The sequence below is a fragment of the Methylobacterium sp. ARG-1 genome (genome assembly GCF_001262595.1).
In the GTDB taxonomy this organism is placed as follows: Bacteria; Pseudomonadota; Alphaproteobacteria; order Rhizobiales; family Beijerinckiaceae; genus Methylobacterium; species Methylobacterium brachiatum.
The window spans coordinates 111,480-165,718 of the sequence record NZ_LHCD01000008.1 but is presented as its reverse complement, the minus strand read 5'-3'; the positions used below and the strand labels follow the sequence as shown (position 1 = coordinate 165,718).

The following is a 54,239-nucleotide window of genomic DNA, read 5'->3' as shown; positions in this document are numbered from 1 at the left end:
GCCGCCGACCTGCCGCGCCGCGCCGCCCCGCCGCCCGTCTTCACCCCCGTCCCGGTGTTCACCTGGACCGGCGCCTATTTCGGTATCAACGCCGGCTACGCCTTCGACGCCAGCAGCCGCTCGAACAACTCCACCTTCGGCGTGCCCTTCCCCTACGCCGCCCCCGGCACCACCGCCACCTTCAGCAACCGCAGCCAGGACGGCTTCTCCGGCGGCGCGCAGATCGGCTACAACGTCCAGTTCACCCCGGGCTCGGGCGTGGTCGTCGGCATCGAGGCCGACGCCCAGTACCTCGACTTCGGCCGCGGCCGGAACAACGCCTTCGTGAGCGGCGCCGTCGCCCCGGGCTACTACGTCACCGACCCGCGCGGCCTGTCGAGCCTCGACTACTTCGGTACCGTGCGCGGCCGCCTCGGCTACGCCTTCGACCGCACCCTCGTGTACGGCACCGGCGGCTTCGCCTACGGCTCGGGCAGCGCTGACCGTTCGTTCGGCGGCTACGCCGGCAACGACAGCTTCCGCACGGGCTACGCCGTCGGCGGCGGCATCGAGTACGCGCTCCCCACCGACTCGTTCCTGAACTTCTTCCGCTCGTCGGCCGTGACGCTCAAGGTCGAAGGCCTGTACGTCAACCTGGAGCGCGGCACCCGCAACCAGGGCGCCCTGGTGGTCAACGCCGCCAACAACTTCCCGGTCGCCTACAGCAACGTCGGCCGCCGCGACGACGAGTTCGCCGTGGTCCGCGCCGGCCTGAACTACAAGTTCGGCTCGTACTAAGATCGAGACCCGGCGCGCCCCGCGCGCCGGTCCGGATCCGAACGATGAAAGAGCCCGGCCGAATGGCCGGGCTCTTTCGCGTTTGGGCCCTGCGCCGGCCTGAATGAAGTTTTCGCAACCGCCCCTGACAAAGCGTCACCGCACACCCATGTCCTCTGCGGCCGTGCGGCGCGTTCGAGCCCGCGGGTACGACTTGAGGAGGAGAACTCCATGAATAGCGAAGAACGCGACGTCATCTCCGGCATCTTCCAGCGCCTGGAGCAGGCCCAGAGCCAGCCCCGCGACGCGGAGGCCGAGCGCTTCATCGCCGAGAAGATCCGCGCCCAGCCCTACGCCCCCTACGCGATGGCGCAGCTGATCTACGTGCAGGAAGAGGCGATCAAGAGCCTGAACCAGCAGCTGGAGCAGGCCCGAAGCCAGGCGGCGCCGGCCCAGTCCTCGGGTGGCGGCGGCTTCCTGTCGAGCATCTTCGGCGGTGGCAGCAGCCAGCGCCAGGAGCCGCAGCCGGGCTATGGGCAGCAGCGCCCGGCCGGCCAGCCGTGGGGCGGCGGTGCCGGCGCGCCGCAGGGCTATCCCCAGCAGGGCTACCCGCAGCAGCCGGGCTACCCGCCGCAGCAGCAGGGCGGTCCGTGGGGCGGCCAACCGCAGGCTCCGGCCCGGGGTGGCGGCTTCATGGCCACCGCGCTGCCGATGGCGGCCGGCGCGGCCGGCGGCATGCTGCTCGGCAGCGCCCTGTCGAACGCCTTCGCGGGCGGCCATTCGAGCCTCGGCAGCGCCGCGGCTGCGGGCCTCGGCGGTGGTGGTGAGACGGTGGTGAACAACTATTACGGCGACGGCGGCGGCAACCAGGATCTCGGGTCGGCGCTCGACGGCGGCGGTGGCGGCAGCGACTTCCAGGACGCCAGCTTCAGCGATCCCTCTGGGGATTTCGGCGGCGATCTCGGCGGCGGCGACGACAGCGACTGGACCTGATCGATCCGGCCACCACACAATCAGGCCCGGTCGCGCTCACGCGCGGCCGGGCTTTTTTAAACCGTCCGAACGGTTCCGGTCAGACGGGTTGAACCCGTCCCGCCGCCGCTCCCCGGAAGGCGTGGGCGGCGTGGCGTTCCGGCAGCCGGTCGCCCTGCCCGAACAGCTTCCGTCGGTAGGATCCGTCCGCGTAGGCGGTCTTGTAGAGCCCCCGGTCCTGTAATTCCGGGATCACGATGTCGATGAAGTCGGCAAAACTCTCCGGCACGACGAGGCGGCTGAGGTTGAACCCATCCACTTCACCCTCCTCGATCCAGGCCTGAAGTTCGTCGGCGATCGAGACCGCGTCGCCCGCCAGCACCGCGTAGCGCCCGCCGAGCTCGAGCTCCGCCAGCAGGTCGCGCTTGGTCAGGCCGCGCTTCGCGGCAGCCGCGTTGGCGGACTGGATGGCGTTGCCCGGGCCGTAGGGAATCGCCTCGTCGAGGCCGTAGCGCGCGAAGTCGATCCCGGTCGAGGCGGAGAAATGCGCCAGGCCCGCCTCCGGACTCGCGTAGCACAGGTAATCGGCACGCTTCTCCTCGGCCTCGGCCCGGCTGCGCCCCGGTATCACTGCCAGCCCGACGAACACCTTCACATCCTCCGGATGGCGCCCGGCCGCCACCACCTCGGCCCGGATCGCCCGGACGGCCTCCCGGGCCGTCCCCCGGTCGCGGGCCGAGATGAACACGCACTCGGCGTGGCGCCCGGCGAAGGCCCGCCCGCGGCCCGAGGCGCCCGCCTGGTAGAGCACCGGCGTGCGCTGCACCGACGGCTCGCACAGGTGGTAGCCTTCGACGTCGAAGAACGCGCCGTGATGCGAGACAGGGCGGATATGGGCCGGATCGCTGAACACCCGAGCTTCCCGGTCGCGGCGCACGGCCGCGTCGTCCCAGCTGCCTTCCCACAGCTTGTAGAGGACCTCCAGATACTCGTCGGCATAGTCATAGCGCTGGTCATGGGCGGGCAGGATGCCGCCGCTCAGGCCGCGATGGGCACTGTCCAGATAGCCGGTGACAATGTTCCAGCCGATGCGGCCGCCGGTGAGGTGGTCGAGGGTCGAGAGGCGGCGCGCGAAGGTGTAGGGCGCCTCCGTGTGGACATTGACCGTCACGCCGAAGCCGAGATGCTCGGTCACCGCCGCCATGGCGGGGACCAGCAGGCTCGGATCGTTGACCGGGAGTTGCACGGCCTCGCGCGCGGTGACATCGATGCCGCCGCCGTAGATGTCGTAGACGCCGCTGATATCGGCGATGAACAGCCCGTCGAACAGGCCGCGCTCCAGGAGCTTCGCCTGATCGGTCCAGTAGCGGAGCGTGTTGTATTCCGACGAGCGGTCGCGCGGATGGGTCCACAGCCCGTGGTTGATGTGGCCGACGCAATTCATGTTGAACGCGTTCAGCCGGATCTGCTTTCTGGCGACCATTCAGAGCGCTCCGTACCGGGGCGGCTGCCGGCCGTCGAGAAGGGCGGCGCCGATCCGGCGATACGTCCACCGCACGGGGTCACGACGCAAACGATCCCCTGTCCGCCGAACGGGCAGGAGCCTGATCCGTCCGGAACGCGCAAGCCCTGCGGTGTCGATGCCTCGGCTTACTGACGATCGCGTCTCATCGGCTCCGCAGCAGCCTTCTCAAGGTCGTCGGTCACGCGGCTTTCCGCGTCTCGATGTGGACGAACCGCGCCGGGAGAGAAGAGCCTTCTGCCGTGTCGCGCCGGAGGGGTCATGGCGGCCTTCGAGCGCGATCGGATGAGAGAGAACATCCTTCAGACTGAGCCGCTGAGAGATATGGCATCTCTCCTGTATTGTTCTGTAAAAATAACGTTCTCGTTGACCATTCAACGCACCCTAGGCAAATTACACCCTGTAATCGGGCTGTGCCTGCACGCCTCTACCGACCCCTGCGAGGAATTATGATCGGCACGCGACGCACCCTGTTCTCGCGCCGCCACGCGGCCGCCCTGTTGGCATCCGTACTGGCCGTTGCCGCGGTCGGCCCGGTCGCCGCGTCGGAGGGGCATCTGCGCATCGCGAAGCAGTTCGGCGTGGTCTACCTGCTGCTCAACGTGGCGGAAGATCAGAAGCTGATCGAGAAGCACGGTACGAAGGCCGGCCTCGACATCAAGGTGGAGTACGCGCAGCTCTCCGGCGGCTCGGCGGTGAACGACGCGCTCCTGTCGGGCAGCATCGACGTCGCGGGCGCGGGCGTTGGGCCGCTGTTCACGCTGTGGGATCGCACCCGCGGCCGGCAGAGCGTGAAGGGCGTCGCGTCGCTCGGCAACTTTCCCTACTACCTCGTCTCCAACCGGCCTGAGGTGAAGACGATCGGCGACTTCACCGACAAGGACCGGATCGCGCTGCCGGCGGTCGGCGTCTCGGTTCAGGCCCGCATCCTGCAATGGGCCTCCGCCAAGCTCTGGGGCGACAAGGATTTCGCCCGGCTCGACAAGATCAGCGTCGCGGTTCCGCATCCGGAAGCCTCGGCCGCCATCATCAAGGGCGGGACCGAGGTCACCGGCCATTTCGGCAACCCGCCGTTCCAGGAGCAGGAGCTGGCCGGCAACCCGAACGCCCACATCGTCCTGAACTCCTACACGGTCCAGGGCGGCCCCGCCTCCTCGACAGTGCTCTACGCCACGGAAAAGTTCTACCGCGACAGCCCGAAGACCTACACGGCCTTCGTGGACGCCCTCGCGGAAGCCGCGCAGTTCATCGCCGACAATCCCGAGACGGCCGCGGATATCTACATCAAGTCCAACGCCAGCCGGATCGACCGCGACCTGCTGCTCAAGGTCATCCGCAACCCCGAGGTGACCTTCAAGATCGCGCCGCAGAACACGATCGGGCTCGGGCAGTTCATGCATCGTGTCGGCGTGATCCGGAACGAGCCGAAGACCCTCGACGACTACTTCTTCGCCAATCCCCGTATCGCGACCGGCAGCTGAGCCGATGACCTTGGCCGATGAGCGCCGCGCTATCGCGCGGGTCCAGCGGGGCATCGCGGCCGAGCCGGGCCTTGCCCACGACGCGGAAGCCGGGCCTGCGCCGACTCCCCTGCCCGCGCCGCTGCTGCGGGTCTCGGACCTGATCCTGGAATACCGCACGCCGGAGCGCGTGGTCCGGGCGACCCACCGGGTCGGGTTCGATGTCTACGAAGCCGACCGCTTCATTCTGCTCGGCCCCTCGGGCTGCGGCAAGTCCACCCTGCTTAAGGCGATCGCCGGCTTCATCCCGCCGGTGGAGGGATCGATCACCCTCGGCAGCGAGATCGTGCGCGGGCCAGGGCCGGACCGCATCGTGGTCTTCCAGGAATTCGACCAGTTGCCGCCGTGGAAGACCGTCGCGCAGAACGTGGCCTTCCCGCTGCGCGCCGCCGGCCTCGTCGGCCGGCGCGAGGCCGAAGCCCGGGCGCGGCACTCCATCGACAAGGTCGGCCTCACGCCGTTCGCGGACAGCTACCCGCACCAGCTGTCCGGCGGCATGAAGCAGCGCGTCGCCATCGCCCGCGCGCTCGCCACCCAGCCCAAGGTGCTGCTGATGGACGAGCCCTTCGCGGCGCTCGACGCGCTGACCCGGCGCAAGATGCAGGAGGAGTTGCTGGCCCTCTGGGAGGAGGTGCGCTTCACCCTGCTGTTCGTCACGCATTCGATCGAGGAGGCGCTGGTGGTCGGCAACCGGGTGGCCCTGCTCTCGCCCCATCCCGGCCGGTTGCGGGGCGAGTACAACAGCCACGATTTCGACTTGGCGAGCGTCGGCAGCGCGGCGTTCCAGGCGGCGGTGCAGCGCCTGCACGGCCGCCTGTTCGAGACCGACCCCGAAACCTCCGTCCCGGCGGCCCCCGCGCGATGACCCAGCACGTCCGTCCGCCGATCCGATCGGAATACGATCTCGTGCTGGCGCCCTTCGTGGAGGCGCCGATCGAGCGCAGGCTGCCGCTCTCCACGCGGGTCTGGCAGCAGGGCTGGCTCCGCAAGGGCCTGATCCTCGCCGTGCTCGCCCTCGTCTGGGAGGCGCTGGCCCGCTGGCAGGACAACGACCTGCTGCTACCCGGCTTCGGCGCCACCCTGTCGGCCCTGGCGGAGGGCCTGGGCAGCGGCGAGCTTCTGGAGCGTGCCCGGATCTCGCTCACGGTGCTGGCGGAAGGCTATGTCGGCGGCGTCGTGCTGGCCTTCGCCCTGACGACGCTCGCGGTTTCGACGCAGTTCGGTCGCGACCTACTCTCGACCCTGACGGCGATGTTCAACCCGCTGCCGGCCATCGCGCTGCTGCCGCTGGCCTTGCTCTGGTTCGGGCTCGGCTCCGGCAGCCTGATCGTCGTGCTGGTCCACGCGGTGCTGTGGCCGCTGGCGCTCAACACCTTCGCGGGCTTCCAGGCCGTGCCCGAGACCCTGCGCATGGCCGGGCGCAATTACGGCCTGACGGGCCTGTCCTATGTCTGGCAGATCCTGATCCCGGCGGCCCTGCCGGCAATCCTGTCCGGGCTCAAGATCGGCTGGGCCTTCGCCTGGCGCACCCTGATCGCGGCCGAGCTGGTCTTCGGCGCCGCCTCCGGCCAGGGCGGGCTCGGCTGGTACATCTACCAGAACCGTAACGAGCTCTACACCGACCGGGTCTTCGCCGGCCTCTTGCTGGTCATCGCGATCGGGCTCATCGTCGAGAACATCGTGTTCGCGACGTTCGAGCGGCTCACGGTCCGGCGCTGGGGCATGGTGCGCTGACGCCGCCCGCGGCCTCCGCGCCTTCGCCCCGAAACGCATCGCCTCCAACCCCGATCGGCCGATGACACAGGACAAGCTTCGCCTCGGCGCCTTCTTCTACGCCACCGGGCACCACGTCGCCGGATGGCGCCACCCGTCGAGCGAGGCCGATGGCGGGCTCAACCTCGAGCGCTACGTCGGCTGGGCGCGCCGGGCGGAGGACGCGAAGTTCGATCTGGTGTTCCTGGAGGACGGGACCGGCATCCGCGACGGCAACCTGCGCTCCAGCGAGCGCACGGCGCGCTCCGCCCATTTCGAGCCGGTGACGCTGCTGTCGGCCCTGGCGGCGGTCACGAGCCGGATCGGGCTGGTCGCCACCACTTCCACCAGCTTCAACGAGCCCTACAACGTCGCCCGGCGCTTCGCGTCGCTCGATCACCTGAGCGGCGGCCGGGCCGGCTGGAACCTCGTCACCTCGACCACGGATGCCGAGGCCGCCAATTTCGGCACGGATCAGATCGCGCGCCACACCGACCGCTACGCGCGGGCCGAAGAGTTCGTCGACGTCGTCCTCGGCCTGTGGAACACCTGGGACGACGGCGCCGTGATCATCGACCAGGCCAGCGGCCAGTTCTCGAAGCCGGACGGGTTCCGGCCGCTGAACCACCGCGGCAAGCATTTCCAGGTGCGCGGCCCGCTCAACATCTCGCGCACGCCCCAGGGGCAGCCGGTGCTGGTCCAGGCGGGCTCCTCAGGGCCCGGCAAGGATTTGGCGGCCCGCACGGCCGAGATCGTGTTCACCGCCAACCAGACGCTCGACGAGGCGGTCGCGTTCTACGGCGACCTGAAGGAGCGGATGGCCCGCTTCGGCCGGAGCCGGGACGACCTCAAGGTGATGCCGGGTCTGTTCCCGGTGGTCGGCCGCACCGAGTCGGAGGCGCGCGCCAAGTTCGAGGCGCTTCAGGACTTGATCGATCCGGTGGTCGGCCTCGCCTTGCTTGAGCGCATGGTCGGCGGCTTCGACCTATCCGGCTACGATCCGGACGGGCCGGTGCCGGAGCTGCCCAAGGCCGAGGGCGCGAAATCCCGCCAGCAGCTGATGTTCGATCTGGCCCGGCGGGAGGGCCTGACGCTGCGCCAGCTCTACCTGCGGATCGCCGGCGCCCGGGGCCATTTGCAGATCGTCGGGACGCCCGCCCAGATCGCCGACGAGATGGAGGAGCGCTTCCGGGCAAACGGCGCCGACGGCTTCAACATCATGCCGGCGACCCTGCCGGGGGGCCTCGACGACTTCATCGAACTCGTGCTGCCCGAGCTGCGCCGGCGCGGCCTGTTCCGCAGCGAATACGAGGGTCGGACGCTCCGGGACCATTTGGGCTCCCGGCCGCCCGCGCGGCCCGCCGCGATCCCCGAATCCCCGGCCGGTGCGTGAGCCGATCCGGCGAAGACTCGGAACGTGGCGGATGAAATCTGGGGGACACCGTCCTCTGCAGGAGCCCAATAAAAGAGTTCGCTTCGTTTGACTGCTGGTGCCGGCAACGACGCCATCGGGGCTCAGCACGATTCCGGCAGGGCGGGTGCCAGATCCTCGTGAGAGGATCGCAGCAGGCCCGCCTCCGGCGCGGATCCGCGCGAGGCGATGTGTCGGCCTTGCCGCGATCAGGACGGAGCGCAGCGAAGAAGTGTCCATGCCGTTGAGCGACGACATCCCGGATCACGAGCTGGCTTTAGCCGATCGGGCCGGGCGCTTACGTCCTGCGGGCGCTGGTACGGCTGATGCGCGACCTCGGCCCTGCGGTCTCACCGCTCAACGCGTTCCTACGCTTCAGGGCCTGGAGACGCTGCCGCTGCGGATCGAGCGGCACAGCCGCAACGCCCAGGCGATCGCGGCTTGGCTGACGGACCGGCCCGAAATTGTGTGGGTGATCCACCCATCGCTCCAGACCGGCGCGGCGCGCGCCCGCGCCGACGCAGTGCTCACCGGCGGCTATGGCGGTCTCGTCGGTTTCGAATTAGCGGCCGGGCGCGCGGCGGGACGGCGCTTCATCAACGCCCTGAAGCTGTTCTACCATGTGGCCGATAACGGCAACGCGCGCAGCCTCGCGATCCATCCCGCGAGCACGACGCATTTCCAGCTTGGCCCCGAGGCGCTGAAGGCCACGGGCGTCTCGGACGGTTACGTCCGTCTCTCGGTGGGGCTAGAGCATATCGACGATCTGCTGGCCGATTTCGATCAGGCGCTGGCTGCCGCCAGCACCGTGGCGCGCGGCCTGATGATGATCCGGCTTCTCACCCGCTTCGCCCGGTTCTTGCCGGGGGCCGCCCTTCCCCACGGCGAACAGCCCGCGACCCGCCTGCCGCATCTCCACGTCCCGATGCTCGACGGCGGCAACCTCGCTTGCGCCGACCTCGCAGCCCAGTTCGTGGACCTGCCCGGTCTCCTGAGAGAGCGTCAGCCCCCTGCTTCAGGCCGTTGATGGGCCATCGCATCGGCCGGTTCTGTCGATCTGCAACGCACCGCGTCGCGACAGCCTCAATCCGCGCTTGTGCCGGCGATGTGTCTGTCAGCCGGTCGGCGGAACGGTGACCGCGTGCGCGACGCGCCCGCGACGGCGCTACTGTCTGCTAGCGGAATTCACCGAGGGCATCGCAGCATCGGGGCCGAGCGTCGGGGCCGCCTGACTCATCGGACGCGTGCCGGGCGCCGGCTCCGAACCCGACGTTTCCCAGTGGGCGAAGGCGACGCTTGCGAGGATGATGACGATCGCGGCGGGGAACAGGAGACGAGACATGGGCCGGCAACCGAGGCCGCCGGCCTCGGTTCCGACGGTGCGGCTATCGGGCCGGCGCCGTGGTGCTGGTCCCAACGCCCACGCCCGGCCGGGCCGTGCCGGTGCCCGGGACCGTGGCAGCGCCGGCCGCGCCGTTGGTCGAGCCTGTCGTCGCGCCGGTGGCTGAGCCAGTTGCGGCCTCGTTCGCCTTCTGGCTGTCGCTCTTCACCGAGCCGGGATTGTTCATGTTGCCGGTCGCACTGCCGCCGCCGGCGGGCTGCTGGGCGTAGGCGGTTCCGGACAGGGCGATGGCGAGGATGGCCGCGAGGCCGAAAGTCTTCATGGGCATGTGCGTTTCCTCAGGTCGGCCCGTTTTCGGGCTCCTACGGCAACGCAGCCGGGGCCGGTCCGTTCGCGGCACTTCCGTCAAAGGTTGAAGCGGATCTGCGCAATCGCGTCGATCACCGCCGCGGCGGATCGATCCACATCCGCGTGCCGGCCCCTACGGAGGAGCCGCGGTCCTCGGTTGCCCAACCGGATTGTAACGACGCCGTCATGGTTGCGCCCTCGTTGACCGCCGGCGTGATCGAGCCGGTGGTCACTGGATCTGCCCAGTCCGATGCGTGCCCGGCGACATGCACGATCGGCTCCGGCAGGTTGCGCTCGTAGCCCACGACGATGGCGGTCAGCCCGGCGCCGACGAGGACGAGGGCCAGCCCGTCGACGATCATGTGGCCCAGTCTCGGCATGATACCCACGCGTGTTGAGGAGCCTCCGGGCTACGACCGTAGGCTTAACGAATCGTACCGATCCAGCCGCCGGGCGGCCGGTCGCGCAACGATCCATGGCAATGGGCGCTTACCGCCCGCGACACCACCGGTTCGGAGACGCCATCCATGGAAGCCAGTGACCTCAAGCAACGCCCGCCCTTCCGGGTGATCACCTTCCGCGACGACCAGGAGGTCATTTCCGAGGACGTCGAAACCGAGGTGGCGGCCCGGACCCGCTTCGCTTCGGCAATCGACCTGTGCAAGACGCGGGATCCGGCGCACGCTCACCGCGTCGTGCTGCAATCCGGCGGCGAGACGATCGCAGCCTGGCCGCAATCCGCCGCGTAGCCGCCGCGGCACATCCGGGGATCTGCCATGGAAACCTTATTGTCGACGGCCACGACGCTCGGAGCGGCGCTCAGCGCGCGCAACGAGACGCTGGCGGTTGCGGAATCGTCGTCCGGCGGTCTCGTGGCGGCGGCGCTCCTGTCGGTCCCCGGCGCCAGCGCGTATTTTCTCGGCGGCGCCGTGGTCTACACCGCCGCGGCCCGCTCGGCTCTCGTCGGCCTCGACGAAGCCGCGATGACCGGCCTGCGCTCGGCCTCCGAAGATTATGCCCGCCTGCTGGCCCGGACCGTCCGCACACGGCACGGCGCAACCTGGGGCATCGCGGAGACCGGCGCCGGCGGCCCGAGCGGCAACCGCTACGGCGATGCCGCCGGGCATAGCTGTCTCGCCGTGAGCGGTCCTGTCGAGCTCGTCGCCACGATCGAGACCGGCGGCACGGATCGGATCACGAACATGCGGATCTTCGCCCGCGCCCTCCTCGATCTGCTGGGCGATGCCCTGGCTGGTCGGCGCTGAGGAACGCAAGCCGGCCGGGCGTCTGGACGCGACCGGGTACGGCCCGGCCGGGGCCAGGGCAGACGGTCGGTCGCTGGAACGGGGATGCCGACGCGACGTTCCGACCTCTCGGACGGGACTGCGCCAGGAGATCAACGTGCCTCAGAGACACCCGCTCCGGTTGTGGGTCGTGCGCCACGGCGAGAGTTCCGGGAATGTCGCCCGCGACGCCGCCCAGGCCGCTGGCGCCGCCCGCATCGACATCCCGGAGCGCGATGTGGACGTGCCGCTCAGCGCGCTCGGTCACCGGCAGGCCGAGGCGCTCGGGCGCTGGTTCGCCAGTTTGCCCGACGATGAGCGTCCGAACCTCGTCCTCGCCTCACCGTACCGGCGAGCGGTCCAGACGGCCGAACACATGCGCGGGGCGGGCGGTCTGGCGTCCGGCACACCGCGGCTGCTGATCGACGAGCGTCTGCGCGAGAAGGAATTCGGCATCCTTGACCGGCTGACCCGGCTTGGGATCGAGCAGCAGCATCCCGAACAATCCGCGTTGCGGCACGATCTCGGCAAGTTCTACCATCGCCCGCCGGGCGGCGAGAGCTGGTGCGACGTGATCCTGCGCCTGCGCAGCGCCCTTGACACGATCGGCCTGCACCATGACGGGCGCCGGATCCTGCTCGTCGCTCACCAGGTCGTGGTGCTGTGCCTGCGCTACCTGCTGGAGGGGATGACCGAGGCGGAGATCCTCGCCGTCGATGCCGAGGGCGATGTGCTGAATTGCGGCGTGACGGAGTATGCATTCTCGGCCACGGCCGCCCCCGACGGCGGGTTGGCCCTGGTCCGCTACAACTTCGTCGCACCCCTTGAGGCGGGGGGCGCCCCCGTTACCTCCGAACCAGATGCCGAAGCGGCCGCGACGTGATCCCTCACGAAGCCGGCGCAGGGCGACCGGGGGATCCATGAGCACCGTTACGCCGGTCACCGAGCACGTCCTGCGGACCATGGCCCCGCCCGAGCCCGACGGCGACAGCAAGGACGGAAGGGGCCGGGTCCTCATCGTGGCAGGGTGTACGGGTCTGCCGGGCGCGGTGTTGCTCGCCGCCAATGCCGCGCTTCGGGTCGGCGCGGGGAAGCTACAGATCGCGGTCTGCCGGGACCTGGCGATCCCAATCGGGATTGCGGTGCCCGAAGCGCTGGTGATCGGGCTGCCGCAGACCGAAGAAGGCGGTATTGATAAAGCCTGTGCCGCCGATCTCGCGCAGCGGGCCGAGCGCGTCGATGGGGTTCTGGTCGGCCCTGGTATGTCCGAAGACGTGGATGTCGAAGCCGTGACCGCCGCCCTGATCCGGGGCGCCGGCGAAGCGGCCCTCGTCCTGGATGCCGGCGCCCTCGTGGCGTTGCGGGCCGAGCCGGATCTGACCAGGCGCTTGTCCAAACCGGCGATCATCACCCCGCATGCCGGCGAGATGGCTCAGCTCCTCGGGGAGGAGCGCGACGCGATCGAGGCGGATCCGCTGGCGGCGGCGCGGCGGGCGACCGAGCGCTTCGGCACGGTCACGGTGATGAAGGGCGGGCGGACGCACGTCGTCGCTCCGGACGGCAAAGCCTGGTGCTACGAAGTCGGCCATGTCGGGTTGGCGACGTCCGGCTCCGGCGACACGCTGGCCGGATTGGTCGTCGGCCTGCTGGCCCGCGGTGCCGAGCCGGAAGCGGCGGCCCTCTGGAGCGTCTACGTCCATGGCGAGGCCGGCCGCCGGCTCGCCCGCCGCTACGGCGGCATCGGATTCATGGCCCGCGAGATCCCGGGCGAGGTGCCGTGCATCCTCGCCGAGGTGATGACCTAGCGCCTGCAGCCAACAGCGATCATCCTGTGCCGTCCTTGCGAGCGCAGCGAAGCAACCCCGTGCGGCGCGTGATTCCCGAACCTTGGCGCTTCCCCGGATTGCTTCGCTGCGCTCGCAAGGACGGATGAGGCCGAGCCTCACTCCGCGGCGGTCGCGGACACTCCGTCTGCACCCACCGGACCGAATTGCGCCGCGTGCAGGCGCCGATAGATGCCATCGGCATCGAGCAGCGCCGCGTGCCGCCCCTGCTCGACGATGCCGTCCTCGCCCAGAACCACAATGCGGTCGGCGTCGCGGATCGTTGCCAGCCGGTGGGCGATGACCAGCGTCGTGCGTCCCCGCGCGAGGTCGGCGAGCGCCTGCTGGATCTCCCGCTCGGTCTGCGTGTCGAGGGCAGAGGTCGCCTCGTCGAGGATCAGGATCGGCGGGTTCTTGAGGAACACCCGGGCGATGGCGATGCGCTGCTTCTGCCCGCCGGACAGGCGCACGCCGCGCTCGCCCACCACCGTGTCGAGCCCGGCCGGCAGACCGTCGATGAGCGCGCCGAGCCGGGCGCGGCGGGCGGCCTGGTCGATCTCGGCCTCGCTCGCGTCGAGGCGGCCATAGGCGATGTTCTCGCGGATCGTGCCGGCGAACAGGAACACGTCCTGCTGCACGATGCCGATCTGCCGCCGCAGGGAGGCGAGGGTCAGGTCGCGCACGTCGATACCGTCGATCGTCACTCGCCCCGCCGCCACCTCGTAGAAGCGCGGCAGCAAGGCGCACAGCGTCGTCTTGCCGACGCCCGACGGGCCCACGAACGCGACCGTCTCCCCGGCCGCGATCGTCAGGTCGAGGCCGGCGAAGATCGGGCGACCCGTATCGTAGCCGAAACTCACACCCTCGAAGCGGATGTCGCCGCGCAGGGTCCGCGCCTCGATCGCATCCGGACGATCGATGATGTCGGGCTCGGTGGCGAGCAGTTCCTGGTAGCGCCGGAAGCCCGCCACCCCCTTGGGGTAGGTCTCAATCACCGCGCCGATCTTCTCCAGCGGGCGGTAGAACACGCCGACCAGCAGGAGGAAGCCGACGAAGCCGCCGGCCGTGAGATCGCCGCGGACCACGAAGGCCGCACCGCCGAGCAGCACGGCGATCTGGACCAAGCGCAGGCCGAGATAGTTGATCGACAGGCTGGCCGCCATGAGGCGGTAGGCTTCGAGCTTGGTGTCGCGGTAGCGGGCGTTGTCGCGGGCGAACAAGGCGCGCTCGTGCTGCTCGTTGGCGAAGGCCTGCACGACCCGAATCCCGCCGACATTCTCCTCGATGCGGGCGTTGAAGGCGCCGACCCGGCCGTATTGCGTCTGCCAGTTCCGGGTCATCCGCCCGCCGTAGCGCAGGCTCACGAAGGCGATGACCGGCAGGATCGCGCCGGTGATCAGCGCGAGCGTCGGATGGACCCAGACCATCAGCCCGAAGGCGCCGACCAGCGTCATCACGGCGATGAACAGATCCTCGGGCCCGTGATGGGCGACCTCGCCGATCTCCTCGAGATCTTTCGTCACCCGGGCGACGAGGTGGCCGGTCTTCTGGCCGTCGTAGAACCGGAACGAGAGCTTCTGCAGGTGGTCGAAGGCCCGGGCCCGCATCGTCGTCTCGATGTTGATGCCCAGCACGTGGCCCCAATAGGTCACCACCACCATCAGGCCGGCATTGGCCACGTAGATCAGCGCGAGGCCGCAGGCCGCCAGCAGGATCAGGCTCCAATCCTGCTGCGGCAGCAGCCGGTCGACGAAGATCTTCACCGCGATGGGAAAGCCGAGCTCCAGCAGGCCGGAGAGGACCGCGCAGCCGAAATCCGTCAGGAACAGCGCCCGATGCGGCCTGTAATAGGCAAGGAAGGCCTTCAGCATGATCCGCGGGTCAGCGCTCGGTAGCGCGTTCGAGGGGGCAGAGCGCCCCACAGGACGGGACGCCCGGAAGGCGGTGACGCAGGCAACAGACGCGCCGCCGGCGGCAGCCCGACGCGTCCGCGCACAGGGCCTGTGCGAGGGGGTTCCTACCGCAGGCGAGGTCGCCGCGCCATCCGAGCCGTGTCGCGGCCGCCGGGCAGGTCGGCTCGCCCGCGCAGCCCAACTCCCCGGCGACGTAGTCGAGGATCACCGCGGCGTTCCCCCACAGGACCCGGGGGGCGATCCCGCACCTTGCGTGGCACATGTCGACGAAGGGGCGCAGATGGCCCTCGACCAAGCCCGTCAGGCCGGACGCGCAGCCGGACCGGCAATCCGGCGTTTCTGCCGGGACCAGGAGGCGGGCCGGTCGGCCGGCGTCATCGAGTTCGAGGCGCGTCGTGTCGAACGCGAGCGGCAGGGGACGCCCGAGACAGGCCAGGGCGGTCAAGGCCGGCGTGGCAAGGGCGGCCAGATAGAACTGGCTCCAGTACGAGACGAGAACGCGCCGGTCGACCGCACCGTATCCCGCTCCGAAGGTCGAGAGGGTCGTCTCGAACACTCGGGGATCGCGCAGCGCGGCCACCGGTAGCGCGGTCGCACCGCCGGGCCCGACGGCGACACCGTGACGGTACGTCTCCAGCGACGCGGGAACGCGCGCGGCGATCTCGTCAATCATCGCGTCCCCGCCCCGTCGGCCCGAAGGGTCCGATCGACCGTCACCAGCAGCCAGGCCACCGCCGCCGCGTAGAGCGGCAGCGTCGCGCCGAAATAGGACGGCCAGCCAGCCCATTCGGCCAGAGCCGGGGCGGCGACCCGCAGGGGCATCGCGGCAAAGAAGGCCGCGCCGAACAGCAGCGCGTAATCCGTGGCCGGCCGCGGCCCCTGCGCCCAGCGGTAGATCATGTTGAACACCGGAACACCCAGGATCCCACCGCAGAGGAAATTCAGGATCGTCGCCGCGATCGCCAGCTCCACCGCGCCGGCCGCGCAGGCGGACGCCATCAGGCCGCCGGAGACCAGGACGCCGAACGCCCCGAAGGCGATCAGCCGCACCGTGCCGAAGCGTGCGGCGAGGCCGCCCGCGACGAGCGCCATGACGAGGTTGATGGCCGGCAGAACGGTGCCGGTGAGAAAGCCAACCTGCGCGAGCGGCACGCCGAGGTCGAGGAGGGCCAGCGTGTTGGGCCCGGACAGCAGGTAGGCCGCGGCGAAATACGCGCCCAGCACCAGGATCCGCGCCGCGAGGACGCGCAGACGCGCGAACGAGCCCCACCACCGCTCGGGTACGCCGCCGACTCCATGGAGACGCGCCTCCGGGTAGCCGAGGATCGGCAGGAGGCACAGCGCATCCAGGGCCGCGCAGGCCAGCACCGCGAGGCGCCATCCGAGGAGATCGTAGGACCCGACCAGGATCCCGACGCCGAGAATGCCGCCGAGGGACGCGCCGCAGAGCTTGGCCGAGGCGACGAAGGCCCGCCGCTCCGCCGGTACGGTCTCGACCACCAGCGCTTCCAGCGCGATGTCCATGGTGGCGACGCAGGCGCAGGCCGCGACCGCCAGCAGGAGCAGCACCGGCAGCGGCCAATGCTCGCCGAAGCTGAGGACGCTCAGGAGCAGCACCGTCGCGCCCTGCGCGGCCACGATCCACCCGACGCGGTGATCGAGGAACGGCAGGCGGACCCGGTCGAGGACGGCCGCCCACAGGAAGGTGAGGCCCACCGGCAGATTGATGAGCTGCAGCAGTCCGACCTCGGCCAGCTCCAGGCCCCGGACCCGCAGGATCAGCGGCGCCCCGCCGGACAGGAAGCCGAGGGTGGCGCCGAAGGTCATGTACAGACAGAAGAACGGCGCCAGCGGGCGCATGCCGGACCACGACCTGGCCAGCCGCACCCGAACGCTCCCGACGGCGGAGGGGCTCACCACCTGCAGCATCACGCGCCCCTGCGAGAGGCACGGCACTGACCCGCCCTACGGTGACGCTCGGACCCCGATCCGTCTTGACTTCGCCAGTTTATAATCAAACTAATTCAATATTACGCCTCTGATCATTCATTTAGACGTGACACAAGGCTCGGAGCAAGGCGATCGCGCCGGCAAATCCAAAGCAACGACCCTGCAGAACGGGTGCCGATAGGACAGCTCATCTCACCCAGGGACGACCGGTCGATGGACAGCCCGTGACGCTCATCGTCCGCGAGGGCCTGCCGCGGGGGCGAAGACGCTCGGCGGCCTTCTCCGGTGTCATCGCGCCATCGCGGCTCGAAAGTGAGGCTCGCGCCGGCGCATCCCGGCAGGTCCCTCTCCGAAGGATGACGGGGGAAACCGGAGAGACGGGCGTCAGAGCACCTCGACGCGGGTCCCCACCGGGACGCGGTCGTAGAGATCCACCACATCCTCGTTCATCATCCGGATGCAGCCCGACGAGACCGACTGGCCGATCGTCCCCGGCTCGTTCGTGCCGTGGATGCGGTAGAGCGAGGAGCCGAGATAGAGCGCGCGGGCGCCGAGCGGATTCTCGGGACCACCGGCCATGTGCCGCGGCAGGTCGGGACGGCGGGCGAGCATCTCGGCCGGCGGCGTCCAGTCGGGCCATTCGGCCTTGCGGCTGACGGTCTTGAGGCCGCTCCAGGCGAAGCCCGGACGACCGACGCCGATCCCGTAGCGCAGTGCCCGCTGCCCTGGCTGAACGAGATAGAGGTGCTTGGCCGCCGTATCGATCACGATCGTCCCGGGCCGCTGAGGCCCCGCGAAGGCGACCTCCTGGCGCCGGTATTCCGGCCCGACCTCCCGGGCGATGCGGCTCGAATCCGCCTGGGGGACACCGTAGGCCTGCTGCGGTGGGAGGGCCTGCAGGGGCTCCGGCTCGGCCGGCAGGAGCTCGCCGGAATATGCCGCGACCCGCTGCGGCGCGGCGGAGCGTTGCGGCCAGCTGCGCCCCCGGCCCCCGGCTTGACCGGTCACGAGATATTCGATGAGGCCGCCGCCATAGCCGCCGCCTTCGGCATAACGCGCCTGCTGCGCCGACGCGGAGGCGCACAGCCACCCCGTGGCCACCACCGCACACAGACCCAGACGGACCGAACCACGCATCGGCGAACGCTCCCGTGGGGCAGTGGCCCCGATTCGGGGACGATCCACCCGCGACCGGGCGTTCCGGTGAATCAACATGGTGAATCACGCCTCGCCATCTCCGCCCTCCCCGGATGCGCGCGATCAGCGTGAATCGTTAGTAAAACGCTGCGTGCCACAACCACCGATAGGTCAAATGTCGCCGGGGCATAGAAATCGTCGCCGGATGACGTTGGCAGTCACAGTCCGCTAACCGATTGTGGTAGAGAGTTGCCACCACGGATCCTGAAGGCTCACGCCCCGACGATGACCCAAAAGCGCTATCGTATCGAAGACAGCCTCGGGCTTCCCGGGGTCTTACCCGCCGCACCGGCTCCGGAGGCCTCGAATGAGCGGCTGGACGAGATCCTGAGCGCGATCATGGATCTGCGCCGCATCACGCAGATGAGCGCGGACGAGACGATCGAGACGTGCCGACGCGAGCTGCACGATGCGCTGGCGATGCGCTCCGAACTCGACCTGATGAAGGAAGCGATCACCCGGACCAAGTCCGAGCTGGCGACGCTTCACCGCTCCGAGAACAGCGGCAAGGGCATGCGCCGGGCGGCGGACGAGCTCGACGCGGTGGTCGAATCAACCGAGCGCGCCACGACGCAGCTGCTGAATGCAGTCGAGGAAATCGAGTCGAATGCCGGCATGCTGTACACGGCAAACCTGCCGCCCGGCATGAAGCAGCACGTCGACATCATCCAGGAGCGGGTGATCTCGGCTTACGAGGCCTGCAACTTCCAGGATCTGACCGGCCAGCGGATCAACAAGATCGTCGGCGTGATGAAGTTTATCGAGGAGCACCTCGATCGGCTGATCGCCGCCTGGACGCAGCTGGACAGCTTCCGCGATCTCATCACCATCATGCCGGTCCCGGCCGCTTTGGACGACGAGAGCAGCCTGCTGAACGGGCCGAAGCTCGAGGACGATCCGGGGCACGTCGACCAGAACGACATCGACTCGCTGTTCGACTGATCCGGACAGCTGGGTTCGGCGCCGTAATTTTGTCGGCCAACCCGGTCCCACTCGGGGGCAGGAACGCTTAGATCTGCGGTATGAACCGCAGAGCCCTCTCAGACCTGCCCCCTGACACTTTCGACGACGGCCGCGACGCCGAGCGCGAGGAGAGCGCCGGCGAGTCCGAGGCCCCGCTGTCCGCCGAGGATTCGCCGGAGATCGATTTCGATTTCGACCCGGGCGCGGTCCAGGCCGGCACCGAGGTGATCCGTCGGTTCTGGTCCACGCTGCCGAACTCGCCTGGCGTCTACCGGATGTTCGATCATCGCGGCGACGTGCTGTACGTCGGCAAGGCCAAGAACCTGAAGGCCCGCGTCGGCTCCTACGCCCGCGGCCAGGCGCATTCGAACCGCATCGCCCGGATGATCTCCCAGACGGCGGCGATGGAGTTCGTCACCACCGCCACCGAGACCGAGGCGCTGCTCCTCGAAGCCAATCTAATCAAGCAGCTCAAGCCCCGCTTCAACGTGCTGATGCGGGACGACAAATCCTTCCCGTACATCCTGGTCACGGCCGACGGGCCAGCGCCGCAGATCGTCAAGCACCGCGGCGCGCGGCGGCGGAAGGGCAATTATTACGGCCCCTTCGCCAGCGTCTGGGCGGTCAACCGCACGGTCAACGCCCTGCAGCGAGCCTTCCTGCTGCGCACCTGCACCGACAGCTATTACGAGAACCGCAGCCGGCCCTGCCTGCTGTTCCAGATCAAGCGCTGTTCCGGCCCCTGCACCGGGGAGATCGGGACCGAGGATTACGCCGCGATGGCGGATGCGGCGCGCGCCTTCCTGGCCGGCAAGTCCAACGCCGTGAAGGACCGGATGCGCGCCGAGATGCAGGAGGCGTCCGAGGCGCTGGAGTTCGAGCGCGCCGCCCGCTACCGCGACCGGATCGCGGCGCTCTCGGCGATCCAGGGGGTGCAGGGCGTCAACACGCAGGGCGTCGAAGAGGCCGACGTGTTCGCCCTCGACGAGCAGGCCGGGCAGTTCTGCATCGAGGTGTTCTTCTTCCGCAACTTTCAGAACTGGGGCAACCGCGCCTACTTCCCGAAGGCCGACCGTTCGATGACGGCCGAGGAGGTGCTGGGCTCGTTCATCAGCCAGTTCTACGACGACAAGCCCGCGCCGCGCACGGTGCTGACCAGCCACCCGATCGAGGATGCCGAACTCGTCGCCGCCGCCCTGTCGAGCCGGGTCGATTACCGCGTCGAGATCCACCGGCCGAGCCGGAGCGAGCGGAAGAACCTCGTCGACTACGCCCAGCGCAACGCCAAGGAGGCGCTGGCGCGGCGACTCGCCGACACCGCCTCGCAGGGCAAGCTGCTGACGGCCCTGGGGCAGGCCTTCGGCATGGACCGGACGCCGCGGCGGATCGAGGTCTACGACAACTCGCACATCATGGGCACGAACGCGGTGGGCGGGATGATCGTCGCCGGCCCGACCGGGTTCATGAAGACGCATTACCGTACCTTCAACATCAAGTCGGAGGAACTGACGCCGGGGGACGATTACGGCATGATGCGCGAGGTCCTGCAGCGGCGCTTCAAGCGCCTCGTCAAGGAGGCGCCCCGCACCGAGCGGGAGGCCGCCGTCGCGGCGGCCGAGGGCGTGGACGCGCAGCCGGTGCCGGCGCCTGCCGAGGATGGCGAGGCGTTTCCGGCCTGGCCGGACCTGGTGCTGATCGACGGCGGCAAGGGGCAGCTCGACGCCGCCCGCACGGCGCTCGATGAGATCGGCGTGTCGGACGTCCCGTTGGTCGGCATCGCCAAGGGCCGCGACCGGGATGCTGGGCGCGAGACGTTTTTCGTACCAGGGCGGCCGCCGTTCAAGCTTCCGCCGCGGGACCCGACGCTCTACTTCGTGCAGCGGCTGCGCGACGAAGCCCACCGCTTCGCCATCGGCAGCCACAGGGCCAAGCGCAAGCGTGAGATGATCAAGAATCCCCTGGACGAGATCGCCGGCATCGGCCCCAGCCGCAAGCGCGCGCTGCTGCACCATTTCGGGACCGTGAAGGCGATCGAGCAGGCCGCCTTCGAGGATCTGGCCAAGACGCCCGGGGTGAACGCCGCGACCGCGCGCGCCGTCTACGATTTCTTCCATGCCGGCGCCTGAGAATCCCGCCGTCCCGGCCGCGCCCGCGGTCGAGACGTTGACGCCCGGGCCAAGCTCTGATTTCACCCCGTCGATGAACGCCGTCCTTCCCCGACGACGGTCGCCGGCCTGGACGCTCGCGAATTGCCTGACCTACGGGCGCCTCGTCGCGGTGCCGGTGATGGTCGCATTGCTGTTCTGGCCCGACTCGCACACCGCGCGCTGGACCGCGCTGGGCGTTTTCGTGGCGGCCGCGATCACCGACTATCTCGATGGGTATGTCGCGCGGACCTACCACCAGAGTTCCGCGCTCGGCCGGATGCTCGACCCGATCGCCGACAAGCTGTTGGTCTCGGCCTGCCTGCTGATGCTCGCCGCCGACCACACCATCGTCGGCTCGTCGGTCTGGGCCGCGATCGTGATCCTGTGCCGGGAGGTGTTGGTTTCGGGCCTGCGCGAGTACCTCGCCGAGCTGAAGGTCGGCGTGCCGGTCAGCAAGATCGCCAAGTGGAAGACGACCGTCCAGCTTGTGGCGCTCGGCTTCCTGGTGGCCGGCCCTGCGGGCGAGCGGGTCCTGCCCGGCACCGAGGCGATCGGCCTCGCACTGCTGTGGCTCGCCGCCGCCCTCACGATCTGGACCGGCTGGGACTACATGAGGGCTGGGATCAAGCACGTGATCGACGACCCGCGCTAGGTCATCATCCGGAGACGCGACTTCCGCGTTCCGACCAGGGTGATGACCTATGGGCGAGGTTGACGGTTCCTTTCCGGCAGGGTGACGCGATGAAGCTCGTCTATTTCGCCTGGGTCCGCGAGCGGATCGGTCGCGCCGAGGAGGAGTTGGTGCCGCCGCCGGAGGTCGCCACGGTCACCGATCTGGTTGCCTGGCTGCGCGAGCGCGGCGAGGAATACGCCTACGCGTTCGAAGATCCGGGCGTAGTCCGCGCGGCCATCGACCGGACCCATGCCAAGCCGGATGCAGCCATCGCGGGTGCCGGCGAGATCGCGTTCTTCCCGCCGATGACCGGCGGCTGAGGCCCGGAGATCCCGGCACGTAGTCCGCCGATCTTGAAAGCCGCGGTTTTCCGGCGTCTCTTGCGGTGTCGCTCCGGCCGCGTTTCAAGCCGAACGGCGCGTGGGCCGAGCCGCGTTCCTCTACGGGTTCGGCCCGCTTTTCAGCAGACGATCTAACCACCAGAAATTGCGGAACGCTCAAGCTGGGGCCGCCGTTACTCGGGACCGAAATCGGAACCGGAGTTCCCCGATGCGTCACACCCTCCTCGCCGCCGCTGCCCTGCTCAGCCTCGGCGCCGCCGCCCAAGCCCAGACCACCGTCATCGAGCGCGACCGCCCCGCCGTGGTGGTCGATCGGCCGGCCTCCGAGTCGAAGTCCGTTACCGTCCACGATCATGGCGACGGCTGCGTCAGCAAGACGGTGCGCAAGGAAAACGAGATGGGCGATTCCAAGACCGTGAAGAAAGAATCGTGCGACTGAGCCAGGCACCGTTCAAGACAGACGTGGCCCGGGCGTAGGCTTTCGCGCCTCGGTCCCTCTGCGGAAAGAACACCGCGGAACAGTAACTTAGAGCTGTACCCGATCGGATCATGATCGGGTACAGCTCTCCGGCAAGGGGCGGCGTTGGCGGCCTCAGTCGGGAAGGATACGCGGATGTCGAGTGACGCCCAGATCGTCGAAGTTCTCTCGAAGGTCACCACCGCCACGATCACGACGATCATGCTGAAGAAGGGTCTGCGCAATGTCTGGCTGCGCGGGACCCGGCCCCTGAGGCCCGGACAGCCCCGAATCGTGGGCCGCGCCTTCACCCTGCGCTTCGTTCCGGCCCGCGAGGATCTCGCCACGCCCGAATCGTGGTCGTCCCCGACCTCCACCCGCGCGGCGATCGAGGCGATGCCGGCCGGGTGCATCGCCGTCGTGGACGCGATGGGCGTCACCGATGCCGGGATCTTCGGCGACATCCTGTGCGCCCGCATGGCCAAGAAGGGCGTGGCCGCTCTGGTTACGGACGGCGTGGTGCGTGACGTTGCCGGCGTACTGGGCACCGGCCTACCGGTCTGGTGCCAGGGTGCGGCGGCGCCGCCTTCCGTGGCCGGCCTGACCTTCGTAGCCTGGCAGCAGCCGATCGCCTGCGGCGGCGTCGCGGTCTTTCCCGATGACGTGATCGTGGTGGACGAGGACGGAGCGGTGTTGATTCCGGCGGCCCTGCTTGAGACCGTGCTGGAGCTTGCCCCTGAGCAAGAGCGCTTCGAGGGCTGGATCATGGAGGAGGTCGGCAAGGGTGCCGCTCTCCCGGGGCTCTATCCGCCGAACGCCGAGAACAAGGCGCGTTACGAATCCAGCAAAGGTTGACGCCGGGCCGTTCGGTCATCGCCACATGCGGGCTGCGACCTTCGCAGGATGGTGCGTCACAGCTCGACCATGACGAGCCCCCTGAGCCTTCCTTCGCAGGCATCGTGCAAGGCCTGGGGTGCACGCTCCAGCCCTTGCACCTTCGAGCAGGCGAAACGGAGCCCGGCCTCCCGCTGCCAGGCGATCCATTCCGGAAATCCCTCTGCGCTGTCCCGGTCCGCGCTGTAGCCGCGTAGGGTCATGTCCCTGAGGATCAGCTGGAACGAGTCGAGCTCGACCGGCGCGGCGATGCTGGCGCCCGCCACGTTCAGCTCAGCGGTCAATGCGCCGAGCAAGACGAACCGCGCGCCCTCGCGCGCCGCACCCGCGGCGGCGGCCAAGTGCTCGCCGCCGACCATGTCCACGAACACATCCACGCCAGCCGGCGCGGCCGCCTTCAGCTGATCGGCGATCGGGCCCTGGTTGCGCAGGATCACCGCGTCGTAGCCGAGATCGGCCTTCATCCAATCGGCCTTGTCGACGGTGCTGGTGCTTCCGATCACCCGCGCTGCGCCGAGCTTGCGGGCGATCTGCCCGGCCATTGACCCGATCGCGCCGGCCCCGCTCGACACGAAGACGGTGTCGCCCGGGCGAAGCTGGATGCCCCGCGTCAGGGCCGCGTAGGCGGTCCAGCCATGGCCGAGATAGGCGGCGGGCTCGATCGGCCCTCGGCCGACCGCAACGCAGCGGCCGGCATCGACAACCGCGTAATCCCGCCAGCCCAGGGGATGATAAACGAAGGCGCCGACCTCGAATCCGCTCCCGGGCGGGCAGGCCACGACCTCGCCGATCGCACCATCCGCCAGGGCATCCCCGGGCCTGAGCGCCGGGAACGGAATACCCTCGACCGCTTGTGCATCCGGGCTCGCCATGAGCCGGGTCGAGATGGAGACGCGAAACCAGCGATTGCGGACGATCAGGTCGTTTGGACCGGGGCTCGGCAAACCCGTTTCCGTGATCGTGAGATCGTGGGGTTGGATCATCCCGCCGGGATAGGTGAGCAGCCGGACTGCGCGGCAACGCTCGATGACACGGTTCATGGGAGTTCCCTGGCGCGATTGCGGGATGCCGGCCGAGCCGCACCCTCTCGAATCGACAGCGCCACTCCATCAAATGACTGGTGGTCAGTCAAATTCTTGTTGACAGCTTCCAAGCTTCGTTGCTGCCGGCAGACTTGAGCCGGCCGCGGGCCTCTTTCCATCGCGTCGATCCCGGTTCACGCAGGGCGGATCACCCGCCCGTCAAGGGATCGCACCGTGCCGACCAAGCCCAGGACCAAGCCGCCTCACGAGCGGCGCGAAGATCTGATGAACGCCGCCGAGCGCCTGTTCCTCGATCAGGGCGTGGCATCGACCACGATCGAACAGATCACCGCCGGGGCGGGGGTCGCGAAGGGCAGTTTCTACCTTCACTTCTCCTCGAAGGAGGATGTGGTCGGCGGGCTCCGTCTGCGCTTTGTCGCCACCCTGCTCGACACCATCAAAGCTGCGGTCGAACGGCGCGCTGACGGAGACTGGAGCGGGAAGTTGGCGGCTTGGGCGACGGCTTGCGGCGTAGGATACGCCGCCTCCGCACGCCTCCACGAGATCGTTTTCCACGACGTGCCGCCGCCCTCCCTGGACGGTCTGGCCGACAACATCCTGATCGACGATCTGACCCGGCTGCTTGCTGATGGCGGCCAAGAACAGGCCTGGACGATCGCGAATGCCCGCTTCACGGCGGTTTTCCTGTTCAACGCCCTTCACGGGGTCGGGTTGGACGCCTCACAGAAGGGGCGGCTGGCTGTGATCGAGCCCAGGATCGTGGAGCATTGCTTCCGGCTGGTGGGGCTGCCGGCCCCGGCAGGGAGCGCTGCAGACCGCCCTAGCATTTGAAAGATATCCGCTCTGCCGTCGATCTAACATTGCCCGTTTTAGGACGCTGCCAGGTAAATAATACTTAGTATAGATTTTAAGTTGCTGACTATCACCCATAAAGTTGAGATTTTATACATCGAATGACTTCGGACATTGACCTTTTGTCGGCAACTCCGGCTTCGAGAGCAAGAAACGGGTTGGCCGCCTTGGCCGCAGCTTCATAGGCTCGGATCGACCTGTTGGAGATCCGCCATGCCGCCCGCCGACAATCATGCCATGTCCGCGCACGAATGGGCGATGCTGCTTGGCCTGTCCGTCCTCTGGGGTGGCTCGTTCTTCTTCACCGGCGTCGCGCTTGCCGGGCTGCCGCCCCTCACTCTGGTCGTTCTGCGGGTCGGGCTCGCCGCTCTGATCCTGAACCTTATCCGTCCGCTGACCGGGACACGTCTGCCGGGCACGCGCGACATCTGGGCCGCGTTCCTCGGCATGGGCCTGCTGAACAATGTCCTGCCCTTCAGCCTCATCGTCTGGGGCCAGACCCATATCGCGTCCGGCCTCGCCGCCATCCTCAACGCCACGACGCCGCTCTTCACGGTCCTCGTCGCCCACCTTCTCACGCCCGACGAGCGGATGACCGGCAACCGGCTTGCCGGCGTGCTGGTGGGTTTGGGTGGCGTCGCCGTGATGGTCGGCCCCGCCGCCGTTGCGGGATCCAGCGCGGGGTTCCTAGCCCAGCTCGCCGTGTTGGGTGCGGCCCTGTCCTATGCCGGCGCCAGCGTCTTCGGGCGGTGCTTCAAGCGGATGGGCGTTCCACCCCTCGCGGTGGCCACCGGACAGGTCACCGCCTCGGCCTTGGTGCTGTTGCCGGCGGCGCTGACGATCGATCAGCCCTGGACCCTGCCGATGCCCGGCGCGTCCGTCTGGGGCGCAGTCTTCGGCATCGCCACGTTGTCCACCGCACTCGCCTACGTGCTGTATTTCCGGATCCTGGCGCGGGCGGGGGCGACGAACCTCTCGCTCGTCACCTTCCTGATCCCGGTCTCGGCAATCCTGCTGGGCGCCCTGGTCCTGGGCGAGCGCCTCGAACCGCGGCACTATCTCGGCATGGCCCTGATCGGTGGTGGCCTGGCGGCCATCGACGGCCGCCTCCTCCCCAGGGTCCGCGGCGCCGATGGACCGTGAGTTCAGCTCTCCTGTTACCGCCAGCCCGCATCGATGAAGTAATTGTGCCCCGTGCACATGCGGGCGTCATCGGAGGCGAGGAACAGCACCAGGGCGGCGACATCGGAAGGCTGGATCCGCCCGTCCAGGCACTGCGAGGCAACGATCTCGGCCTCGCCCTCCGGGGTATACCAGCGCTCCTGACGGGGCGTCTGGACGTTGCCGGGCACGACCGCGCAGACCCGGATGCGGTCTCGGCCGAGGTCGCGGGCGAGCGCCCGGGTCATCCCCTCGATCGCCGCCTTGGCGGTCTGGTAGACGGCCAGCTCCTTCAAGCCGAGATGCCAGCTGATCGAGCCGAAGTTCAGGATCACGCCGCCGCCGGCCCGGCGCATCGCCGGGACGGCGGCCTGCGCGGCGAAGAACAGGTGACGCAGATTCACCGCCATCCGGTCGTCCCAATATTCGGGCGTGACGTCCTCGAGCTTGTGGCGATCGTCGTTGCCGGCATTGTTGACCAGGACGTCGAGCCCGCCGAGCGCGGATTCGGCCTCCGCCACCAGGGCGCGGACGGCGTCGACATCGGTGAGATCGCAGCGGCGGTAGAGCGGCGGGTGCGCCGCACCGGGGGACAGGCGCGCGACCAGGACTTCCGCCGGCTCGTCGGCGATGTCGCAGAACACGACCCGGGCACCCTGGGCGACGAAAGCTTCGACCAATCCTTCACCGATCCCGGAGGCGCCGCCCGTCACCAGCACGCGTTTCCCGCGAAGAGTTGGGTAGATGGCGCGCGTCGAGGTTGAGGACATCGGCAATTCTCCGAAGGCTGAGACGGTGCAGAATCGTCAGCTCGGCGCCATCTCTTCGAAGAGTCGACGATTCGCACCGCCGCCGCAATCCTGTCCCGGTCACCGGCCGATCCGCGAAGCTCGGCGGCCATTGTCCAAACGTTAACGCTTTCGGAATCACATCGCCGCGTCTTCTAGAAAGGAACACGCGATGCCCCTGCGCCTGGAACTCAAGCCGCTCGAGCGGCTGATCATCAACGGCGCGCTGATTCGCAACGGCGACCGGCGCTCGACCTTCCTGATCGAGACGCAGTGCAAGTTCCTGCGCGAGAGCGAGATCATCACGGAGAGCGAGGCCGACACGGCCTGCAAGCAGATCCACCTCACCCTGACTGTGATCTACCTGGCCGACGACCCGGCGGCGGGGATCGACCTGTTCTTCCGCCAGGCCGGGGAGCTGATCCGGTTAATGCCGGCGGCGGCGCCGCAGATCGCCGCGATCGCCGAGGCCGTCGAGGCCGGCACGTTCTATCCGGCGATTAAGCTCGGCCGGAAGCTCGTGGAATGGGAAGCCGGGATGCTGGCTGAGGCGATGCCGGCCGAGCCGCCGGAATCCAACGCGGCTGGCTGACTGCGCCGTCCGGGTCTCAGCCCGGATTGCCCTGGAGGCCGGCGGCGATCTCGTTGTTGATCTGCACGAGGTTGGCGATCTTCTCCGGCGTCGGCTCGATCATCGTGTCGACGCAGCTGCGCAGCACGAATACGCCGAGGTTGCCGATGCCCCGCTTGATATCGGCCGGCAGCGGGTTCTCGTCGGCGGTCGCCTCGCTTGCCAGAATGGTCCAGACGCGCTGGTTGAACGACAGGGCCTCGTTAAGGCGTTTGGTGTCGCCGGCCGCGAGCCCGTGGCTGGCGCCGATCAGCTGCTGGGCCGCCTTCAGCAGGACCGCCGATTCGGCTTCGCGCGGCGTCAATGCGGACCGGGACGTCCGGGCATAGGCGTTGGCGGCGTAGTTCATAGGCGGTCCAGCCCTATCGCATCGGACCTGCCGGGTGGGCAGGCTTGCGTGTAGCTGTCGCAGATCAAGTGTTAAGGCCGCGTGAGCATCCGTCCGCCATGATGCCGCCGGGTTGGACAGAGACCAGGGTTTGTGGTCGCGGAATGCCGGCCACCGGATCGCGTCAGAGATGCTGAACTTCTTGCTTGGAACCGTTGCCGGCGGCCTGATTGCCGCCGTACTGACCATCGCGGCAGCCCGGCAGCCGGAGGTTCAGGCGCGTCTCGGGCTGCGACCGGCTCCGGTAGTGGCGGCGCTCGCGGCGGTGACCAAGCCGCGCGAGCCGGATTGCGTCAAGCCACCCGAGGCGCCCACCGTCGGAAGCCGGGATATGCTGTTCAACCGCCAGCGGTTCTGGTCGGTCGCGCCCTGATGTCAGAGCGTCCCGATCAGCACGAGCAGCATCGTCGTGGCGACTGTGGTGCTGATGAAGCCGCAGAGGGCGGCCGCGAAGGACGGGCCGGTGCGATCGGTGGTGGGGGCCTGGAGATCGGACGACAGCAGGGCGGTGGTCATCGGCGCATAACCTTGTCGGCGACGTGCGTCGCTATGTCGGGATGATGCTGCGGGGCCTGAACGTACGAGGTGCGCGGATGCACCCGGTCAGTCGCAGCGGTTGATTTTCTTGGCGATGCGGAGGCCGCGCAGCTCGCTGCGCAGGTCGATGGCCACCACGCCCTCGCCGCAGCGCTCGAAAGCGTCGCGGGCGTCGTCGTAGCGGTCGCCGACCTCGTCCAGCGTGTCGCAGACGCGGTCATGGTTACCCAGCCGCGCCTCCTGGCGCGCCTGGAAGCGCAGGGCGTTGGCCTCATCGACCTTGCGCTGGGCCTCGAGGCACGCCGGCAGGGCCAGCGCCGACGAGGTCAGAGCGAGGAGCGACAGGGCACCGGCCAGGGCCGTCTTGGCGAGGCCGGTCGTCAGGGAGAAGCCGTAGCGGGAAGAGTCCGAACGGGCGCTCACGGGAATACTCACGACTTGTTTTCTGTGGTGGCCCCGAACGACGAGGCTGCCGGGTTTCTCGGGACGGCGCGTATCCATCCCCTCTCTGTCCGCTGAAACGGTGAAGCTGCTGTGAAGGTTCCGACTGAACTACGCCTTCCGACGTAGGCGCGAGGTGAGGATGGCCGAGAGGCCGACCGGGGCCGGCCCCATCGGGTCGACCCCGACATCGTACTGCTTCGGCATCGGCTTGAGCTTGCCGTGGCTGTGCCCGTGCAGGTTGAGCGCGCCCCGGCCCATCCCGTTCCAGGTCCGGAACGCATAGTGGCACAGCACCACCATCCGGTCCTCGACCAGGCATTCCGCGTAATGCCGCACGGAGGCCCAGCCCGGAGCCCCGAGCGTGTCGGGGCCGTCATTGTTGCCGACGATCAGGTGCTTCTCGCCATTGAGCCCGTCCAGGATCTCGCGGATCCGTGCGCCGCTCGGGCCGAGCGCGAAGTCCCCGAGGTGCCAAACGGTGTCGCCCGGGGCCACCGCGGCGTTCCAGGCGGCGATCAAGCCGGCATCGTGGGCGTCGAGGTCCGGGTACGGCCGGTGGTCGAAGCGTAGCGCCCTTTGGTCGCCGAAATGGGTATCGCCCGTGAAGAAGGTGGCCACCGATCCGCTCCGTCGAATGTCCCGCCCGTCCGCCTATCCGTCAGCTAGAGCCGGAGACCCGGATGCCGACGCGGTCACAGCGCTGACGCGGGATCGACGACCAAGAAGCCGGCGCGCTGGCGGCACAGAGGGTCTACCGCACCACACCGCGCTTCGTGATGTGCCGAAGCGTAGCGGCGGCGGCGCGGGTATTGTCCAGCCAGCCGCGCGATCGCTCGCTACCCTGGCGATGAGGCGGCGGGGTTGTCACAGCGCCGGTTGGGTCCAGCTCCTGCCTCCACTTGCGCGCAAACGGGGGCTGGTTTGATGCAACATCGGCCTGTTGTTATGCCGACCTTGAAGCAAGAAATGTAAGAAATTTACATTTCTACAGCCTTCTCAGACCGGATCATCTGCGCAGAAGAATTTTACATTGCGATGTTACGGACCAAACACTAGCGCAGGCATAGCGTTCGCCACATCCGGGGCGTTGATGATCGCGGGTCCGCTTGCGCTCTCGCCCGCTCTGCATGAGTACCCGTAGTCCATCTTCGTCAGGCTGACCTGCACAACCGCCTTCTTTCAACCCACGATCCCGAAGATTCCGCGGTCCTGCAGCCTACGCTGCGCCCGGAAGACATGCTGCTGCGGCAGATGTTGATCGCCCCCCACACGCGGATCGACACGGTCTACTTGGTGGAATCGGGCATCATCTCGGTGACGAACGATGGTGCAAGCGGCCGGGTCGAAATCGGGCTGATCGGCCGCGAAGGTCTGGTCGGCGCCAGCCCGATCCTGCTCGGGGACGACCGCACCCCCTACACCCACTTCGTGCAGGCCGCCGGGCACATGCGGTCGATCGATGCGCAGCTCCTGCTCGGGCTCGCGGAGGCCGAATATGACCGTCTGATCGGCGGGCCGACGGCGCCGATCGACTGAGGATCTTGGACGCCGCGACGGCCCGGCGCATGGCGATCCGGCCGACAGCCGTGTGTGCCGGACAGCGATGATCGATCCCGCCCCCGACCGGCGATGCGCCGGTTGACGCCATCACTTCCCGGCGCGAAGCCTGCGGACCAATACGAAGACGGCGGAGGAACGGGCGATGCTGGGGACGGTCGGGTTCGCGTTCCTGGCGGGGCTCCTGTCGGTTCTGTCGCCCTGCGTCCTGCCGCTGGTGCCGATCGTGCTCGGGACCGCGGCGTCGGAGCATCGGCTCGGGCCGGTGGCGCTGGCTCTCGGCCTGGCCCTGTCCTTCACGGCCATCGGGCTGTTCGTGGCGACGATCGGCTTCTCGATCGGGCTCGACGGCGACGTGTTCCGCGGCGCCGGAGCCGTGCTGCTGATCGTCCTCGGCCTGGTGCTGATGCTGCCGCGGCTCCAGGCGCAGGTCGCCACCGCCGCCGGGCCGGTGGGGGCCTGGGCCGAGGACCGGTTCGGCGGGTTCGGGTTCGGGGGCCTGTCCGGCCAGTTCGGCGTCGGCCTGTTGCTCGGCGCGGCCTGGAGCCCCTGCGTCGGGCCGACGCTCGGGGCCGCCTCGCTTCTGGCCGCCCGGGGCGAGCATCTCGGCAGCGTCGCCCTGACTATGCTGGCGTTCGGGATCGGGGCCGCGGCCCCGCTGATGGTGCTCGGCTTCGTCTCCCGCGAGGCGCTGATGCGCTGGCGCGGCGGCCTCGCGGCGGCCGGCAAGGGCGTGAAGGCGGCCCTGGGGGTAGTGATGGTGGCGCTGGGGCTCCTCATCCTCACCGGCACCGACAAGCGGGTCGAGGCCGCGGCGGTCGCCGCCTCACCGGACTGGCTGAATGCCATCACCACGCGTTACTGACGGGCGCAGCATCGTCCGCCGAAGGCCGGCCGTCAGCCTGGGACGATGCCGGTGAACACCGCCTCGGCGGCCTTGGCCCGGAGTTCCGCATGACCGAGTCCCCCCGTCTGACCAGTCTCGCCCATGGCGGCGGCTGCGGCTGCAAGCTCGATCCGGCGATCCTACGCCGGCTGCTGGCCGAGCAGCCGGCCGCCGGCCCGTTCGAGCGGCTGCTCGTCGGCAACGAGACTTCCGACGACGCCGCGGTCTGGGCCCTCGACGACGGCACCTGCGTGATCGCCACCACCGACTTCTTCACCCCGATGGTGGACGACCCGGTCGAGTTCGGGCGGATCGCCGCGACCAACGCGATCTCGGATGTCTACGCCATGGGCGGACGGCCGATCTTTGCTCTGGCGATCCTGGGCATGCCGGTAGGCAAGATCGAACCCGACGTGGTCGCCCGGATCCTGCGCGGCGGCGCCGAGACATGCGCCGAGGCGGGGATCCCGGTGGCCGGCGGCCATTCGATCGACACGCCGGAGCCGATCTACGGGCTCGCGGTGATCGGCACCTGCCGCCGGGAGGCGGTGCGGCGCAACGCCGACGCGCGGGCCGGCGACGCGGTGATCCTCACGAAGCCGCTCGGCGTCGGAGTCTATTCCGCGGCGATCAAGCGCGAGGCGCTGGAGGCGGCCGACTATCGCGACTTCGTCGCCACCACCACCCGGCTCAACACGGTCGGGATCGAACTCGCCGCCGAGCCGGCGGTCCATGCGATGACCGACGTGACCGGCTTCGGCATCCTGGGCCACGGGCTCGAGATCGCCCGCGGCGCCGGCCTGACCTTCGCGCTCAAGGCCGGCGCTTTGCCGTTCCTGCCCCGGGCCGAAGCTCTGGCGCAGACAGGCTTCGTCACTGGGGCCTCGCACCGCAACTGGAACGCGTTCGGCGCCGAGGTCGACCTGCCCGCGGGCTATCCCGATTGGCGCCGCCACCTGCTCACCGACCCGCAGACCTCCGGCGGCCTGCTGGTGACCTGCGACGAGCCCCAGGCGGAGGCGATCCTGGCGCGCATCCGGGCGGCCGGTTACGCAGCCGCGGCCCGGATCGGCCGCATGGAGGCTGGCCCCGCCCGGATCCGTGTGGACGGCTGATGGCGCGCGCGGTCCGAGAGGCAATCTTCACCCTTCGCGGCCAGACTGCGCGCCCCGCCCGACGCGCGAACCGCCCTTGACCGACGCCGCTTCCTCACCGCCCGCCCACGGCGTCGCCGGCTGGCCGTTCGCCCCCGCCGCCGCCGGACCGGGGCGGCCGGCCGCCCTGCCCGACGGACGGCCCTGGCCGCGGATCCGCGTCGTCACCCTGGCGGCTCCCGGCATCGATGCGACCGCGACCGCGGCCTCGATCCTGTGCCAGGATTACGCGGAGCTCCGGCACGACCTCGTGCCGCCCGGGTTCGGACGTGCCCATATCGAAGCGATCCTGGCCGAGCCCGGCTGCGACGCCCTGCTGTGGCTCCGCCCGGGCGATCTTCTCGCGCCTGGAGCGCTGACCGCCCTGGCCCTGGAGGCCGCCCTGACCGGCGCGGCGGCGGTCGCGGGCCTGCGGGTCCTGTTCGCCGACACAATCCTGGAACTCGACATCCCCGGGATGGAGGTTTCGGACGGGGTGCCGTTCCCCGGCGGCGCGGTTCTGTGGATGCGCGCGGCGCTCCACCGCCACGCCGTGCTCGACGCCGACGGTGATCTGCACGCCTCGGCCGCCTGGTCGGCCCTTCCCCCCGCCGCTCGCTCGCGCATCGGCCGTCCGGTGCTGCTCCAGCGCGTGAACGAGGCGCCGGCCGCGCGATCCGGCAGCCTGGCGATCGTCTCGCTGACCGGCACCGGCACCCAGGGCGGCGCCGGCGTCGCCCAGAGGCGGCTCGCCGAGGCGCTGGCGCTCGCCGGCCATCGCGTGACCGGCGTCGCGCTGAGCGACCGGCCGGAGGCCGCCGAATGGACGGACCGGTTCCCGCAGGCCGAGGCGGCGATCGCGGCCGCCGCGCCCGACCTCGTGCTGGTCGGCAACCTGCACGGCGCCACCCGCAGCCTCGACGTGGCCGGGCGGCTGGCCCGCAGCAGCCCGACGGCTCTGGTGCTGCACGACCTGTTCCCACTCACCGGCCGCTGCTGCCATCCGCGCGACTGTACCCGCGCTGCCACCGGCTGCGACGCCGAATGTCCCGGACCGGACGAGTACCCGCAGCTCGCCCCCGGGCGGATCGCCGGCATGCACGCCCGCAAGCGCGCGGTGCTGGCCGAACCGGCCGGGCCGTGGCTGCTCGCCAATTCCGACTGGACCCTGGCCCGGGCCCGGGACCTCGCGCCGCCCGGCGCGGTGGCCGAGCGGATCCAGCTGGCCTTTCCGACCGCGACCTTCCGGCCCGGCGACCGCGCCGCCCTGCGCCGTCGGCTCGGCCTGCCGGCGGGGGACGTGCTGATCCTGATCTCGGCCGTGATCGTCGACGGGCCCGACAAGGGTTTCTCGGATCTGCGCGCCGCGCTCCAGGCGGTGGCCCGGCCGGGGGTCGGCGTCGTCGCGATCGGTCGGCTCGATGATCCGGCCCGGCTCGGCCTGCCGAACCTGTTCGCCCCGGGGCTGATCGCCGACGAGGACAGCCTGGCCACATGGTACGGCGCCTGCGACCTCCACGTCACTGCGAGCCGCCACGAGACCCTCGGACAGACCCCGATCGAGGCGGGTCTGTGCGGCGTACCGACGCTGGCCTACCGCACCTCCGGGCTGACCTCCGCGGTGATCGACGGCGTGTCCGGCCGGCTCGTTCCGGTGAAGCCCGGCGCCCTGGCCCGGGCCCTGGCCGAGCTGGTGGACGATGCCGGGGCCCGGGCGCGGCTCGGCGCCTTCGCCCGGATCGCCCTGGAGAGCCGCCACAGCCCCGCCGCCGCCGCGCTGTCGCTCGACGCGATCGTCCGGGCGCGGAAGCTGCTGCCCGGCGCCGCGCGGCTGGCCTTCGCCCCGGCGATGCTCGGCCATTTCCCGTTCGCGGCCGAGCGCCAGAAGAGCGCGACCGGCACCGTGCCGGCGCCTTCGCGGCCGCTGGTACGCCGGCTGCGGCGCGCCAAGCAGATGGTGCTCGGCCGACGCATGCCCCTGTTCGTGCGCCGCTGCCTCTACCTCGCCGGCACCCTGCGGCGGAGCGTCCCGTGAAGCCGGGGCCCAAGCGGATCTATCTCGACCAGACCCATCTGCGCACGCACGTCACCGGGATCGAGCGGATCACCCTGGACCTGTTCGCCCCGGACCGGCTGGCACCCCACGAGGTGCGGGCCGTCTCCAGCGGCTCGCTGCCGGGGATGATCGGCCAGCAGCAGCTCGGCCTGCCACTGCGCGCGCTCGCCGACCGGGACGCGCTGTTCCTGTTCCCGGGCTTTCCGCCGGGGCCGCTCTGTGCGGTCGCGGCGGCGCGCTGCCTCCTCTACGTCCACGATACCTTCCTGCTCGACCGGCCGGAGGATCTGAGCCTGAAAAGCCGGCTCTACATGAGCCCGAGCTTCGCCCGCGCCCTGCGCTGGTGCCCGAACCTGTTCGTCAACAGCCGCACCACCGGCAGGGCGACCCGGGCCGTCTGCGCGCCGGAGGCCCGGGTCGCCCTGCTGCGCCCGTCCGTGCGCGACGCCTTCAATCTCGGTGACTTGCCGGGGCCAGCTGCCTACGTCCCGGGCGCGCCGATCCGGATGCTGGCGATCGGCACGATCGAGCCGCGCAAGAATTATCCGGCCTCCCTGGCCCTGGTCGGGGCACTTAACCGCGCGGGGGTGCCGGCGGAGCTCCACCTGGTCGGGCGGGTCGGCTGGGGCCGTCACGCCCTCCTGGACGACCCGCCGCCCTTCCTGCACCGCCACGGCTACCTGGCCGACGCGGCACTGCGGGATCTCGCCAGCTCCTGCCACCTCCTGCTCTCGACCTCGAAGGCGGAAGGGCTCGGCCTGCCGCTCCTCGAGGTCCAGCATGGCGGCCTGCCCGTGGCGGCACCGGATGCGCCGGTGTTCCGCGAGGTGCTGGGCGCCTCCGGTCTGATGATCCGACCGGAGGTGCCCGAGGCGGCCGCGTCGGCGCTGATGGACTGGATCATCGGGGGCGGGCTGGCCCGGGCGGCGGCCGCGAGCCGCGGGAACGTGACGCGCTGGAATGCCGCCGCGGCCGAGGATCGGGCGCGTTTCCAGGCGTTCCTGGCCGGGGATCCGGCGGCCTACGCGGCATCGGACGCCGTGATCGTCGCGTGAATCCGTTTACGTAGTCCCCAACAATTACAGGCCTGTTGGCGCCACAAAAACGTGACAGAGCGTTCTAGTTGGGTATGCGATATCTACACGAAGCCTGCTGCAGGTTGCGCTTCAAGGCGAGAGTACTGGTTCGGTATGCTGATTGCTGCAGTGGCGGGACGACATCGCCTCGGTCGAGGTCTCGTCCCGGAACGGCACGCGGGTGACCGGAAAGGGGACGGGAGCCGGATGGCGGTTCAGGGCGGCACCGACCGCCTCACGGTCGGTCAGGAGCGAGGCGCATGTTCGACTTCTCGACACGCATGAGCGGTGAGCAGCCCGTCCGCATGGTGCTGCCGCAACCCGCCGAGCCGCGCACGGAGGCGCGCGTGATCCTGCGCCGCCTGTGGCTGGGCAGCGGCTTCATCGTGCTCGGCGCCCTGTTCATGGTGGCGGCCGCAGTGGCGCTGCTCGGCCTGATCCCGCCGCGCTACACCTCGTCCATCCAGGTACTGGTCGATCCCAGCGATCTCCGGGTCGTCGAGAACGACGTCAACGCGCGCCAGCCCCAGGCCGATAGCGGCGTGTCGATCGCCGAGAGCCAGGTCCGGGTGATCCAGTCCGACAACGTCCTGCGCCGGGTCATCGCCACGCTGCATCTCGACCAGGATGACGAGTTCGTTATGCCGGACGGCAACAACCCGACGCTCGCCTGGATCAAGGGCGCGCTCGGCATGGTGCCGCCGGCGGCGAGCCGCGACCCGGTCAACATCGCCCTCGACACGCTCCAGACCAAGCTCAGCGTGCGCCGGGCCGAGCGGACCTTCGTGATCGACGTCTCGGTCCAATCGCGCGATCCCGAGAAGGCCGCTCGGATCGCCAACGCGATCGGCGCGGCCTACTTCGCCGAGGAGGCAGCGGCCCGCACCGAGACCGCCCGGCGTGCCTTCGACGCCCTCACCGGACGGCTCGGCAGCCTCAAGCGCGACGTCGAGCAGGCCGAGGGCGAGGTGGTGCGCTACCGCGAGGCCCACAAGCTCGTGGCTTCGAGCGGCCGCCTGCTCACCGATCAGCAGCTCGGCGACCTGAACCAGCAGCTCGTCACCGCCTCGATCAAGACCGCCGAGGCGAAGTCGCGCCTGGACCAGGCCCGCAAGATGCGCACCTCGGATCCGAGCACCGCCCTGCCCGAGATGCTGCAATCCCTGGAGATGCAGGCGCTGCGGCAGCAATACGCCACGCTCTCGCGCAACACCGCCGAGCTCGCCACACGGCTCGGCGAGCGCCACCCGGCCATGGCGGAGCAATACGCGCAGCAGCGCGACCTCCAGCGCCTGATCCAGCGCGAGAAGGAGCGGATCATCGACACGACCCAGAAGGATTACGACCGGGCCGCCGCCAGCGAGGCGGCGATCCGGGCCAATCTCGACCGGGTCAAGAATGAGACGGTGAGCAGCGACCGCGCCTATGTCGGACTGCGCGAGCTGGAGCGGACCCTGGAGGCCCGCCGTGGGGTCTACGAGGCTTATCTGAAGCGCGCCCGCGAGGCGAGCGAGCAGGAGCGGCTCAACACCACCAACGTCCGGATCATCTCGGAGGCGACCCCGGCCCGGCAGCGGACCTTCCCGCCCTCGCCGAAGATCGTGCTGCCGGTGGCTCTGGTGCTCGGCCTGCTGCTCGGCGGCGCCATCGCGTTGGCGCTCGGCGCCGACAGCGACCGCCGCCGGTTCCGCCGCGCGGCCGCCCGGCCCGGAACGAGCTTCCGGGCCGCCGATGCGTGATGTCGAGGCCCCGGGCCCGGCAGATCCAGAGGCGGCATGGCAAGACCGGGCCGTGCCGGACCGTTCCGCATCGCCCGGTCGCGGGGCGACGGACCCGTCCACGACCGTCACGCTGTTCGGCTACAGCTTCCACACCGGCTCGGCTCCGGCGATCGTCGCGGCTGTCGCGGCGCATCACGCGCTCGGCCCCCGGACGATCGTGACCGCCAATGTCGACCACATCGTCCAGCTCGCCGAGGATGCGGATTTCCGCGACGCCTACGCCCGTGCCGCCGCCCGAACCCTGGACGGCATGCCGCTGGTCTGGCTCGCCCGGGCGGCGAGCGGACGGCCGGCCGAGCGGATCACCGGCCACGACCTCCTGGCCTGCGTGCTGGCCGACCCGCCGCCTTTCGCCCGCCGGGTGTTCTTCGTCGCGGCCCGGCAGGATGCCGCCGACACCCTGACCACGCGCCTCCAGGCCGCCGGCCTCCCGGACGGCGCCGTGGCGAGCGCGGTCCCGCCCTTCGGCTTCGAGGACGACGCATCCTATGGACGGGCCCTCGCCGAGCGGATTCGCACCCACGGCACGACCCTGCTGGTGATGGGCGTCGGCGCGCCGAAATCGGAGATCTGGGTCGATCGCCAGGGCCGCGCGCTCGGCAACCCGGTGGTGTTCTGCGTGGGCGAAGCGCTCTCGGTCGCGGCGGGCTACGTGCCCCGCGCCCCGTGGCTGATGCAGCGGCTGGGGCTCGAATGGGTCTTCCGCTTCCTCTGCGCGCCGCGGCGGCTGTTCCGCCGCTACTTCATCGAATCCTGGCGCTTCATCGGCATCGCCGCGCGGGACCGGGCTTCGGGGCGGCGTGATTGAGGGCCGGGGCGGCGCCCGTCGCGCCGGTCTGAGCCCGTCCACGCTCGCAATGACGGTGTGAGGCGCATTCCGTCACGTCAAGGCGTCGCAGGCGTCCTACGCAAACAGCTCCGGCCGCCGCAATTGCAGCGCGTACAGCAGCAGCAGCGACTTCATGTCGGTGAGCGCGCCGCGACGGCTCATGGCGACGAGTTCCGACAGCGGGATCTCGTGGACGGCGACCGCCTCGCCCTCGGCGGCCAGGCCACCGCCCGCGCCCGTACGATCGGATTCGCCGTAGGCTGCCAGTAACAGGTCCATCCGCTCGGTCGAGATGCCCGGCATCGTCCAGGCGCTCGCCACGAGGTCGAGGTCGCCGAGCCGCAGCCCCGTCTCCTCGACAGCCTCGCGCCGGACCTCGTCCTCCGGGGCGCCGTCGTCGAGAAGGCCTGCCGGCACCTCGACATGGCTCGGCGGGCCGCCCGAATAGAGCACCGGCGCCCGGAACTGCGAGACCAGCGTCGCGACCCGCCGGACCGGATCATAGGGCAGAACCGCGACGGCCCGGCCGTGATCTTCCATTTCGCGGGTGATGCGCGTGCCGTCGTCCTGCATCACCTCGGCCACGAGGTACCGGGCCCACCCCTCGTGCACGAGGCGCACGCCCCCGATCCGTGGTGCCATGCCGTCTCCGCCTCAATCTAGGGACCGCGACGGATCGCTCAGGAATGCGGCGGCTTCGCGGAGGCCCTCATGCGGAAGCGCAGGCGATCCCCGTCCCGCTCGGCCGAATCGAGCGCGGCGCCCTCCTCCCGCACCATGTTCGGGATGTCGATCATCGCCATCGGATCGGTGCAGGTCACCATGAGGACGCGCCCGGCCCCCAGGGCGCGCAGGGCCTTGCGCGTGCGCAGCACCGGCAGCGGGCATTTCAGCCCCGTGAGGTCGAGCTCGACGCTCTCCGCCGCATCATCCAGCAAAGGTATGGCTCCAGGGCCAGCTTCCCTACCACTCGTGATAGCCGAAGATCGGACCGCGATAGGTGTCCGGCGCAAAAACATAATAGGTCGGGCCGTAATAGCCGTATTCCATGTTGCGGCCCGGGGTCGGCGCGTAGGCGTAGCCGTAGCCGAACGGCTCCGGATAGCCGTACTCGCCGTAATAGCTGTATTCCGGCCGGACGACCCGCGCGTCGGCGACCACGGCCGAGCGCCCGACCGGAGCGGCGTGCGGGGCTCGGTACGGGCCCAGATCGGCAGCGGAGCAGGCGCCGCCGGCGGTCACGGCGGAGACCAGGCCGGCCGCGAGAGCGGCGGTGAAGCGGGGCATGGCACGGACTCCTCGACAAGGGATTCGGCCTCGGAGGGATCCGATCTCATGGCCGAAACCCGATAAGCCTTGCGGGCCTTGTTCGAAGCTTGCGGCGCACGTTTAACGTGCGGTGGGTCGCGTGCGCGAGCCGGCAAACAAAAGCGCCCGGCCTCGCGGAGACCGGGCGCCTTCAAACCGATTGGATCAGGGCTTACCAGCCGTAATCGTAATAGCCGTAGGCCGGGGCGTAGCCGTAAGCCGGATAGGCGTAACCGCCGACCGGGGCGTAGCCATAGGCCGGATAGCCGTAGCCGCCGTAATAGCCGTAGCGGGGCGTGGCGCTGGCTGCCAGGGCACCGCCGATGATGCCGAGGGCGGCACCGGCCGCAACTGCACCGGCGACCCGGCCGCCATAGCCGCGGCGGTAGCCGTAGCCGCCGTAATAGCCGCGCCGCCAGCCGACCGTGTCGATCTGGGTGCTCGGGCCGCCGACCTGCACGGCGGTCTGCGCCGGCAACGGGGCGGCCTCGGCTGCGGTGAACGAACCGGCGATCATGGCCAAGGCCGAGGCGCCGGCGACGACGGATGTGGTGATGCGGGACATGGACACCTCCTCCACGCGCTGAACGATCGGCGTGTGAACATCCAGGTATCGCACTTCGTTCCAGGCGCCGGTGTGCGGCCGCACGACGCTCAGGATCGGCGGTTCAGAACACGCATTCCGTGAAGGCTGGACGCACGCAGGCGCTCCAGCGGCCCTCGTAATCGGCGAGCAGATCGTCCGCCCGGGTGCGCCCAGCCGTGACGATCGCCTCGAGCGGCTGAAGGTAGACCGTCTCGTCGCGGCCCTCGGCGTCGCGGCGGTCGCGGGCGCGCAGGCCGGCGCGGGCGATGGCGAGCGCCTCGGCGGCGACGGCGCCGAGCGTGGTGTTGGCCACCGGGGCGGCGAGGCCGAGGCGCGGCGCGGTGGCCCGGGCGGCCTCGCGGTTGGCCGGGCTCCAGCCCTTCACGAGATCCAGGGCGGCGTCCAGCGCCGCCTCGTCGTAGAGCAGCCCGGCCCAGAACGCCGCCTGGGCCGCGATCATGCCGGGATCGCCAACATCGGCGCCGCGCATCTCCAGGAAGCGCTTGAGCCGCACCTCCGGGAAGGCCGTGGAGGCGTGATTGGCCCAGTCGGCGACCGTGGCGTACTCGCCCGGGAGCTGCGCCAGCTTGCCGGCCATCAGGTCGCGGAACGAGGCGCCCGAGACGTCGTGGTAGATGTCGCCGCGCTTGACGAAATACATCGGCATGTCGAGCAGCCAGTCGACATAGGCCTCGTAGCCGAACCCGGATTCGAACGCGAAGGGCAGCATGCCGGTGCGGTGCGGATCGGTGTCGCGCCAGATCTCGGAGCGGCGGGAGAGGAAGCCGTTAGGCCGCCCGTCGGTGAAGGGCGAATTGGCGAACAGGGCGGTCGCCACCGGCTGGAGCGCCAGGGAGGCGCGCATCTTGCGCACCATGTCGGGCTCGGAGGCGAAGTCGAGATTGACCTGCACGGTGGCGGTGCGCAGCATCATGTCGAGGCCGAGGGAGCCGACCTTCGGCATGTAGCCGGCCATGATCTTGTAGCGGCTCTTGGGCATGACCGGCGTCTCGTCCCGGCGCCAGCGCGGGCTCATGCCGAGCGTCAGGAAGCCGATATCGAGCGGATCGGCCGCGCGCTTGGTCGCCGCCAGATGGGCAGCGAGCTCGGAAGCGGTGGCGTGCACATCCGGCAGCGCCGCCCCGGAGAGCTCGAACTGCCCGCCCGGCTCGATCGAGATCGCCCCACCTTCCTCTGCGGAGAGACCGATGATGTTGCCGAGATCGAGGATCGGCTCCCAGCCCGTCTCCCGGGCCAGCCCTTCCAGCAGCGCGCGGATGCCGCGTTCACCGTCATAGGGCACCGGCTCGCGGCTCTCCCGATAGAACGGGATCTTCTCGTGCTCCGTGCCGATGGCGAATCGCGCGCGCGGCTTCTCGCCGGCGGCGAACCACTCGATCAGTTCGGCGCGCGTGGTGAGCGGCGTGGTGTCGTTGCTGTCGCGCGCCATGCGCTGCCTGCCCGTGCCTGTGAACCATACGCCCGGGACGGGAGCGCACCGGAATGCTCCGGCGAGTCCGTCCGGCTCAACCCCGTCCCGCGAGCGGAGACCGGACGGACGCTCGCGCCGGCTTCGAGAGCACGGCGCGGGCGGCGTCCGGTTCGGGACATAATCGAGGCTTCGGGAACCGACAACGCGGCGCCGTGGACCGGGGCCCCTGTTCACCCCGCTTCGACGGAACAATCCCGTGGCCCGCCGCTCTCATGTGCGCCGGCACACACGCTCCGGCCGGCCTTTGCGTCAGCGCGCGTCGCCGAGCACCGCCTGGACCAGGGTCAGCACCGCGACCGCCGCCGTGTCAGCCCGCAGGATGCGCGGCCCGAGCGACAGCGCGACCGTGTTCGGCCGCGCCCGGATCGCCGCCCGCTCGTCTTCCGAGAAGCCGCCCTCCGGCCCGACCAGGACGGCGAGGGACGGCGGCTGCACGGGATCGGCGGCCTCCCGCAGGGCCCGTACCGGATCGCTGACGGGGGCGTCCTCGTCGCAGAACACGAGCAGCCGCTCGGGCGCGAGACCGGCGAGCGCCGGGCCGAGCTTCTCCGGCTCCGGACAATCGGGGATCGCCAGGATGCCGCATTGCTCGGCGGCCTCGACGGCGTTGGCGCGCAGGCGGTCCATGTTGATCCGCTCGCCCTGCGTATAGCGGGTGATGACCGGGCGGATCGTCCCGGCGCCCATCTCGACCGCCTTCTGGGCCAGGTAATCGAGCCGCGCGCTCTTCAGGGGCGCGAACAGGTAGTGCAGGTCGGCGCGCGGCGTCTGGACGCGGGTGCGCTCAGAAACGTGGAGATCCGCGTCCTTCCGGCCGGTCTGCACGAGGTGCGCGCGCCATTCCCCGTCCCGCCCGTTGAACACCAGAACCGGATCGTCGGGCCCCCGGCGCAGGACGTTGAGCAGGTAATTCGCCTGGGCCCGGTCGAGCGGCAGGACCACGCCGGCGGCGAGGTCCGATTCGACATGGAGACGCGGGGCGGTGAAGTCGTAGGCCGGCATGACCGGGTGGTCGCGCGCGCCAGCGGAGCTGTCAACGCGGGCCGAGGCGCCCGGCAACCCCCAAACCTGTTGCGAAAAGGTAACGAAGGCCGGTTTTTGGCGCTTCCCCCACACCAGCATGGCCTCGCCGGTTTGCCGCTCGATTGACGCCACATTCCTATGGCGAACCCAGGTGAACGGAGTGGGGCCGGCGGTGCGCGGGTTCCGGCAGGCGTCTGAGGGAGTCGCAGGATGGCATACGGGAGCTTGAGTCTGGGGGCGGCGGCGCTCGTCGGCGGCCTGCTGTTCGGCACGGCGGCCTTCGCGCAGGGCGCGGCGCCGGAATGCGGAACGATCCAGAAGACGCTCGCCGAGCGCAAGGCGCTGGTCTCCCGCGCCAACGCCGCGTCGAACAGCAAGAAGAAGATGACGCCGCAGGAAGCCTGCGCGCTGTTCGGCAAGCTCCAGTCCAACGGTGCCGAAGGCATGAAGTGGATCGCCGCCAACAAGGAATGGTGCTCGATCCCGGATTCCTTCGCTGAGGGCTTCAAGGCCGACCACCTCAAGGTCAGCGGCATCCGCACCAAGATCTGCGGCGTCGCGGCCCAGGCGACCAAGATGGAGGCACAGGCCCGCGCCCAGGCCCAGAACGGCGCCAGCAGCGGCCTGCTCGGCGGCCCGGGCCTGACCGGCAGCTTCAAGCTGCCGCAGGGCGCCCTGTAAAAGCCCGAGGCCGGGCCTGTCCCGCACCAAGTCCGCACGCAGCGCGCTTCGGATTGCCTCACGCTCGACAGAACGTCCTGTCGAGCGATGACACGCGGCTTCCCTCCCATCCCTGCGCGACCGGACTCATAGATCTCCGGACGATGCGCAGGTCCCCTCTCCCGTGCGAGAGAGGGACAGGGTGAGGGATGCGACCTCTCCGGACAAACCGGATCCCGCACCCCAGCCCTCTCCCGCGGGGAGGCACGTTGAGCCCCGCAACAGCGGGGGCGCTCGAACCGGCATGGTCCGTAACCCGTGCGAGAGACAGGACGCAGCGCTCGGGCGCTTGCTGCCGACCCTGATGTGTGAATCTGCTAGCTCCGTGACGGAGCGGGATTGCGCGTGGGACGACCGGAGATCCGACCGATGAGCGGGACGGCGGCAGAGGACGGGCGTCCGGCCGACGCGGTGAGCGGGCATTGGGTCGAGCGCGCGGCGCCGCGGCCCTGGCGGCCCTATCTGCGCCTGGCGCGCATCGACCGGCCGATCGGCTGGTGGCTCCTGCTCCTGCCGTGTTGGTGGTCGTCCGCCCTGGCGGCCATCAAGGCCGACCTGTCCTTCCCCGACCCCTGGCACTGCCTGCTGTTCCTGATCGGCGCGGTGGCGATGCGCGGCGCGGGCTCGACCTACAACGACATCGCCGACCGCGACCTCGACGCCCAGGTCGAGCGCACGCGCCAGCGTCCCCTCCCCTCGGGGCAGGTCCGGCCGCGCCACGCGGCGCTGTTCCTGCTGGCCCAGTTGCTCGTCGGCTTGGCGGTCTTGCTGCAGTTCAACGAGCAGGCGGTGCTCGTCGGGCTGTGCTCGCTGCTGCCGGTCGCAATCTACCCGTTCATGAAGCGGGTGATGCCGATGCCGCAGGCGGTGCTGGGCCTGGCCTTCGCGTGGGGGGCGCTGATGGGCTGGGCGGCCCTGTTCGCCCGTCTCGATGCCCCGGCGCTGCTGCTCTACGCGGGCACGATCTGCTGGGTCGTCGGCTACGACACGATCTACGCGGTCCAGGACATCGAGGATGACGAGATCGCCGGCATCCACTCCTCGGCCCGCCTGTTCGGCCGGTACGTCCGGGGCGCCGTGGGCCTGTGCTACGCGCTCGCCGCGCTGTTCGTCGCGCTGGCCGCCTGGGGCGCAGGCGCGGGACTCGTGGGGTTTCTCGGGGTCGCGGCCTTCGCCGCACATCTCGGCTGGCAGGTCCTGTCGTTGCGGGAGCGCGACGGGCGCGGTGCGCTGACCCTGTTCCGCTCGAACCGGGATGCCGGCCTGATCCTGTTCGTCGGGCTCTCGGGGGACGCGCTGCTGCGCAGCCTCTCCTGAGATCCGGCAGCGCGATCAGGTGCGGGCGATGATCTCGTTCTCGCCGCGGAAAATCTGCGGACGGGCCGGCAGCCGGCCGGTCTTGCGACGGGCCAGGAAGCGCGGGCGGCGGGCACCGAGCCCGGCATGCCGACGGCGGATGCGCACGCGCCCGAGGATCAGCCGGCCGATCTGCTCGGACACCGGCACCAGCACGCCGTCCTCCCGGACGATCATTCGGACCAGCCCGGCCCGGGCGGCGATGTCCCGCCAGATGGCGACTACGTCGTCCTCGTCGAAGCAGCCGAGGCGGTGCAGCTCCTCGCCCTCGGCATCGACCAGGATCAGGCTGAACCGGTCGGCGCCGCAGATCTCCGCGTCCTCGGTGGCGTAGGCCAGGGCGATCCCGGCGGCCTTGCGGGCGCCGGAGATCCGGCCGATCACCGGCAGGGGCGACGGGGCGAAAGCGGAAGCGGCCCCTTGGGCATCCATGAAAGATCCTTCGCGACGTTCGTCCGTGAACGAGGAAGTGTTCATCTGTCCGAGTCCCTGGGGCAAGTGGCGACCCGTGTCAGGCCGTCCGTTATGCCAAGCAAAATCGCACCCGAACTCCTCCGCACAGCTTAAGCACCGTCGTTAAGCGATTCTGGACGGGGATGTCATTTGAGGAATGCTCAATGCTTCCTTGAATGCTCAACAACTCCTTGCGAAGATCGATCAGTCTCGATCGATCCCGGTGGCGGAGTGCGGATCCTTGTGGCCGTGGGGCTGGCGCCCTACAACGGAGGCCACCGGGCGGCACGGCCCTCCGGTACCCAGAACCTCCTGCCGAGCCGGCTCAGTACCTCCGACCTGCCGGGCGGAGGCCCCGACGTGGCCCGATCCGGGCCTGACGCATTCCCTGCGGAGCGCGATGCCCGAGCCCCTCTCCGACGCGGCCGTATCCGCCCTGATGCCGGACCTGCGCGCGGTCATGCGCGAGGCCGCTGATATCGCCCGCCCGTTCTTCAGGCTGGGCGGCCAGACCTCTGCGCGGATCTGGTCGAAGGCCGGCGGGTCTCCGGTGACGGAGGCCGACGTGGCGGTCGACACATTCCTGAAGATCCGCCTGAGCGCGCTGGTGCCGGAGGCGGCCTGGCTGTCCGAGGAGACCGCGGACGACCCGTCGCGCATCGGCCACGACCTGGTCTGGATCGTCGACCCGATCGACGGCACCCGGGCGTTCCTGTCGGGCCATCCCGACTGGTCGATCGCGGTCGCACTGCTGGCCGGTGGCCAGCCGCGGATCGGCTTCGTCCACGCCCCCGTCGGCAACGCCGATTACGAGGCAGTACTGGGACACGGCGCGACGCGGAACGGCGACCCGATCCGCGTCGATGCCAAGGAGACGCTGCCCGGTGCGCGGATCACCGGGCCGAAGCCGATGCTCGACCGCCTGTCCCGGGGCGCCGGCGCCGATGTCGATTTCGAGCGGATCGACCGCATCCCGTCGCTGGCCCTGCGGCTCGCCCGGGTGGCGGAAGGCTCGGTCGACGTCGGACTGATCTCCGGCAACGCCCGCGACTGGGATATCGCGGCGGCCGACCTGATCCTACGGGAGGCCGGCGGCGTGGTCTGCGACCTCAAGGGTCAGGCGACCACCTACAACCGGCCCGACCCGGTCCATGGCGAATTGCTGGCGACACCGGTCGCCCTGCGGGACTTGGTTCTGGCGGCCTGGGATCGATAGGGCTACGCACGGTCGAGGCAGGCGCGAGCGGGCGATGCGCGTCGGCTCGCGCCCACGCAAAAGCCGCGCTCGATCATCGATCGAACGCGGCTCCAGACGCTCTGAACGTGGGGGGACTCGATCGGGCCGGACCGGCCCTCAGGCCGCCACCGCCTCGCGGATGACCACGGCGTTGGGTGCGAGCCCGAAGCGCTCGGCGAGATGCCAGCGCAGTTCCCGGGGGGAATGGTAGTTGTAGGACCGATCGATCAGGTTGCTGAGATCGGTCCCGGCCTCGTTCGCGGAATTGGCCCGCGCCAGCCGACCGACCCGGAAGGTCGACGCATCGGTGACGGGGGAGCGGACGCCGCGGCGCCGCGTGTATTCGAACATCATTATCGCGTGTGTCTTTTCTTTTCTGGACCGGACGTCTGTGCGCGCCCGGCGTCGTTTCTGCTGGTTGCCTCCGACGCCCCCGCGGCCCGGGCGATCGCGCCCGGATGGAAGCGTCGGAAGGGGGAGCCGCCTGGTGCGGCCGGTTCAATCCCGTTCGCGGGTTCAGGCGGCCTGAAGGTTGCCGGCGGCGTCCTTGCCGCTGCGCTTGTCCGTCAGGATCTCGTACGAGAGCCGCTGGCCCTCGACCAAGTTACGCATGCCAGCCCGCTCTACGGCGGAGATGTGAACGAAAACGTCCTTGCCGCCGTCATCGGGCTGAATGAAGCCGTAGCCCTTGGTCTCGTTATACCACTTCACAGTGCCGGTATTCACGTAGGGTACCTCGTTCGTCCATAGGCCATGCGCACGGCGAAAAAGCCGCGCGATGCACCACGGTCTTGCTGGGTTGGCCAGTGTGGCAGGGCGCGAGACGCCGGGCGTTGGAAAGCGCCGGTCTCGATGGGAAAGCCCCCCGAGGCTCTATTTAGGCGCTGGCTGCGGCGGCAACAAGGCGTTTCGGGCGCGGCCTCTCGGTCGCAGGCCCGGCGGGCCAACCGTAGCGGCGCGACGCCCCCTGTGATTTCCGGCGTTCTCGTTGCATATACGGAACGCGGACAGACAGTTAAGGCGCGTGGCTCCCGGACGATACATGGCAGGCATTTCGGTCTCGCTGGACGGTGCGAACATCCAGCTCTCCTTCCAGAAGGACGATCAGGCGACGGCGGTGGTGATGGATGCCCGCGCCGCCCGCGCCCTGGTGCGGGCCGTCGGGCAGCTCCTCACGGCGATCGACGACACCGACGAGCCCGACCTGACCGAGGGCCTGGGCGACGAGGAGGTCGCGATGCTCGACGTCACATCCTCGGCGATCGAGATCGGCACCGACGAGGAGGGCCAGGCCGTCGTCGCGCTCCAGGCCGGCGCGCTGCCGCCGTTCCAGCTGCGCCTGACGGACGAAGAGGCCCGCCACGTGGTGACGAGCCTCTCGGAAATCCTCAGCGCGCCGCGCGACGTACGCACCTCGCACGGCGGTCACTGAACCCAGCGGATCACATCCGCGTGCCGGGATCGGTTGGCGATCCTGGAAAGACGTCGGGCTCGGACCCCGGGCCACCCGGCTCGCCGACGCCGGGATCGTTCACAGGATAGGGCGTGCGCGGTCCGGTCGGTCCGATATCGGGCTCGTCTTCGGGCAAGGGTGGCGGCGGCGGCAGATCGCCGGGCGTAGGATCGGGAACGCCGGGATTGGCCATGGCGCGTCTCCTGCTGGTGTTCGGGATGCCGGATCAACGGGCTGCCCCTCCGGGGGTTCCGCAGGCGAAGCCCAGATCCGGTCCGGCGCGGAACAGCGCCCAGGCACCTCCGTTGACCGGGCAGACCCCCCATCAAGGAGGCCCGCCATGCCCGATATTCGCCACGCCAAGATCCTGATCCTCGCCACTGACGGCTTCGAGGAGAGCGAACTCACCGTCCCGCACACCCAGCTCGCGGAGGCCGGCGCCACCGTGTCGGTGGCCGCGCCGCAATCGCGCGAGAGCAAGGGCACGATCCGCGGCTGGGACAAGACCGACTGGGGCAAGGAGGTCGCGGTCGACATCGATCTCGAGCGCGTCGACTCCGCCGAATACGATGCGCTGGTCCTGCCGGGCGGCCAGATCAACCCGGACAAGCTCCGGCTCGAGCCGAAGGCCTTGGAGGTGATCAGGAGCTTCCTGACCTCCGGCAAGGTCGTCGCCGCGATCTGCCACGCGCCGTGGCTGCTGATCGAGGCCGGCGCGGCCAAGGGCCGCGACCTGACGTCGTTCGCCTCGATCCGCACCGACGTGATCAATGCCGGCGGCCGCTGGCACGACGAGGCCGTGGTGACCGATCAGGGCATCATCACCAGCCGCAACCCGGGTGATCTCGACGCCTTCTGCGCCAAGATCGTCGAGGAGGTGCAGGAGGGCGGCCACGGCACCCGGCAGCTCGCCGCCTAACATCCGCTCCGCGCATCCGCCCCGGATCGGCTCCGCCCGGTCCGGGGCGGCCCCCATCGGGGCAAGCCTGCCGGCGAGGGGGGCGCCAAAGACCAAGTTTCGCGACCGTTTATGGATCGTACACCGGCAGGAAGCAGGCCGCTCCGTTCGGACACGTCATCTTTACACGGGACGGCGACTTTAGACGGGACGGCGACGCTCACAGCAGCGCATCACCGCTTCCGCCGCTGTCCGAGGGGCTCGCTTGTCCATCAGGAATGAACGCCGGGATCGGTGCCGCGATCTGGATGTGTTCAAGACGCTTCTCGTGATGGGCATGATCTTCGCCCACGTCGTCCAGATCGTTCAGGCGCCCGGCGACGTGCTGGCGGGAGGCCTGTCGAACGTCATCAACCTCATCAGCTTCTCGGGTTTCCTGTTCGCGTTCGGTTGGGGAACGGCCCTGTCCCGCCGCAGGGATCGGGCCGGGACGGTTTGGGCCCGACTCAAGGGCCCCGCGAAAATCCTGCTGGCCTTCTACCTGTCCGGCATCGCGCATCTGTTGCTGATCGAGCGAACAGGCTGGTCCGGCACGCGGATCCTGGGCGTGGTGACGCTGACCGACCTGCCCGGCCACAGCGAGTTCCTGGCCTCGTTCTTCGTCCTGAGCCTCGCGATGATCGGGATCGGGCGATGGCTCGGCTTGCTCGCTGAGCAGCCAGCGATCCTGGCCCTGGGCCTGGCCCTTTCGGCCCTGTCCGGATGCGTCCAGATCGAGACCTTCGATCTGCCCTGGCTGAGGATCCTCTTCAGCGCGCCGAACAACACGTATTTCCCGCTCGCGCCCTACGCGATGTGGCTGTTTCTCGGAGCCTTCTATGCCGGGAAGCCGGAACCGTTCGGCCGCCTCGCGCTGTGCCTTGCCGCCCTGGCAACCTACGGGTTTCTCGCCGTGGCGATGACGGCCGAGCGTCCGCCCGCCCGCTTCCCGCCCTCGACCCTGTGGGTCGTGGGGTCGGCCCTGTTCCTCCTGCTCTATCGGGCGGCCAGCATGGCGATCGTCCGGCGCGTCGCCCTCCCCCGCTTCCTGACGAGCCCGGGGCGGCATGTCCTGATCTACCTGGTCGCCTCGAACCTGGCCCTGTTCACCTGCCAGACCCTGTTCGGCCATCCGGTCCAGGGCCTGTGGCAGGCCGCGCTCGTCACCACCGCCCTGATCGCCGCGATCGGGATGGCGATCGAAGCCGTCTCGAACGCGATGCAGACTTCGCGGTCGCCCGTCCGGGCCGCACCGACGTGATCTGTCAGCCGCGCGCGCCGTCGCCGGTCACCTCGAGGACGGCGCAGGCGCGGATCGGACGGCCATACTCGTCCGTCCCCGCCACGGTGACCCGGTGGGCGCCGGGCGGGAGGTCGTCCGGCAGGCGTGCAGTCCAGATATGGGTCGAGGGCGTCGCCTGGACCCAGCTCTTCTTGGTCTCGGGGTATCGCGCGTAGAGCTCGGTCACGAACGGGTCGAGCCGCCGGGTGCGGACCATCGGCTCCGGCGCCCGGTCGCCGATCCCGACGGTCAGGTTCGTGCGCGGGCCGCCGTCGAACACGTTGACCACGAGGTTGGTCGAGGCCAGCGCCTCCTGCGGGACCGGCGGGCGCAGGCCCTGCATCGGATGGCTCGCCCGGACGATCTCCGGGGCGGCGGGACGCAATTCGCTCTCGAAGGCGATGCGCATCGTCGCGTCCGGCTCGCCCTGAGCGGGGACGAAGCGGGTCGTGTAATCTGTGCCCCGGATCGAGAGCACGTGGAAGCCGTTCGGCGTGCCGTCGCGGCTGTCGGCCGAGGGGATGCCGGTCCGGGTATCCGGCCCGCTCCACCACGAACCCGACACCGCCGTCATCACGTGGTGGTGGTGCCCGTCCGCCGGGTAGTGATGCTCGGTGGTGTGGGTGTGGCCGGCGAGGCTGAGCACTTTGCGGCCGGCCAGCACGTCGAGCAGCGCCGCCCGGTCGATCGTCGCGCTGCGCGGGTCGTCGCCGGTATCGGTGAGCAGCGGGATGTGGGTCGCCAGCACGATCAGGTCGTCCGGCGGGATCTCGGCCAAGAGGTTCTTCAGGAAGGCGAGCGTCCGCTCGCCGATATGGCCCCGGTAGGTGTTGGCCCCGACCGGCACCGGTGGTCCCATCCACTCCACGTTGTCGAGCATGACAAACAGCACCCGCCCGTGCCGGAACGCGTAGCTCGGCGCGCCGAACACGCGCTTCCAGGTCTCGCGGCTGTAGCGCGCGTCCGGGGCCTGCATGTTGAGGTCGTGATTGCCGGGCAGGCTGTACCAGGGCAGCCCGATCCGCCCGACGATGCGGTTGGAGCGGCCGTAGAGCGAGAGGTCGTCGAACAGCACGTCCCCGGTGGTGAGGCCGAACGCCGCCGGGATCGTCATCGCCCGGGCGACCGCGGTGTCGCGCACATGGTCGAGCTCGAACCGGCTCTCCGGCTGCGGATCGGTGAACAGGATCACGTCGAAATCCGCGGGCTCGTCGACCCGGGTCAAGGTGAAGTCGATCGAGGCCGGAAGCGGGCCGGTGGGTGCGAGGCCCCGGTAGCGCAGGCCGAGGCTCGCCGGCGTGCCGTTGGGCTGGTGGATGTAGGAGTGCCGGGGCACGTTGTCGGCATCGCGCGGCTGGGCGTAGCCCGGCGGCTTGATCACGAAGACCGCGCCGTCCCCGGGCATCGGCAGGCGATAGCGCCCCTGCTCGTCCGTGCGCACGACCTCGCGGCCGTTCGAGACCAGCACGCCCGGCAGCGGCGCACGATCGGCGCCGGGCGCCGGGACGGCATAGACGATGCCGGTAGCCTCCCCGGATTCCTGTGCCCCGGCGCGGCCGGCCATGAGCCCGAGGGCGGCGGCGCCGGCCACGGTCTCCCGGCGGCTGAGGCGTGCGGGTGCGGGATTGGAATCGCGCGACATCGGGGGCTCCTGCTCGGCGGCAAAGGCCAAGCAGAGGCGTTTGACCGCCCGATGACAGCGCAGGACCCGAAACGCACGAGGCCCGCACCCCGGGCGGGATGCGGGCCTCGAATGAAGCCGTGGGGCGGAGGCGCGGAGCGCTTACTCCTCGTCGCCGGGCTCGAAGGTCTGGGGCAGCGGCTCGGCGCTGGCGACCGGGGTCGGCGCCCCGATGGTCGAGGGCACGTTCACGCCGTCGCGCTTGTAGATGTCGTCGCGGAACTGCACGAGGCCATCCGGGGTCGCCCAGGCGGTGATGTAGGTCCAGTAGACCGGCACGGGCTGGGCGATGTTGGCGTCGACGCGCTTGCCGCTCTCGATCGCCTGCTCGACCTGCTCACGGCCCCAGCCGGGGGTCTCCTTCAGGAGCCACGTGATGTACTCGCGCACGTTCTGCACGCGCACGCAGCCCGACGAGATGAAGCGGAAATCGTCGCCGAACACGCCCTTGGTGTTCGTGTCGTGCATGAACACGCCGTAGGGGTTCGGGATGTTGATGCGGACGATGCCCATCGAGTTGAAGTCGGCACCCGATTCCTGCCGGTAGGTGTAACGCGTGCCCTCATCCGAGTTCCAGTTGATCGAGCGCGGCGAGACCTCGCCATTGCCCGACAGGATGTGGATCTTGTTGTCGGTGAGGTAGTTCGGATCCTTCTGCATCTTCGGGATCAGGTCCTTCTTCACGATGGAAGCCGGGACCGTCCAGGTCGGGTTGAAGTTGATCTGCGTCGCCTTGGTGTTCATGATCGGCGACTGGCGGTCGATCTTGCCGACGCCGGCGGCGTGCAGCGTGACGACCTGGCCGTTCTCCACGGTCTCCACCAGGGCGGCCGGGATGTTCATGATCACGAAGCGCCGGCCGAGATCGCCCGAATAGGAGCGCAGGCGGACGACGTTGGTCTCGAGCTGGTGCAGCCGCACGTCGGCGGGCACGTTCATCGCCTGCTGGGTGGCGAGGCTCATCGCGCCGGTCTGGCTGAGGCCGTGACGGGCCTGGAAGCGCTTCACGCCAGCCGCGACGTAAGAATCGTACACGCCCGAGCCGCCGGCGGCCGGATCGAGGTCGCCGGTGACGATCAGGCGCTGGCGCACCGCGGCCACCGCCGGACCCTTCGCGCCGACGCGCAGGCGCTCGGCGCCGGAGACCGGACGCCAGCCGCCGCGGTTGACGATCTCCCGATAGCGCTCGACCATCTGCTCGGTGGCCGCCACGGTCTGGGGCGACAGAATCGGCACGGTCTCGCGCTGCACCTGCATGCCGGCAGGCGAGGCGTAATCCTGCGCCCACTCGGCCTGGGCGTAGTTGCCCTGGTCTCGGGCCTCAGCGGCGCCGAGCCCGAGCGTGCCGAGCGCGGCGACGCCCAGGATGGCGGTGAACCGGTTTGTTGCCTTGGTGCGCATCAGTCGCTGGCTCTTGTCCGGAGTTCGTCAGTTCATGGCGAGAGCGGGTCTACCCGGTCGCCACGGTGTCGGGATGGCCTTAAGACTCCCTATCGAAGGGGCCGGATTGTGGCATCGGCGTGCGCCAACGCACCTGACGACTGGCTGCGGCGCGGCGACAACTGTCACCGGCAGGACGGTGTGGCAGAGATGCCACCGTCGCGCGGTCCGGGCTGGCCGCGCCGGGAGCCCACGGCCCACGCCTCAGGTCGCCGCCGCGGTCGCGGGCGGACCGATTTGCAAGACGAGTCAGGACGGAAGCATGCCCATGAAGATCCTTTGCACGGCCCTCCTGGGCCTCGGCCTGTTCGCCAGCACGGCGCAGGCGGCCCCGGAGGCGGCGGTCAAGGCCGGCGATCTCACGATCGACACGCCCTGGCTGCGCGCCACGCCGAACGGTGCCAAGGTCGCGGGCGGCTACGTGCGGATTGTCAACACCGGCTCGGCCCCCGACACGCTCACGGGCGCCTCGGTGCCGTTCGCGACCTCCGGCGAGATCCACTCCATGTCGATGGAGGGCGGCGTGATGAAGATGGCCCCGGTTTCTGGCGGCCTGACGATCAAACCCGGCGAGACGGTCGAGCTGAAGCCCGGTGGCTATCACCTGATGTTCGAGGGCCTGACCGGCGCCCCCAAGGCCGGCGATACCGTGTCCGGGACGCTGACGTTCCAGCGCGCCGGCACTGTGCCGGTCAAGTTCTCGGTGGCGCCGATCGGCGCGAGCGCACCGGGCGGCGGCCACCAGCATCACCACTAGCCGACATCGATCGCGCCGGAACCGCCGACACGCTGTGCGTGGTTCCGGACAGTCCACGCGGCTTGATCTGGCCCGCCCTCGCCCAGCA

General features: G+C 69.7%; 58 protein-coding genes and 2 pseudogenes. 35 read left to right on the top strand and 25 right to left on the bottom strand.

Annotated elements, in window-relative coordinates; translation table 11 throughout:
* The coding region (locus AKJ13_RS10955; RefSeq protein WP_050733370.1) for a porin family protein at positions 1 to 777 on the top strand (777 nt) is incomplete at its 5' end.
* Positions 778 to 987: 210 nt separating this feature from the next.
* Positions 988 to 1,749 (top strand): DUF2076 domain-containing protein, encoded by a 762-nt coding sequence (locus tag AKJ13_RS10950; protein ID WP_050733369.1) that lies wholly within the window; start codon positions 988 to 990, stop codon positions 1,747 to 1,749.
* Between the two features lie 79 nt (positions 1,750 to 1,828).
* Here AKJ13_RS10950 and AKJ13_RS10945 read toward each other — a convergent pair whose 3' ends face one another.
* The gene (locus tag AKJ13_RS10945) at positions 1,829 to 3,211 is read right to left on the bottom strand and encodes an LLM class flavin-dependent oxidoreductase (protein ID WP_050733368.1); all 1,383 of its coding nucleotides are present in this window, start codon (positions 3,209 to 3,211) and stop codon (positions 1,829 to 1,831) included.
* A 488-nt stretch (positions 3,212 to 3,699) separates the two neighbouring features.
* On the opposite strand from AKJ13_RS10945, the gene AKJ13_RS10940 reads away from it, so the two are divergent.
* The 5 genes and pseudogenes from AKJ13_RS10940 to AKJ13_RS10920 form a co-directional block, all read left to right on the top strand.
* Positions 3,700 to 4,731, top strand: coding sequence for an ABC transporter substrate-binding protein (locus tag AKJ13_RS10940; RefSeq protein WP_050733367.1), 1,032 nt, complete (start codon positions 3,700 to 3,702; stop codon positions 4,729 to 4,731).
* 4 nt (positions 4,732 to 4,735) lie between these two features.
* Positions 4,736 to 5,635, top strand: a complete 900-nt coding sequence (locus tag AKJ13_RS10935; protein WP_050733366.1) for an ABC transporter ATP-binding protein — start codon at positions 4,736 to 4,738, stop codon at positions 5,633 to 5,635.
* Positions 5,632 to 6,504: an ABC transporter permease gene (locus AKJ13_RS10930; RefSeq protein WP_050733365.1), complete on the top strand. Its 873-nt coding sequence runs from the start codon at positions 5,632 to 5,634 to the stop codon at positions 6,502 to 6,504. Before AKJ13_RS10935 ends, AKJ13_RS10930 begins: the two co-directional genes overlap by 4 nt.
* Before the next feature lie 61 nt (positions 6,505 to 6,565).
* On the top strand, positions 6,566 to 7,915 hold the full coding sequence (locus AKJ13_RS10925) for an LLM class flavin-dependent oxidoreductase (RefSeq protein WP_050733364.1): 1,350 nt from the start codon (positions 6,566 to 6,568) through the stop codon (positions 7,913 to 7,915).
* Between the two features lie 299 nt (positions 7,916 to 8,214).
* Positions 8,215 to 8,741, top strand: a pseudogene (locus AKJ13_RS10920) (PLP-dependent transferase); the annotation flags it as partial.
* Positions 8,742 to 9,318: 577 nt separating this feature from the next.
* On the opposite strand, the gene AKJ13_RS10915 reads toward AKJ13_RS10920, so the two are convergent.
* Positions 9,319 to 9,603 carry a hypothetical protein gene (locus AKJ13_RS10915; protein WP_050733363.1) on the bottom strand — a complete coding sequence of 95 codons (285 nt, stop codon included), beginning with the start codon at positions 9,601 to 9,603 and terminating at the stop codon, positions 9,319 to 9,321.
* A gap of 112 nt (positions 9,604 to 9,715) precedes the next feature.
* Positions 9,716 to 9,985 (bottom strand): hypothetical protein, encoded by a 270-nt coding sequence (locus AKJ13_RS10910; RefSeq protein WP_050733362.1) that lies wholly within the window; start codon positions 9,983 to 9,985, stop codon positions 9,716 to 9,718.
* Between the two features lie 165 nt (positions 9,986 to 10,150).
* Between AKJ13_RS10910 and AKJ13_RS10905 the strand changes: the two genes are divergently transcribed.
* From AKJ13_RS10905 to AKJ13_RS10890, 4 genes are all read left to right on the top strand, one after another.
* A complete protein-coding gene (locus AKJ13_RS10905) occupies positions 10,151 to 10,372 on the top strand; it encodes a hypothetical protein (RefSeq protein WP_050733361.1) in 222 nt (73 codons plus the stop codon).
* A gap of 27 nt (positions 10,373 to 10,399) precedes the next feature.
* Entirely contained in the window at positions 10,400 to 10,888 is a 489-nt protein-coding gene (locus AKJ13_RS10900) for a CinA family protein (protein WP_050733360.1), read from the top strand.
* A 136-nt stretch (positions 10,889 to 11,024) separates the two neighbouring features.
* Positions 11,025 to 11,789: a histidine phosphatase family protein gene (locus tag AKJ13_RS10895; RefSeq protein ID WP_050733379.1), complete on the top strand. Its 765-nt coding sequence runs from the start codon at positions 11,025 to 11,027 to the stop codon at positions 11,787 to 11,789.
* A gap of 37 nt (positions 11,790 to 11,826) precedes the next feature.
* Positions 11,827 to 12,711: an NAD(P)H-hydrate dehydratase gene (locus AKJ13_RS10890; RefSeq protein WP_050733359.1), complete on the top strand. Its 885-nt coding sequence runs from the start codon at positions 11,827 to 11,829 to the stop codon at positions 12,709 to 12,711.
* A 137-nt stretch (positions 12,712 to 12,848) separates the two neighbouring features.
* On the opposite strand, the gene AKJ13_RS10885 is transcribed toward AKJ13_RS10890, so the two are convergent.
* From AKJ13_RS10885 to AKJ13_RS10870, 4 genes are all read right to left on the bottom strand, one after another.
* Entirely contained in the window at positions 12,849 to 14,600 is a 1,752-nt protein-coding gene (locus AKJ13_RS10885) for an ABC transporter ATP-binding protein (protein ID WP_050733358.1), read from the bottom strand.
* Positions 14,601 to 14,610: 10 nt separating this feature from the next.
* Positions 14,611 to 15,315, bottom strand: a complete 705-nt coding sequence (gene fhuF, locus AKJ13_RS10880) for a siderophore-iron reductase FhuF (RefSeq protein WP_050733357.1) — start codon at positions 15,313 to 15,315, stop codon at positions 14,611 to 14,613.
* Complete coding sequence (locus AKJ13_RS10875) at positions 15,312 to 16,571, bottom strand: MFS transporter (protein WP_050733378.1); 1,260 nt, start codon at positions 16,569 to 16,571, stop codon at positions 15,312 to 15,314. Before AKJ13_RS10875 ends, fhuF begins: the two co-directional genes overlap by 4 nt.
* Positions 16,572 to 16,976: 405 nt before the next feature.
* Entirely contained in the window at positions 16,977 to 17,729 is a 753-nt protein-coding gene (locus AKJ13_RS10870) for a L,D-transpeptidase (protein ID WP_050733356.1), read from the bottom strand.
* Between the two features lie 285 nt (positions 17,730 to 18,014).
* On the opposite strand from AKJ13_RS10870, the gene AKJ13_RS10865 reads away from it, so the two are divergent.
* From AKJ13_RS10865 to AKJ13_RS10840, 6 genes are all read left to right on the top strand, one after another.
* A complete protein-coding gene (locus tag AKJ13_RS10865; RefSeq protein WP_050733355.1) occupies positions 18,015 to 18,731 on the top strand; it encodes a protein phosphatase CheZ in 717 nt (238 codons plus the stop codon).
* An 80-nt stretch (positions 18,732 to 18,811) separates the two neighbouring features.
* Positions 18,812 to 20,878: an excinuclease ABC subunit UvrC gene (uvrC, locus tag AKJ13_RS10860; protein ID WP_050733354.1), complete on the top strand. Its 2,067-nt coding sequence runs from the start codon at positions 18,812 to 18,814 to the stop codon at positions 20,876 to 20,878.
* Between the two features lie 73 nt (positions 20,879 to 20,951).
* Positions 20,952 to 21,551 carry a CDP-diacylglycerol--glycerol-3-phosphate 3-phosphatidyltransferase gene (gene pgsA / locus AKJ13_RS10855; protein WP_163006196.1) on the top strand — a complete coding sequence of 200 codons (600 nt, stop codon included), beginning with the start codon at positions 20,952 to 20,954 and terminating at the stop codon, positions 21,549 to 21,551.
* Positions 21,552 to 21,640: 89 nt separating this feature from the next.
* Positions 21,641 to 21,892 (top strand): molybdopterin converting factor subunit 1, encoded by a 252-nt coding sequence (gene moaD, locus AKJ13_RS10850; RefSeq protein ID WP_050733352.1) that lies wholly within the window; start codon positions 21,641 to 21,643, stop codon positions 21,890 to 21,892.
* A gap of 229 nt (positions 21,893 to 22,121) precedes the next feature.
* Positions 22,122 to 22,352: a hypothetical protein gene (locus AKJ13_RS10845; protein WP_007569193.1), complete on the top strand. Its 231-nt coding sequence runs from the start codon at positions 22,122 to 22,124 to the stop codon at positions 22,350 to 22,352.
* Between the two features lie 174 nt (positions 22,353 to 22,526).
* On the top strand, positions 22,527 to 23,225 hold the full coding sequence (locus tag AKJ13_RS10840) for a ribonuclease activity regulator RraA (protein ID WP_050733351.1): 699 nt from the start codon (positions 22,527 to 22,529) through the stop codon (positions 23,223 to 23,225).
* A gap of 56 nt (positions 23,226 to 23,281) precedes the next feature.
* Here AKJ13_RS10840 and AKJ13_RS10835 read toward each other — a convergent pair whose 3' ends face one another.
* Positions 23,282 to 24,304: an NADP-dependent oxidoreductase gene (locus AKJ13_RS10835; protein WP_050733350.1), complete on the bottom strand. Its 1,023-nt coding sequence runs from the start codon at positions 24,302 to 24,304 to the stop codon at positions 23,282 to 23,284.
* Between the two features lie 267 nt (positions 24,305 to 24,571).
* Between AKJ13_RS10835 and AKJ13_RS10830 the strand changes: the two genes are divergently transcribed.
* Together AKJ13_RS10830 and AKJ13_RS10825 are read left to right on the top strand one after the other, a co-directional pair.
* The gene (locus AKJ13_RS10830) at positions 24,572 to 25,138 is read left to right on the top strand and encodes a TetR/AcrR family transcriptional regulator (protein ID WP_082316918.1); all 567 of its coding nucleotides are present in this window, start codon (positions 24,572 to 24,574) and stop codon (positions 25,136 to 25,138) included.
* Positions 25,139 to 25,372: 234 nt separating this feature from the next.
* Positions 25,373 to 26,302, top strand: a complete 930-nt coding sequence (locus AKJ13_RS10825; protein ID WP_050733348.1) for a DMT family transporter — start codon at positions 25,373 to 25,375, stop codon at positions 26,300 to 26,302.
* Between the two features lie 14 nt (positions 26,303 to 26,316).
* On the opposite strand, the gene AKJ13_RS10820 is transcribed toward AKJ13_RS10825, so the two are convergent.
* Positions 26,317 to 27,090: an SDR family oxidoreductase gene (locus tag AKJ13_RS10820; protein WP_050733347.1), complete on the bottom strand. Its 774-nt coding sequence runs from the start codon at positions 27,088 to 27,090 to the stop codon at positions 26,317 to 26,319.
* Positions 27,091 to 27,280: 190 nt separating this feature from the next.
* Here AKJ13_RS10820 and AKJ13_RS10815 point away from each other — a divergent pair, with 190 nt between their 5' ends.
* Positions 27,281 to 27,700 carry a flagellar biosynthesis repressor FlbT gene (locus tag AKJ13_RS10815; protein WP_050733346.1) on the top strand — a complete coding sequence of 140 codons (420 nt, stop codon included), beginning with the start codon at positions 27,281 to 27,283 and terminating at the stop codon, positions 27,698 to 27,700.
* Positions 27,701 to 27,716: 16 nt separating this feature from the next.
* On the opposite strand, the gene flaF is transcribed toward AKJ13_RS10815, so the two are convergent.
* On the bottom strand, positions 27,717 to 28,088 hold the full coding sequence (gene flaF, locus AKJ13_RS10810) for a flagellar biosynthesis regulator FlaF (protein WP_050733345.1): 372 nt from the start codon (positions 28,086 to 28,088) through the stop codon (positions 27,717 to 27,719).
* 169 nt (positions 28,089 to 28,257) lie between these two features.
* Between flaF and AKJ13_RS10805 the strand changes: the two genes are divergently transcribed.
* Entirely contained in the window at positions 28,258 to 28,500 is a 243-nt protein-coding gene (locus tag AKJ13_RS10805; protein WP_050733344.1) for a hypothetical protein, read from the top strand.
* Positions 28,501 to 28,502: 2 nt separating this feature from the next.
* On the opposite strand, the gene AKJ13_RS32225 is transcribed toward AKJ13_RS10805, so the two are convergent.
* The 3 genes from AKJ13_RS32225 to AKJ13_RS10795 form a co-directional block, all read right to left on the bottom strand.
* The gene (locus tag AKJ13_RS32225; RefSeq protein WP_007569207.1) at positions 28,503 to 28,643 is read right to left on the bottom strand and encodes a hypothetical protein; all 141 of its coding nucleotides are present in this window, start codon (positions 28,641 to 28,643) and stop codon (positions 28,503 to 28,505) included.
* A gap of 87 nt (positions 28,644 to 28,730) precedes the next feature.
* Positions 28,731 to 29,021, bottom strand: a complete 291-nt coding sequence (locus AKJ13_RS10800) for a hypothetical protein (protein ID WP_039904606.1) — start codon at positions 29,019 to 29,021, stop codon at positions 28,731 to 28,733.
* Between the two features lie 195 nt (positions 29,022 to 29,216).
* The gene (locus tag AKJ13_RS10795) at positions 29,217 to 29,726 is read right to left on the bottom strand and encodes a metallophosphoesterase (protein ID WP_050733343.1); all 510 of its coding nucleotides are present in this window, start codon (positions 29,724 to 29,726) and stop codon (positions 29,217 to 29,219) included.
* 618 nt (positions 29,727 to 30,344) lie between these two features.
* Here AKJ13_RS10795 and AKJ13_RS10790 point away from each other — a divergent pair.
* The 7 genes from AKJ13_RS10790 (at position 30,345) to AKJ13_RS10760 (ending at position 38,405) form a co-directional block, all read left to right on the top strand.
* Positions 30,345 to 30,644 (top strand): cyclic nucleotide-binding domain-containing protein, encoded by a 300-nt coding sequence (locus AKJ13_RS10790; protein ID WP_200905609.1) that lies wholly within the window; start codon positions 30,345 to 30,347, stop codon positions 30,642 to 30,644.
* A 166-nt stretch (positions 30,645 to 30,810) separates the two neighbouring features.
* Positions 30,811 to 31,530, top strand: a complete 720-nt coding sequence (locus AKJ13_RS10785) for a cytochrome c biogenesis protein CcdA (RefSeq protein WP_050733342.1) — start codon at positions 30,811 to 30,813, stop codon at positions 31,528 to 31,530.
* Positions 31,531 to 31,619: 89 nt separating this feature from the next.
* Complete coding sequence (gene selD, locus AKJ13_RS10780; protein WP_050733341.1) at positions 31,620 to 32,666, top strand: selenide, water dikinase SelD; 1,047 nt, start codon at positions 31,620 to 31,622, stop codon at positions 32,664 to 32,666.
* Between the two features lie 76 nt (positions 32,667 to 32,742).
* Positions 32,743 to 34,719, top strand: a complete 1,977-nt coding sequence (locus AKJ13_RS10775) for a glycosyltransferase (protein WP_050733340.1) — start codon at positions 32,743 to 32,745, stop codon at positions 34,717 to 34,719.
* On the top strand, positions 34,716 to 35,795 hold the full coding sequence (locus AKJ13_RS10770) for a glycosyltransferase (protein ID WP_050733339.1): 1,080 nt from the start codon (positions 34,716 to 34,718) through the stop codon (positions 35,793 to 35,795). The genes AKJ13_RS10775 and AKJ13_RS10770 overlap by 4 nt, the downstream gene beginning before the upstream one ends.
* Positions 35,796 to 36,076: 281 nt before the next feature.
* The gene (locus tag AKJ13_RS10765; protein WP_050733338.1) at positions 36,077 to 37,555 is read left to right on the top strand and encodes a GumC family protein; all 1,479 of its coding nucleotides are present in this window, start codon (positions 36,077 to 36,079) and stop codon (positions 37,553 to 37,555) included.
* Between the two features lie 52 nt (positions 37,556 to 37,607).
* Entirely contained in the window at positions 37,608 to 38,405 is a 798-nt protein-coding gene (locus tag AKJ13_RS10760; RefSeq protein ID WP_244471582.1) for a WecB/TagA/CpsF family glycosyltransferase, read from the top strand.
* Positions 38,406 to 38,501: 96 nt separating this feature from the next.
* Here the strand turns inward: AKJ13_RS10760 and AKJ13_RS10755 are convergent, their stop codons facing one another.
* The 6 genes from AKJ13_RS10755 to AKJ13_RS10730 form a co-directional block, all read right to left on the bottom strand.
* Positions 38,502 to 39,068: an NUDIX hydrolase gene (locus AKJ13_RS10755; protein WP_050733336.1), complete on the bottom strand. Its 567-nt coding sequence runs from the start codon at positions 39,066 to 39,068 to the stop codon at positions 38,502 to 38,504.
* A gap of 38 nt (positions 39,069 to 39,106) precedes the next feature.
* Positions 39,107 to 39,361 (bottom strand): sulfurtransferase TusA family protein, encoded by a 255-nt coding sequence (locus tag AKJ13_RS10750; protein WP_050733377.1) that lies wholly within the window; start codon positions 39,359 to 39,361, stop codon positions 39,107 to 39,109.
* 28 nt (positions 39,362 to 39,389) lie between these two features.
* Positions 39,390 to 39,713, bottom strand: a complete 324-nt coding sequence (locus AKJ13_RS10745) for a hypothetical protein (protein ID WP_050733335.1) — start codon at positions 39,711 to 39,713, stop codon at positions 39,390 to 39,392.
* Positions 39,714 to 39,906: 193 nt separating this feature from the next.
* Positions 39,907 to 40,299, bottom strand: coding sequence for a hypothetical protein (locus AKJ13_RS10740; protein ID WP_050733376.1), 393 nt, complete (start codon positions 40,297 to 40,299; stop codon positions 39,907 to 39,909).
* A gap of 103 nt (positions 40,300 to 40,402) precedes the next feature.
* On the bottom strand, positions 40,403 to 41,770 hold the full coding sequence (locus tag AKJ13_RS10735; RefSeq protein ID WP_050733334.1) for a glutamate--cysteine ligase: 1,368 nt from the start codon (positions 41,768 to 41,770) through the stop codon (positions 40,403 to 40,405).
* 291 nt (positions 41,771 to 42,061) lie between these two features.
* Positions 42,062 to 42,814, bottom strand: a complete 753-nt coding sequence (locus tag AKJ13_RS10730) for a 16S rRNA (uracil(1498)-N(3))-methyltransferase (protein WP_050733333.1) — start codon at positions 42,812 to 42,814, stop codon at positions 42,062 to 42,064.
* 231 nt (positions 42,815 to 43,045) lie between these two features.
* Here AKJ13_RS10730 and AKJ13_RS10725 point away from each other — a divergent pair, with 231 nt between their 5' ends.
* The gene (locus AKJ13_RS10725; RefSeq protein WP_050733332.1) at positions 43,046 to 43,516 is read left to right on the top strand and encodes a hypothetical protein; all 471 of its coding nucleotides are present in this window, start codon (positions 43,046 to 43,048) and stop codon (positions 43,514 to 43,516) included.
* Positions 43,517 to 43,924: 408 nt separating this feature from the next.
* The gene (gene ubiA, locus AKJ13_RS10720) at positions 43,925 to 44,872 is read left to right on the top strand and encodes a 4-hydroxybenzoate octaprenyltransferase (RefSeq protein WP_050733331.1); all 948 of its coding nucleotides are present in this window, start codon (positions 43,925 to 43,927) and stop codon (positions 44,870 to 44,872) included.
* Between the two features lie 15 nt (positions 44,873 to 44,887).
* Here the strand turns inward: ubiA and AKJ13_RS10715 are convergent, their stop codons facing one another.
* Complete coding sequence (locus AKJ13_RS10715; protein ID WP_050733330.1) at positions 44,888 to 45,343, bottom strand: DUF6101 family protein; 456 nt, start codon at positions 45,341 to 45,343, stop codon at positions 44,888 to 44,890.
* 421 nt (positions 45,344 to 45,764) lie between these two features.
* Between AKJ13_RS10715 and AKJ13_RS10710 the strand changes: the two genes are divergently transcribed.
* Positions 45,765 to 46,580 carry a 3'(2'),5'-bisphosphate nucleotidase CysQ gene (locus tag AKJ13_RS10710; protein ID WP_050733329.1) on the top strand — a complete coding sequence of 272 codons (816 nt, stop codon included), beginning with the start codon at positions 45,765 to 45,767 and terminating at the stop codon, positions 46,578 to 46,580.
* A 138-nt stretch (positions 46,581 to 46,718) separates the two neighbouring features.
* On the opposite strand, the gene AKJ13_RS10705 is transcribed toward AKJ13_RS10710, so the two are convergent.
* Entirely contained in the window at positions 46,719 to 46,955 is a 237-nt protein-coding gene (locus tag AKJ13_RS10705; protein WP_050733328.1) for a hypothetical protein, read from the bottom strand.
* Between the two features lie 162 nt (positions 46,956 to 47,117).
* On the bottom strand, positions 47,118 to 47,327 hold the full coding sequence (locus AKJ13_RS10700; protein WP_007565868.1) for a cold-shock protein: 210 nt from the start codon (positions 47,325 to 47,327) through the stop codon (positions 47,118 to 47,120).
* 316 nt (positions 47,328 to 47,643) lie between these two features.
* Here AKJ13_RS10700 and AKJ13_RS10695 point away from each other — a divergent pair, with 316 nt between their 5' ends.
* Entirely contained in the window at positions 47,644 to 48,033 is a 390-nt protein-coding gene (locus AKJ13_RS10695) for a hypothetical protein (RefSeq protein WP_007565869.1), read from the top strand.
* Between the two features lie 10 nt (positions 48,034 to 48,043).
* On the opposite strand, the gene AKJ13_RS33240 is transcribed toward AKJ13_RS10695, so the two are convergent.
* Positions 48,044 to 48,247, bottom strand: coding sequence for a hypothetical protein (locus tag AKJ13_RS33240; RefSeq protein ID WP_082316915.1), 204 nt, complete (start codon positions 48,245 to 48,247; stop codon positions 48,044 to 48,046).
* Between the two features lie 147 nt (positions 48,248 to 48,394).
* On the opposite strand from AKJ13_RS33240, the gene AKJ13_RS10690 reads away from it, so the two are divergent.
* Positions 48,395 to 48,973 carry a type 1 glutamine amidotransferase domain-containing protein gene (locus AKJ13_RS10690; protein ID WP_050733327.1) on the top strand — a complete coding sequence of 193 codons (579 nt, stop codon included), beginning with the start codon at positions 48,395 to 48,397 and terminating at the stop codon, positions 48,971 to 48,973.
* 289 nt (positions 48,974 to 49,262) lie between these two features.
* Complete coding sequence (locus tag AKJ13_RS10685; protein ID WP_050733326.1) at positions 49,263 to 50,252, top strand: hypothetical protein; 990 nt, start codon at positions 49,263 to 49,265, stop codon at positions 50,250 to 50,252.
* A gap of 4 nt (positions 50,253 to 50,256) precedes the next feature.
* Here AKJ13_RS10685 and AKJ13_RS10680 read toward each other — a convergent pair whose 3' ends face one another.
* Both AKJ13_RS10680 and AKJ13_RS10675 read right to left on the bottom strand, forming a co-directional pair.
* Entirely contained in the window at positions 50,257 to 51,915 is a 1,659-nt protein-coding gene (locus AKJ13_RS10680) for a calcineurin-like phosphoesterase family protein (RefSeq protein WP_050733325.1), read from the bottom strand.
* Positions 51,916 to 52,056: 141 nt separating this feature from the next.
* Positions 52,057 to 53,355 (bottom strand): L,D-transpeptidase family protein, encoded by a 1,299-nt coding sequence (locus AKJ13_RS10675; protein ID WP_007565876.1) that lies wholly within the window; start codon positions 53,353 to 53,355, stop codon positions 52,057 to 52,059.
* 379 nt (positions 53,356 to 53,734) lie between these two features.
* Here AKJ13_RS10675 and AKJ13_RS10670 point away from each other — a divergent pair.
* Positions 53,735 to 54,151: pseudogene (locus AKJ13_RS10670) on the top strand (copper chaperone PCu(A)C); the annotation flags it as partial.
* Positions 54,152 to 54,239: the final 88 nt, after the last annotated feature.

Bases quoted from the DNA above. Each gene is read 5' to 3' on its own strand.
- AKJ13_RS10950 (WP_050733369.1), top strand. From the start codon at position 988: ATGAATAGCGAAGAACGCGACGTCATCTCCGGCATCTTCCAGCGCCTG.
- AKJ13_RS10945 (WP_050733368.1), bottom strand. From the start codon at position 3,211: ATGGTCGCCAGAAAGCAGATCCGGCTGAACGCGTTCAACATGAATTGC.
- AKJ13_RS10940 (WP_050733367.1), top strand. From the start codon at position 3,700: ATGATCGGCACGCGACGCACCCTGTTCTCGCGCCGCCACGCGGCCGCC.
- AKJ13_RS10935 (WP_050733366.1), top strand. From the start codon at position 4,736: ATGACCTTGGCCGATGAGCGCCGCGCTATCGCGCGGGTCCAGCGGGGC.
- AKJ13_RS10930 (WP_050733365.1), top strand. From the start codon at position 5,632: ATGACCCAGCACGTCCGTCCGCCGATCCGATCGGAATACGATCTCGTG.
- AKJ13_RS10925 (WP_050733364.1), top strand. From the start codon at position 6,566: ATGACACAGGACAAGCTTCGCCTCGGCGCCTTCTTCTACGCCACCGGG.
- AKJ13_RS10915 (WP_050733363.1), bottom strand. From the start codon at position 9,603: ATGCCCATGAAGACTTTCGGCCTCGCGGCCATCCTCGCCATCGCCCTG.
- AKJ13_RS10910 (WP_050733362.1), bottom strand. From the start codon at position 9,985: ATGATCGTCGACGGGCTGGCCCTCGTCCTCGTCGGCGCCGGGCTGACC.
- AKJ13_RS10905 (WP_050733361.1), top strand. From the start codon at position 10,151: ATGGAAGCCAGTGACCTCAAGCAACGCCCGCCCTTCCGGGTGATCACC.
- AKJ13_RS10900 (WP_050733360.1), top strand. From the start codon at position 10,400: ATGGAAACCTTATTGTCGACGGCCACGACGCTCGGAGCGGCGCTCAGC.
- AKJ13_RS10890 (WP_050733359.1), top strand. From the start codon at position 11,827: ATGAGCACCGTTACGCCGGTCACCGAGCACGTCCTGCGGACCATGGCC.
- AKJ13_RS10885 (WP_050733358.1), bottom strand. From the start codon at position 14,600: ATGCTGAAGGCCTTCCTTGCCTATTACAGGCCGCATCGGGCGCTGTTC.
- fhuF (WP_050733357.1), bottom strand. From the start codon at position 15,315: ATGATTGACGAGATCGCCGCGCGCGTTCCCGCGTCGCTGGAGACGTAC.
- AKJ13_RS10875 (WP_050733378.1), bottom strand. From the start codon at position 16,571: ATGCTGCAGGTGGTGAGCCCCTCCGCCGTCGGGAGCGTTCGGGTGCGG.
- AKJ13_RS10870 (WP_050733356.1), bottom strand. From the start codon at position 17,729: ATGCGTGGTTCGGTCCGTCTGGGTCTGTGTGCGGTGGTGGCCACGGGG.
- AKJ13_RS10865 (WP_050733355.1), top strand. From the start codon at position 18,015: ATGACCCAAAAGCGCTATCGTATCGAAGACAGCCTCGGGCTTCCCGGG.
- uvrC (WP_050733354.1), top strand. From the start codon at position 18,812: ATGAACCGCAGAGCCCTCTCAGACCTGCCCCCTGACACTTTCGACGAC.
- pgsA (WP_163006196.1), top strand. From the start codon at position 20,952: ATGAACGCCGTCCTTCCCCGACGACGGTCGCCGGCCTGGACGCTCGCG.
- moaD (WP_050733352.1), top strand. From the start codon at position 21,641: ATGAAGCTCGTCTATTTCGCCTGGGTCCGCGAGCGGATCGGTCGCGCC.
- AKJ13_RS10845 (WP_007569193.1), top strand. From the start codon at position 22,122: ATGCGTCACACCCTCCTCGCCGCCGCTGCCCTGCTCAGCCTCGGCGCC.
- AKJ13_RS10840 (WP_050733351.1), top strand. From the start codon at position 22,527: ATGTCGAGTGACGCCCAGATCGTCGAAGTTCTCTCGAAGGTCACCACC.
- AKJ13_RS10835 (WP_050733350.1), bottom strand. From the start codon at position 24,304: ATGAACCGTGTCATCGAGCGTTGCCGCGCAGTCCGGCTGCTCACCTAT.
- AKJ13_RS10830 (WP_082316918.1), top strand. From the start codon at position 24,572: ATGAACGCCGCCGAGCGCCTGTTCCTCGATCAGGGCGTGGCATCGACC.
- AKJ13_RS10825 (WP_050733348.1), top strand. From the start codon at position 25,373: ATGCCGCCCGCCGACAATCATGCCATGTCCGCGCACGAATGGGCGATG.
- AKJ13_RS10820 (WP_050733347.1), bottom strand. From the start codon at position 27,090: ATGTCCTCAACCTCGACGCGCGCCATCTACCCAACTCTTCGCGGGAAA.
- AKJ13_RS10815 (WP_050733346.1), top strand. From the start codon at position 27,281: ATGCCCCTGCGCCTGGAACTCAAGCCGCTCGAGCGGCTGATCATCAAC.
- flaF (WP_050733345.1), bottom strand. From the start codon at position 28,088: ATGAACTACGCCGCCAACGCCTATGCCCGGACGTCCCGGTCCGCATTG.
- AKJ13_RS10805 (WP_050733344.1), top strand. From the start codon at position 28,258: ATGCTGAACTTCTTGCTTGGAACCGTTGCCGGCGGCCTGATTGCCGCC.
- AKJ13_RS32225 (WP_007569207.1), bottom strand. From the start codon at position 28,643: ATGACCACCGCCCTGCTGTCGTCCGATCTCCAGGCCCCCACCACCGAT.
- AKJ13_RS10790 (WP_200905609.1), top strand. From the start codon at position 30,345: ATGCTGCTGCGGCAGATGTTGATCGCCCCCCACACGCGGATCGACACG.
- AKJ13_RS10785 (WP_050733342.1), top strand. From the start codon at position 30,811: ATGCTGGGGACGGTCGGGTTCGCGTTCCTGGCGGGGCTCCTGTCGGTT.
- selD (WP_050733341.1), top strand. From the start codon at position 31,620: ATGACCGAGTCCCCCCGTCTGACCAGTCTCGCCCATGGCGGCGGCTGC.
- AKJ13_RS10765 (WP_050733338.1), top strand. From the start codon at position 36,077: ATGTTCGACTTCTCGACACGCATGAGCGGTGAGCAGCCCGTCCGCATG.
- AKJ13_RS10755 (WP_050733336.1), bottom strand. From the start codon at position 39,068: ATGGCACCACGGATCGGGGGCGTGCGCCTCGTGCACGAGGGGTGGGCC.
- AKJ13_RS10745 (WP_050733335.1), bottom strand. From the start codon at position 39,713: ATGCCCCGCTTCACCGCCGCTCTCGCGGCCGGCCTGGTCTCCGCCGTG.
- AKJ13_RS10740 (WP_050733376.1), bottom strand. From the start codon at position 40,299: ATGTCCCGCATCACCACATCCGTCGTCGCCGGCGCCTCGGCCTTGGCC.
- AKJ13_RS10735 (WP_050733334.1), bottom strand. From the start codon at position 41,770: ATGGCGCGCGACAGCAACGACACCACGCCGCTCACCACGCGCGCCGAA.
- AKJ13_RS10730 (WP_050733333.1), bottom strand. From the start codon at position 42,814: ATGCCGGCCTACGACTTCACCGCCCCGCGTCTCCATGTCGAATCGGAC.
- AKJ13_RS10725 (WP_050733332.1), top strand. From the start codon at position 43,046: ATGGCATACGGGAGCTTGAGTCTGGGGGCGGCGGCGCTCGTCGGCGGC.
- ubiA (WP_050733331.1), top strand. From the start codon at position 43,925: ATGAGCGGGACGGCGGCAGAGGACGGGCGTCCGGCCGACGCGGTGAGC.
- AKJ13_RS10715 (WP_050733330.1), bottom strand. From the start codon at position 45,343: ATGGATGCCCAAGGGGCCGCTTCCGCTTTCGCCCCGTCGCCCCTGCCG.
- AKJ13_RS10710 (WP_050733329.1), top strand. From the start codon at position 45,765: ATGCCCGAGCCCCTCTCCGACGCGGCCGTATCCGCCCTGATGCCGGAC.
- AKJ13_RS10705 (WP_050733328.1), bottom strand. From the start codon at position 46,955: ATGATGTTCGAATACACGCGGCGCCGCGGCGTCCGCTCCCCCGTCACC.
- AKJ13_RS10695 (WP_007565869.1), top strand. From the start codon at position 47,644: ATGGCAGGCATTTCGGTCTCGCTGGACGGTGCGAACATCCAGCTCTCC.
- AKJ13_RS33240 (WP_082316915.1), bottom strand. From the start codon at position 48,247: ATGGCCAATCCCGGCGTTCCCGATCCTACGCCCGGCGATCTGCCGCCG.
- AKJ13_RS10690 (WP_050733327.1), top strand. From the start codon at position 48,395: ATGCCCGATATTCGCCACGCCAAGATCCTGATCCTCGCCACTGACGGC.
- AKJ13_RS10680 (WP_050733325.1), bottom strand. From the start codon at position 51,915: ATGTCGCGCGATTCCAATCCCGCACCCGCACGCCTCAGCCGCCGGGAG.
- AKJ13_RS10675 (WP_007565876.1), bottom strand. From the start codon at position 53,355: ATGCGCACCAAGGCAACAAACCGGTTCACCGCCATCCTGGGCGTCGCC.